We start from the raw sequence: 57,671 nt of genomic DNA, 5'->3' as shown, positions 1-57,671 counted from the left end.
AGCTGACTCAATACTCCATCTGGAATATCTGTTGGGTTTTGTGTTACAAAATAAATCCCAACTCCTTTAGAACGTATTAATTTTACAATACTCTCTATCTGGCTATGCAGTGCTTTTGAGGCTTCTTTAAAAATAAGATGCGCTTCGTCTATAAAAATTACAAGCTCTGGCTTACCGCTATCACCTTGCTCTGGAAAGGTAGAGTAAATCTCTGCTAGCAAGCTTAACATAAATGTAGAAAACAGTTTAGGTCTATCTTGAATATCGGTAAGACGAATCACGTTTATAACGCCACGTCCATCCTCTGTTTTTCTTGTAAGATCATCTGTGTCAAAAGACTTCTCCCCAAAAAAGATATCTGCTCCTTGTTGTTCTAGTTCCACTATTTTACGCAAGATAGATCCAGAAGAAGCTGGAGATATTCTTCCATAATTTTCTTCTATCTCTGCTTTTCCTTCTTTAGTTGCGTATTGTAAGATTTTCTTGAAATCTTTTAAATCTAGTAATGGCAATTTATTATCATCACTATATTTAAAAAGAATAGAGATGATACCAGATTGTGCCACCGTAGCATCAAGTATACGAGAGAACAGTACAGGTCCAAACTCACTTACCGTTGCTCTCAGGCGCACGCCATTTTGCTCAGATAGCGTGAGTAGTTCTACAGGAAAGTCTTTGGCCTCAAAGGGAACACCAATTTTAGCATGGCGCTCATCTATCTTTACGTGACCAGGACTTGCTTTTGCAATACCAGAGAGATCCCCTTTCATATCCATCAAAAGGACAGGGATACCTTTGTCAGATAAGTTTTCGGCTATTATTTGTAGTGTTTTCGTTTTACCAGTTCCGGTTGCTCCGGCTATAAGCCCGTGGCGGTTTAAAGTTTTGAGAGGCACTTTTACGTGCGCATTTGTAATAGTCTCGCCCTCTAGCATTGCAGCTCCCATAGTTATAAAGTCTCCCTTAAACGTGTTACCGGCATTTATAAATTCTAAAAATTCTTCTTTTTTATCCATATTGGTGGGTTGTTAGTGCGCTTTCGCGAAAGCGAACTACATCATGTACTCTAAAGCTTAAAAATACATAATCCTTAAAAAAGGTTCTCATCTATATGTACATTTATTGTCTAAAAACAATCTATATGAAAAGCCTTCTCTTAAGCGCCTTGAGTTTATTACTTCTAATATCTTGTCAAGAAAGACAATCTCTTATAAGACAAGTGCCAGAAACCAAAATTGAAATTAATGAAAAACCGGTCTTTCATAAATCTCATGAAATTACAAAGAAAGACGCACCTTTTTCTGACGTCGTACAAGTGGGCAGTATGTATTTTTTATCTGGTCAAATTGGTTTAAATCAAAAAAACCGAACATTAGTACCAGGAGGAATAACAGCCGAAACAACCCAAACTTTAGAGAACATAAAAGAGGTGTTAGCACAACACGATATGGATATGACTAATGTGGTTAAGGCACTCGTGATACTTGATAATATAGAAGATTTCAAAGCCTTTAATGAAGTATATACATCTTATTTTCCTCAAAAGCCTGCTAGAACAACCTTTGCTGCCGAAGCTCTTGCGCTAGGGGCAAAAATTGAAATAGAGGTGGTTGCTGTTAAAAAATAATAACTACCTTTTAGAAAAAAAATGAAGTTATTAGCCAGGTTCTCTTCCATACTCGTATGTCTCACATTCTTGAACTGTGATAATGACGATTCGTTTTCTTCAAATAATATAGATGAGCGAGTAATACTACCTGAGATTGCAATAATAGGGGATGACCTCACTACTGGAGGAAATTTTAACCTTGTAGAATGGACCGCATCTTATGAAGACATGACTACTAAAGATCTTCAAGAAACGATTGGGTTTGAGTTTGGCTTCTTGCAAAGTACCATGGGGACAGAATTTGCATTTGCACTAGATTTTCCATCAACATCCTATGTGTTTTATGATATTGTTACAGGTGGTATGAGAAGTGTGACAGATTTTTTTAACCCTGAGAATGCTACAAATAATTTTTATACTGTAAATACTGGTCAAAGTTTGCTTACCTATTATCTCGATGCTACGAGTAGTTGTTGTGACATTTATGTACACAACTTTAATCAAATATCTGGTGCAAGTTCTGAGTCTTATTTGGGTAATGCAGATGTTGCGCCTGTGCAGTTTAATGTTTTTGCTAGTGGTGATAAATCTTTTGCCATAGGAGTAGATACTTTTACGGGAGTGCGTAAATTATTTGTAACTAGTGCCATAGATGGAGAGCGCCTAGGTGTTATAGATGTGAGTGAGTATGGTGGATTTATGTATAATGATGTACGAGATGAGATGTACCTCTTTAGTTTTAACGAGGACGTGTTAACTCATGTTGTTCTTGACTTGAGCATCTTTATAACAAGTGAACTTTCTTCCTTTCCTTTAGGATTAAGTATAAGTGAAGGCTATAATGAAGCCCAGTTCTCTCAAAATGAAATGGTTTTTAAGGAGTTTGACGGGATTACGTCTAGCATTTACACTTATGACACCAATACCATAGAAACTTATGACAGTACGGATTTAATAAACAGAATTTTTGAAGAAACAGGTCGAGGGATCAATATTGTAAATACGTCAATAGATGTTAATACAAGCACCTACGTGGTGATGGGAACCTATACTGAGGACAATATTACACACGGGATGGTGGTATTGATGAGCTTAGATAAGGATGTGTTACTCACGTTAGATACAGGTAATGTGAGACCTCAACAAGTGATCTTCTTAAGAGATTAATAAAAAAAAACACCACTTCGAGTGAAGTGGTGTTTTTACTGTATAACTACTTTAGTAATTTATTAAATATCATCAAAGCTTACATCTGTAAACTTCTCAGGGCTCATGTGGCTAGGTTTCTCTGAAGAAACAGCTCCTGAGTCTACAACTTCTGTTGGCTCTGGGCGTGAGTAATCATTCTGGTGACGGTCTGATATTACTTCTTCTCCTTTTTCATCAAGAATGTATGAAGTCATATCATTTAAGTTTTCTGTAAAACCAGCAAAATCTTCTTTGTATAAGTAGATTTTATGCTTCTTAAAATGGAAAGAACCATCATCATTTGTAAACTTCTTGCTCTCTGTAATGGTAAGGTAATAATCTCCTGCCTTCGTAGATCTTACATCAAAAAAGTAAGTGCGTCTTCCAGCTCTTAAAACTTTTGAGAAAATCTCTTCATTGTCACGTCCTTCGTAATCACTCATAATATTCCTTATTGTTTGGATTGTGTTTATCTACTTCAAAAATGATAAAAAATTAGCCATTGCCCAATTATTTCTACATTTCTTTTTCGTCTAGTTGTTTTACGTAAAGTTCTTTATAGTAGCCTTCTCGCTCTATTAGTTGATTATGAGAACCTTGCTGTGTGATTTTCCCATCTTCTATGATAAGAATTTGATCGGCATTTTTTGCAGATGATATTCTGTGACTTACGATAATTGTAGTTGTATCGGTCGTTAGTTTCTCAAGATTATTAAGAATTTCTTCTTCAGTCTCTGTATCTACTGCGCTTAAACAGTCATCTAGAAGTAATATTTTTGGATTTCCTATAAGAGCTCTGGCAATGGATACACGCTGCTTTTGGCCTCCAGAAAGTGTGATTCCACGCTCTCCTAAAATAGTGTCATACCCATTTTTAAAATCAATGATGTTGTGATGTACAGATGCCGCTTTCGCGAAAGCGTAAACCTGTTCATCACTAGCGTCTGTATCGCCAAACTTGATATTCTCACCTATGGTATCAGAAAACAAGAACGCATCTTGAGGTACATATCCTATTTCTGAACGCAAATCATCAAGATTAACGTCTTTCATAGCATAGCCGTCTATTTGAATTACACCACTTGTGACGTCGTATAACCTCCCTATAAGTTCAAGAATAGTTGACTTTCCAGAGCCTGTAGGACCTATAATCGCTAGAGTTTTTCCAGGTTTTATTGAGAATGAAACATCTTTTAATGCTGTGATATTAGTGTCATCATAGGTGAATGTAACCTCTTTAAACTCGATAGCGCCAGTAATAGGTGTGTGGCTACTTACATTATTCTGAATTTCAGGTGCTATTTCTAAAAATTCATTAATACGTATTTGTGAAGCTTCGGCTGCTTTAATTATAGAGGTTACCCATCCTACGGTTGCTACAGGCCACGTAAGCATGTTTACGTACATGATAAATTCAACTAGCGTACCTAAATCTTTTATGGTACCGTCTATATATTGTTGTCCTCCCACAAAGATCACTATGAGATTACTAGCACCTATTAACCCTATCATAAGAGGGAAAAAGAAAGCTTGTACTTTTACGAGATCTAAGTTTTTCTCTTTGCTATCTTCACTAAGCTGTGCAAAATCTTTAAAAGTATTTGCCTCTAGCGTGTAAGCTTTAATCACAGAAATCCCGCTAAAGGATTCTTGAGTAAACGTTGTAAGTTTTGAGAGATACTCTTGAACGATAGTACTCCTTACGTGTATCGCGCGACTTAGTTTATATATAGCAATAGACAGTATAGGTAAAGGAATAAGAGTGTAAGCGGCTAGGGAAGGAGCCATTCTCACCATATAAGGTATTACAACTGCAAATAAAACGAGTGCTTGCAAGAGGTACATGATTGCAGGACCTACATACATACGTACTTTAGTCACATCTTCAGAGATGCGATTCATGAGGTCTCCGGTTCTGTTCTGCTTGTAAAAGCCTAGGCTTAATCTCTGGTATTGCTGGTATACATCATTTTTAAGGTCTGCTTCTATAAAACGAGAAACTACAATAATAAGCTGTCTCATTAAGAAGGTAAAAAAACCAGATAGCAGGGCTGCTCCTAATAATAGGCCCAATTTAAAGAGCATAGATTTTTTTAGACCAGCGAGATTGTCCCCTCCAGCATTGATGTAAGTCTCTACGTCGTTTACAATGTCACCTACGATATCCACATTAAAAACGGCAAAGACACGAGCCGCGATTACTATAAAGAAACCGGCTATAAGACGCCATTTATATCGTAAAAAATACTTGTTAAGAGATTTTAATGCACCCATCGCCGTACTGCAATTTTTTTGAAGCGCTAAGGTCGGTTTTTTTTAAGACCTATGCGAGCCAAATTTTACTACAACATAATCGATAAAACATGGAGATACTTTTAGAAATACTGTATTTTTGCACCGATTTTAAAAATGATCTTTTTTCATTTTATAACTATATTAAAAGTTCTTTGTCGCTATGTTAAACAGACGCCATATCCGTGTCAAAGTAATGCAAACCATCTACGCACTAAGTAGTAAGGAGCATTTTGATCTTCAACAAGAAGATAAATTTACAGTGGAGAGTATGAATCAGATGTACAATCTGTATCTCTTAATGCTAGATTTGATGGTGGAGGTTCACGCTTTCGCGAAAGCGGAACAAGAAAAATTCTCTAAAAAGATTCTAGCAACCGAAGAAGAAAAAAATCCCAACACAAAGTTTATCCAAAACCAAGTGCTTGTCAAACTATCTGACAATGCAGAGTTGCGCGATGAAATAAGTAAGCGCAAACTGAAAAACTGGAGAATAAACGATGAGTATGTAACACTTATTTATAACGAACTTATAAATAGTGAGTTATATGCCTCTTATATGGAACAAGAAGAGTCTGATTTCAAATTAGATAAAAAGTTCCTTGTTGCTGCCTACACAGAGATTATTGCTCCTAATGATAAACTATATGATTATATAGAGGATGCTCGTCTTACTTGGATAGATGATATACCTATGGTAAACATGGCTGTATTAAAGCGTATAGGGAAGATGAAACCTGCATCTCCAGAATCTATGTTGCTTCCAGTACTCTTTAAGAATGATGAGGATTTACTATTTGGAACTACCTTACTAGAGAAAACCGTTGCCAATGAGGAGTTTTTATCTTCCGAAATTTCTGCAAACACACCTAATTGGGATAAAGAACGTATCGCAGATGTAGATATGGTATTGATAAAAATGGCGCTTTGCGAATTTTTGAAATTCCCTACCATTCCTGTGAAAGTAACTATCAATGAGTACCTTGAGATTGCAAAGGAATACTCAACCCCTAAGAGTAGCATTTTTATAAACGGAATCCTTGACAAGCTCGTAAAACAGTATGAGTCAGAAAAAAGGTTAAAGAAAGAGGGTAGAGGTTTGAAATAACTAAATTTTCTTATTTTTACATATCATTATTTAATAAAAAACAACAATGAAAAAAGGTTTATTAGTATTAGGAGTACTTTCGGCTATGTTATTTACTTCATGTAAGGAAGATGCGGCTAGCAAAGTAAAAGAAGAAAATGTAGAAGTTGCTGCAGCAAGAGATGCACAAGCTACTGTTTATCCAGTTATAGCTTTTGATGAATCTGAATTTGATTTTGGAAACATTGAAAAAGGAACAACTGTTGAGCACAAATTTACATTTACAAACACTGGTAAAGCACCATTAGTAATTGTAGATGCAAAGAGCTCTTGTGGTTGTACTATACCAGAATATTCTAAAAATCCAGTAGCTCCAGGAGAAAAAGGAGAATTACTTGTAAAATATAACGGTAGTGGTGCAAACCAAGTAACTAAAACCGTTACAATCAAAGCAAACACTGAGAAAGGTACAGAGACTGTACTTATCAAAGCATTTGTAAACCCTGCTGCAGGAGCAGCTAAATAAGCAATATGGGCGAAGGAATGCAGGGCATACTAGGCCCACTTTTACTCTTTACGGTATTTATAGTATTTTTTATTGTATTGCCACAGCGTAAAAAAATTAAACAAGAAAAGAACTTTGATAAAGATCTTAAGAAAGGAGATCGCGTGATCACTAAAAGTGGTTTACATGGTAAAATTCTTGAGCTTAACGATAACGGTACTTGTGTATTAGAAACAATGTCAGGTAAGATGAAATTTGAGAGATCTGCACTATCTATTGAGATGAGTCAGGCCTTAAATAAACCTGCTGGAGAAGTTAAGAAGTAATCTTATCAAAAGAACTTATTATAAAAAAAGCCCTCGCATTTGCGAGGGCTTTTTTGTTTTTAGAGTCGCGTCCTTAAAAAAGTGAAAAGTTATCCTTAGAATAAGAACAACTTTTTGAAAATTAATATGTATTTGACTCACCTAAAAAGGCAATGTTCTGTACTTTGAGTTTATGAGGAAATGAGATAAGTCATATCATTAAAGTTCGTGCTTACTAAAATACAGTATGCATTGAGCAAATAGAGCTTAACTTTGGTTTTAAAACATGATGATATGTGATATTCTTAGATATGCCCTCGCAATTGCGCATAAAAAAGCCTCACCATGATGGTGAGGCTCTTAATATAACTTTGTGAGTGACCTTTCTTATTTAATAATTCCTCCACAAGAGATGCGCTTACCTGCTGCACCACTAGGTTGCGATGTAAAGTCATCTGTACCTTGGTGTACAATAATTGCTTTACCTACGATATCTTTTTTTGGATCTCCACAACCTATACACCACTGGTCTGAGCTCATTGTGATGGTTCCATTTCCGCTTTCATCAGCAGGGAAGTTTCCTATATCACCTTTGTGATATCCTTCTGCTGCGCCCCACTTACCGTGTTGCTCGTTTGTAGGATTCCAGTGTCCTCCTGTAGATTTTCCATCTTCGCTAGAGCAATCTGCACTCTCGTGTATGTGTATTGCGTGCATACCCTCGTCAAGACCACCTATAACGGCTGTAAAATTTACTTGGCCGTCTTCTTCTTTAAACACTACGCTACCTGTAGCTTTGCTGCCACTTTTAGGTTCAAGTTTCATTATAACCTTTTGAGCTACGGGTGCAGCAGTAGCTTCTACTTCGACAGCTACTTCTTCTACTTCTTCCACTTTCTTTGCATCTTTCTTACAACTTGCTAGGGTAGCAGTAGCTAGTATTGCTAGAGTAATATACTTCAATTTCATAATTTTAGATTTTGTGATTAGTATTTATAACCTCTAAGATACCAAGGCTAGCTTAGAAATACTAAACATTTATAAAACCTTTTAGATACTTATAGTACTCAGTGCTGGTGTATCGGTAATATTCTGAGGGTTTAATGCATATTGAAATACACCACTTTCACCTACTGCAATAAGCAAGTCACCTTGAATTATCACATCAAATGCCAGTTTATCAATACTATGCACTAGTATAGATTCTGCAGGGTTTGATACATCAAATATTTTAATTTCATCATCACATACGATAAGGTAGTCACCGTAAAGACCTAATCCTTTTGGGAATGTGAGCTGGCGAACGTTAATAAGCATAGGATTGAGCACATCAGATACATCATAAACCTCTAGCTGATTTACAAAACCATTGCAACCTAAGTCACTCCATAAGGTTACAAATGCATATTGATCATTTGCTACCACGGGATCACAAGAAGTGAAGTGCTGTACAGAAGATAATTGTTCTGGAAACTCTGGATTATTTACACTATAAATAAACATCCCATTACGAGATCCTATATAAAGATAATCCCTGTAGCTGAATAGTGTTTCAATATCAAAACCTATGCGTACCGTATTAACCAGTACTGGCTCTGTAGTATTTGTAATATTAAATACATTTAGATCTTCATTATCTACCGTATAGAGGTAGTTGTCTTTTATAACAAAGGTTGCAAGTGAGCCGCCTTGACCTACACTATCTGCTGTGCTCAAAGACTCACCACTGCTAGTTCCGTCAGAACTACATCCTAGTGCAACAATCACTAGGGCAATAATGTATATATACTTTTTCATCTTATTTAATCTTCAAGTTCGTAATCAATGATAATTTCTCCATTTGGGATGTCGTGTATAAATCCATCTGGAGATATTTTAGAAGGAAATACCTCTCTAATGCGCTTTGTTACTTGCAAGTTTGCTGTTTGTTTATCATAAGTAACCGCAATAAGGTCTACAGCTTGATTGATGTAATACACATTATTTTTAATTGCGAGATCTGTTGCTCCAGGTGCCTTTATATAGGCAAGAGCAATAGGTGAAGATGGATTTTCATTATCAAAAATGTGAAAACCCTTGTTCTTTTCGTTTACAAATAGTAAACCGTTTAGAACATAAATTTTACCTGAGTTTACAATGGTTCTAGCGTCTTCAAGGGTGACGCTTGCTTCAAACGTAGGGCGATCAAGTGTAATCGCGTCATAGTTTGTTAATAGGTCAATGGTATCTACATCATCACTATTTGTGTCTGTTACACAGCTCAGTAGTGAGAAAGATACGAGTAGTAGGATACATACGTGTTTCATATAATATAGTTTTGCATAAGATGCAGTAACTACCTATACGTTGCGTGTGCTAAGTAATAGTTTACAATTTAGTAACCTATGTGGTAAAAAAGTTCGAAATGAACTTGAGATTCTTTTCGAACTTTTGGCATAATTAATATTGATTTATGTGAATACGCTTTCGCGAAAGCGTAATTCTAACTAAGCGTTGTTATTACCTGTGTCTCGCTATGAAGGGTTTTGTGTACCGGGCATTTATCTGCAATTTGTAAAAGACGATTTAGTTGCTTCTCATCTAGATCTGACGTTATTTTAATCTCACGATGAAAGGTATCAATCTTAGCCGAAGGGTTGTCTTCACAAGCAACACAATCTTGAGCGTGCGTTTTACTATAACTGGTGTGCACCTCAACGTTTTCTACAAGCCACTTTTTGCGCTTTGCATACATCTGTATGGTCATTGCGGTACAGGCAGAAAGACTACCTGCGAGTAACTCATATGGAGTAGGGCCATAGTCGTTTCCGCCTACGCGTACCGGCTCATCTGCCTTCATATGGTGATTACCTAGTTTTAATAAGGTTGTAAAGCCCTCTTCGTCATCTAGGCTTGCCACCACTTGAAAGGTGGTTTTTATGGTCTCTTGAACAGGTTGTGGTATGTATCTCGCAGCCCATCCAGCGATAATTTTGCCTACGTAAGCTGCATTTTCTTTATCAATAAGTAAGTGCTCAGATCCATCTAGGGTTACAAAGCTCTTAGGGTGATGCGCGGCGTGGTATATTTCTTCGGCATTTTTTATAGAAACGGTATCGTCTTGAGGTGAGTGGAGTATGAGTAAGGCTTCGTGGAGGTTACGAGCAGCTTCTACACAAGAGTTTTCTTCTAGATTATCTATAAACTGCTTTTTAAAAGTAAAGTCACGCCCTGCGAGTTTCACATTAGCCTGACCTTTATCTTTTATTACTGAAAGCTGAGAGCCTAGTTGCTTTTGTACGTGTACTGGGTTGCTAGGAGCTCCTATAGTTGCGACAGCCTTTATCGTATCAATCTTACCACCTGCAAAAATTGCTGCAGCACCACCTAGCGAGTGTCCCACAAGTAAAGACGGCGCTTTGTATTCTTTGGCAAGAAAATCTGCAGCGCTTATAAGATCATCTACATTACTAGAGAAGTTTGTATCTGCAAAGTCACCATCACTGTCACCTAAACCCGTAAAATCAAAACGTAACACGCCAAAACCTTGAGAGGCAAGTGCTCTACTTACATTGCGCACTGCACTAAAATCTTTTGTACAGGTAAAGCAATGTGCAAAAATGGCAAAGTTATGTGGGTCTTGATTTGCAGGTAGATCTAATCTTCCAGCCAATACTTCTCCGTGTGCATTTGTAAAGTTTATTTTACTCGATCTCATAATACGTAATATGTTTAATGGTTGTAGCTCTTCTGTCGAAGGAAAAAGGGCAACCTATCTTTAAAGAATTTAATGTACGATTATTACGTGTAATTAATATACAATAAAGGTTATCCTTCTTGTTTTTTACACTTTTATCATATTTTTTCTATTCCGCTTTCGCGAAAGCGTAAAAAAGAAAACCCCAATCATAAGATTGAGGTTTTTTAATCATTATAGGTATGTTATCATCCTTTTTTATTTCGCCAGTCTGTTTTTATAAAAACAGCGAGTTGAAACCTGTCATAGGTGTCTACCGCAAAATCATTTTTGAGATATCCCATTTGTGCACTTAGGTTCTCACTAAAGTTGTAGCCTAAAGCACCGTAAAGTCTATTCTGCCCAAAAAAGTCATTCTGCAGATTTATAAAAATCTCATCATATGCGGTTAGAAACCATTTATCATTAAGAGGGTAGGTTACTCGTAAAAAGTAACGCGCTCTATGCTCTGTTGTGTTCTCACCAGCAGGTCTAGTTATAAAACGTTGCTCTAGTCGATATCTATGGCTAAAGTTAAACTTGCCAAGACTATTTTTAAGAACAAACTGCTCATACAGACGATTTTCATTTACATTCTCTTCACCTGCAAACTCAAGAAAGTTTGTGTCTGTGGTGATGTTACCATACCCAAAAGAAGCCATAGCCTTATCTGATATATGGTAGTTAAGAGCCGTACGCAGGAGTAGCTGATTAAAGTTACTCCCAAACTCATACGTTCTATATTGTGCCTCTGCGTGTATGCTTAGCTTTTCTGATATTCTATTATTTGTAAATATCATTGCCCACGCGCCTAGATCATCTTCGCCACGGTCTTGGGCTTGTAATGATACAAGAGATGAGAATAATAGTAATAAGGCTAAAAGCTTTTTCATACTTAGTCTAATTTAAACGTTTTTATCTCTTTAAAGCTACTTACATCCATAGCTTTTAGCGTAGTTTCAAATGGCGCCCACTCCGTGCTAAAGAATGTATTAGTCTTCTCTAGAGCGCTCTGTAGCTCATTACGTGCGTGTGACATAAGAGTAGTTTCTGTCGTAGTAAGTCCGTTAGGGCGACTACGTACATAACCACTGGCAGCACCTATACGATTCATCACTGTGATTTCTGGATTACGTGTGATACCTTGCCTTTTATCTACCTTACCTATGTATAATGCGATTACTTCATCTATGCGCTTATCCATATCTTTTATAGAGGCTAGCTCATCTTTATACGCCTTTTTATCATCAAGTTTGTTAATCATTTTCTTGTAATCATTTGCAAGGTTCTTGCTCTCTACAAGTTGTTTTACAGCATCTGCGGCTACTTGAGTCATCGCTTCAAGATCTTTGGCAGCATTGTAACTATCGTCTATTGCTTTTTGCGGCACATCATACCTTGGGTCGCTCTCTACTGTGATAGCGCTCTCGCTTGTTTGATCTCCATACTGCATTACAAGCTTGTAAGTTCCTGGTTTAACAGAAACTCCACTAGGTTCATTCTTACGTTTTCTTATGCGTCTAGATGGGCGATCACCACCAGACTCATTCATATACCAAGTAGTTTTATAAATACCTGTACTGTCTGGAGTTTTCCATTTAAGGTGACGTATCTGTCTAGCACCATCATATATTTTCAGGTGGATAGAATCCCAAGTTACTTTTGCCTCATTTGCTTCTTCGGCATCTTTATCGTCGCCTTTTTTCTTTTTATCTACTTTTTGCTTAGTAACATAGTAAGCGATTTGCGCACCGCTTTTTCTGTTCTCACCGTTATAAATGGCATCTGCTCCAAAACGACTTCCCGTAGGTTGCTGGTATGATGCGTCATATGCAGTAGGAGGGGTGAAGAGTTGTAGCTTTCGCGAAAGCGTACTTCTATCACTCGCTATCTTACGCAGTGGTCTTATATCATCAAGAACCCAGGCTGCACGCCCAAAGGTTCCAATCACAAGATCCTGCTCTCTAGGGTGAATTACTAAATCTTTTACCGAAGTAGTAGGGAATCCTTTTGTCCATTTCTGCCAGTTGTTACCTGCATCAATAGACACATAAAGACCGTCATCTGTACCTAAAAACAAAAGATTCTTTTCTTCTGGATCTTCTATAATTGATAATGCATAACTCTGCACATCATTCTCATCTACAATGCGCTTCCAGCTTTTACCATAATTTGTGGTTCTGTAGGCATAAGGAGTGTAGTTAAAGCGTCTATAGTCGTTTGCAACTAGAAGCGCTTCTCCTTTGTTCTTATCACTAGCTTTAATTTGTACAATCCAGCTTCCTTTTGGTAAACCTTTTAAGTTATTAGACACTTCTGTGTATGATGATCCGCCATTTGTAGTATAATGTACACGGCCATCGTCTGTACCTACCCAAAACATATCTTTTTCAAGCGGAGAAGGTTCTATAACAAGAATGGTTGTGTGATTTTCTGCACCCGTGGCATCCATAGTAAGACCGCCAGATTCAGATTGCTTTTGTTTCTCTGGGTCGTTTGTTGTAAGGTCTGGAGAGATTACTTCCCAAGTGAGTCCCTTATCTGTAGACTTATGTACAAACTGACTACCAAAGTATATGGTACTGTTATCAAAAGGATCAATATTAATAGCACTGTTCCAGTTAAAACGAAGTTTTACATCTGCATCTGGGTGCGTAGGCTTTACACCATAGTTATTTCCTGTTTTGTAATCATAACGGCTCACAAACCCCTGCTGACTCATAGACCACCCGTACTGGCTGTCATCGCGATCTGGCACTACGTCAAAACCATCTCCAAAAGAGATTTCTTGCCAGTAATCGTTACGTATACCTTGAGCTTTCCACACATAAGCAGGTCCTCTCCACGATCCATTATCTTGCATACCTCCATATACATTATAAGGAAACTCATTATCTACATTAATGTGATAAAACTGAGCTACAGGTAAGTTACCTATAAAACGCCACGTCTTACCACCGTCTTTTGTGATGTTAAGACCACCGTCATTACCGTCCATCATAAACTTCCCATTATTAGGGTGTATCCACCAGGCGTGGTGATCTGGGTGTACTCCATTATCTACTCCATAAGCGCCCATAAGTTGGTCAAAGTTCTTCCCACCATCTTCAGATACGTTTACATAAGTAAATACAGAAAACACACGATTTTCATTTTGAGGATCTACGTGTATATCACTGTAGTAAAATGGTCTGTTCCCTATATCACTCTTGTCATTAATCTTTTTCCAATTAAAGCCGCCATCATTAGAGCGGTACAATGCATTCTTCTTTGCTTCTACAAGCGCATAAACCACGTTAGGGCTTCCAGGCGCAATAGACAGACCTATACGGCCTAGTTCTCCTTTAGGAAGTCCATCTTGATCTGTAAGCTCTTTCCAAGTGTCACCACCATCGTGCGTCATATACATACCAGAACCTTCACCACCAGACTTAAAGAACCAAGGGTCACGTTTGTGCTCCCACATTGCTACAATAAGTTTATTAGGATTTGTAGGGTCCATAACCATATCTGCCACACCAGACTTGATGTTTGTAAATAAAACCTTGTTCCAAGTTTTACCACCATCTGTAGTTTTAAAAACGCCACGTTCTGGGTGTTCTCCCCAAGGAGAACCTATAGCGCCCACATAAACCACATCTGGATTAGTAGGGTCTATAATAACACGGTGTATGTGACGAGTTTTTTCTAATCCCATAGATTGCCACGTCTTACCGCCATCTAGTGATTTATAAACACCATAACCACCATTAAGGGAGTTACGTGGGTTTCCTTCACCTGTACCTACCCATATCACAGATGGGTTAGATTGCTGTATCGCTACCGCTCCTATAGATGCTGTGAGCTCGTTTTCAAAAACAGGATCCCATTTTATTCCGCCAGAAGTAGATTTCCATAAACCTCCAGAAGCTGTACCTACGTACATTACATCTGGATTATCTGTAACCACATCTATAGCAGTCACACGACCAGACATACCGCCTGGGCCTATGTTACGGGGTTGTACATCCTTGAGCAAGGACATATCAAGTTTTTGAGCAGATACTACTGTGCAGATGCATAGCAGTAGGAGTGAGAAGAGTTGTTTCATTATAAAATTTTGGTTGAATTATAATGACCTTTCGGTCAAGGGACTAAAGTTAATTAAAAGACAATCTTAATTTCTTAAATAGTTGTTAATGGATGCGCTATGTTTTAAAGGTTTTATTCACGCTTTCGCGAAAGCGTAATTGTATCCCGAATAAGGTCTTATGAAATAATTAACAAGACATTGGTATAACATTAGCTTTTTGTTTAAGAATATGAACATATCTTTGAACAAATAAAAAAACCAATTGTTATGAAAAAGATTTTATTAATGGCAGCAACAGCAGGATTATTATTTGCTTCTTGCGCCGAAGGAACTAAAGAAAAAGCAACAGAAACTAACGAAGAAGTTGCGCAAGCAGTAGTAGAGCTGGAAGAGCCTGTAGTAGAAGAGCCAGGTACCATAGTAGATATAGCTGTAGGTAATGAAAATTTTACAACACTAGTAACAGCTGTAAAAGCAGCAGGACTAGTAGAAACTTTAGCTAGTACAGGACCATTTACTGTATTTGCACCTACAAATGATGCTTTTGCAAAACTTCCTGAAGGAACTGTAGGTACTCTAGTAAAGCCAGAAAACAAAGCAATGTTAACAGATATCTTAACGTACCACGTAGTAGCTGGTGAGTATATGGCTGGAGACGTAGTTGCTGCTATTAAAAAGAACAATGGTTCTTTTAGTACAAATACTGTGATGGGAGAGCAAATTACTTTAATGATGGACGGAGAAAACGTCGTTATTAAGGATGCAAAAGGTGGGACATCTGTAATTATTATGACAGATGTAGATGCTTCAAACGGAGTGATACACGCTATAGACACGGTAATTATGCCTAAAGGGAAGTAATTACCACTCACTTTTAATAAAGAATTAAGAAGCGCCTCTGTCGAGGCGCTTTTTTATTGACCTATTAGGTAGTAATTTTATACAGCTATGAGAAAACAACAAAATAGGAGCGGTTTTGTATTCAAAACCTATGACGCTCCGCAAAAATCCCTTTTTGACCAGTTGCTTGATATATTTCAAGAGCTCATCACCCACACCTCTGGTGATTTTGACGAGGCGATGGACTGGCTTAAAGAGCTTGATAAAGAATATAAACTCACAAATGATGAATATACCTTAGACGACTTTGTACAGGAGCTTAAAGACAAAGGCTACATACGAGAAGAAATTAAGCCAGATGGTAACAACGGCACGGCTATCACAGAGAAGACAGAGCGCGCCATACGCAAGAGAGCCCTAGATCAAATTTTTGGGAAGCTTAAGAAGAGCTCTCAGGGTAACCATAGGTCAAAACTTAACGGTAGAGGAGATGAGCATACTGGTGATTATCGCGAGTATCGTTTTGGTGATGGGCTAGAGCGCATCTCTATGACAGAAAGTTTGCGTAATGCCCAAATTAATAATGGAGCAGAAGATTTCCGCTTACGCGAAAGCGACCTCGTGGTAGAAGAAACCCACTTTAAGGCACAGATGAGTACCGTACTTATGATAGATATATCGCACAGTATGATACTTTATGGAGAAGACCGTATTACTCCAGCCAAAAAGGTAGCGATGGCACTTGCACAGCTCATCACAACGAGGTATCCCAAAGACTCTTTAGATATCATCGTATATGGTAATGATGCCTGGCCTATTAAAATTAAGGATTTACCGTATTTGCAAGTGGGTCCTTATCACACTAACACAGTAGCAGGTCTTAATCTCGCTATGGATATCTTGAGACGTAAGCGTAACTCAAATAAACAGATCTTTAATATTACAGATGGTAAACCGTCTTGTATAAAGCTTAAAGATGGGCGCTACTATAAGAACCCAAATGGACTAGACGAGTATATTGTAAACAAGTGTTACAGTATGGCTAGACAAGCACGTAAACTTCATATACCTATCACCACTTTTATGATTGCAAATGATCCTTACCTGCAACAGTTTGTAGATAATTTTACTGAGGCAAACCAAGGAAAAGCGTTCTATACAGGATTGCAAGGTCTTGGGGAGATGATCTTTCAAGATTATGAAAGCAACAGAAAGAAAAGAATAAAATAATTGTAAAAAAAAAAGAATAGATACCTCATTGTGAGATGAGGTAAAACAAGAATAGCTATGAATCATACAGAAATAAAAACACTTGGAGCTCTTAAAAAAGCATCGTGGACATCTAGAAGTATAAAAGAAGAGTTGCGCGAGCACCTTATATCAAAATTACAAGCTGGTACACCTACATTTACAGGTATACACGGTTATGAGCATACGGTTATACCAGAACTAGAAAGGGCCATATTAAGTAAACATAATATCAATCTATTAGGGCTACGTGGTCAAGCAAAAACAAGACTTGCAAGACAGATGGTAAATCTGCTAGATGAGTGGATGCCTATAGTAGCAGGTTCAGAAATTAATGATGATCCGCTTAATCCTATCTCGAGGTATGCTACAGAGCTTATTAAGGAAAAAGGAGATGACACACCTATCGACTGGGTACATAGATCTGAGCGCTTTGCAGAGAAGCTTGCAACACCAGATGTAACTGTGGCAGATATAGTAGGTGACGTAGATCCAATAAAGGCAGCAAACCTTAAATTAAGCTATGCAGATGATCGTGTGATACACTACGGAATGATTCCTCGTGCAAACAGGTCAATTTTTGTAATCAACGAGTTGCCAGATTTACAAGCACGTATACAAGTGGCTTTGTTTAATATTCTACAAGAAGGTGATATTCAAATACGCGGCTTTAAATTGAGACTACCGCTTGATATGCAGTTTGTATTTACTGCAAATCCAGAAGATTATACAAATAGAGGTAGCATAGTTACGCCGCTTAAAGACCGTATAGGTTCTCAGATACTTACTCATTATCCAGAAACAGTGGCTATCGCGCGTACTATAACAGATCAAGAAGCAAATCTTGACGAGCGCCAGAAAACTAAAGTACACGTACCTAATCTAGTAAAAGATCTTATAGAAGAGATAGGTTTTGTGGCCAGAGAGAGCGAGTATATAGATGAAAAGAGTGGTATAAGTGCACGTATGAGTATAACGGCATTCGAAAACTTAATGAGTACAGCAGAGCGTCGTATGCTATTATCTGGAGATACAACTACCACAATACGATATTCTGATCTTATGGGTATAATTCCTGCGATTACCGGAAAGGTAGAATTAGTATATGAAGGAGAACAAGAGGGAGCAGATGAGGTTGCAAAAATTCTTATAGGTGATGCAACGCGTTCACTTTTTGATGATTATTTCCCAAAGATCGAAAAGCTTGTAAAGGATAATCAAGAAGATCCTTATGGTGATGTCTTGGCTTGGTTCTTTGAGCAAAGTGGTTTTGAACTTGAAGATAATTTAACTGACAAAGAATACAAATTAATGCTAGACAGCATTACACCTTTAGAAGAACTCGTAAATAAATATCAGCCCGAAACAGTAGAGGAGGATCGCTATTTCTTAAAAGAGTTTATCCTTTTTGGACTTGTAGAATATAAGAAACTGAGCAAATATAAACTCACCACAGGGATGCGTTTTAATGATCTTTATGGTAATTATATTTCAGGATTAGGATAATTTTAAAATGTAAATTATTAATTTATATAATCATTGTAAGTGTTTGATTTTAAATACTTAGTGTAAAATTTTTAGATTAGACTAAAATGCAAAAAGCTCCCGAATTGGGAGCTTTTTTTTATGATTGTAATTCAATGTTGTTATTGAATATTATCCTAGATTAGGAATCACAAGATTCTGATCTGGATGTATAACATCTGGGTTTTTGAGGATGTCTTTATTTGCTTCAAAAATCTCTTTGTACTTCATTGCATCTCCATAATAATGCTTTGCAATCTTGCCTAGTGTGTCTCCACTCGCAACTGTATGACGTGCATAAACAGATGTATCTGCGACCTTAATGTCTGCTACAATGTCACCTGGATTTTCTCCTCCAGCCGCTTTTATAGCATCCCAAAGTTGGTTTTTTTCATATTGATTTGTTGCAGTACCTGTTACGTGAAGTACTCCATTTTCTTCTTTTACATCTCCGTTCTGGATGTTAAGTTTTTCTCCTAGGTCAAGAACGTTTTGATATTTTGCTTTTACCATTATTTAAGTTTATTGTTATTACTGATTAAAAGATACAATGTTTTCTACAATTAAATACTTTTTAGTCTTCAAAGATAAGTTGTCCCGTAAATAGCACTTCTACCTCGACTAAAGGTGGCTCGTTTACAGCAATTACATCACCTGTGGCGTGTATGGTGCCTTTGAGACTGTTTATGGGGTTAAACACCATTGTTGCGGCGCTTGTGTGTCTAAACTGGATATCATCCACTAGAAAGTCTCTCCCATCAAACTGTGGAAACTCATCACTAAAGTTGATATTCATCTGATCTGCTCTACCAGATATTTTAAAGTTGCTAGAGCCATTTGCAGATATTGTTAATGACGGTACATCAAGATTCAGGTAGATATTCCCACTTTTATTAGGATCGTCTATATTGATACCGTTTGGGCTTGTATTACTCCATATCGTGAGAGATGGGTAGGTGAGAAGTCCTTCACTTTCTATGTCAAAGGAGGATGCTTGCCTTATAAAATTAATGTTAGGGGACGTTATTGTAACTAGAGTTCGTCCATACTCTCTTAAAATATTGCAACTATTATTATTTTGTAATACGAGTGTTTCTTCGGTCACTTCAAAATATAGGTCTGATACAAGATTTTCGCCTGTTTCAATAATTACTTGTTGTTCAGATCCTTGTTTTAGGATCACACGAATGTCATCTTCCATTTGGATTTTTGTGAACACAGGTAATTCAATTTCATAAGTGATGATATCACCATCCGTTTGTAAGCAATCATTTGCATTTTCTGTATCACAAGAGAATAGCAGTGTGATATGAAGGAGTAGGATGAGGTTACGCTTTCGCGAAAGCGTACTTAAAAAATGTACTATTTGTCTTTGTAAACTCATAATCTTATGCCTAATCCAAATTCTATTGCTTCTGCCTTTCCTCCATGGGTTTTTACAGACACGCTACCAAAGTATTTTTTGCCAAAGGTGCGTTTAAGTCCTACGCGTTGATAAAATCTTCCCTCAAAATCATATGGATAATAAAGGTAATATCCCGCATGTGTTATTAATGCTGTATTGTTGAGGTGTAGCTCATGACCAATAAAGACTCCTGCTCGTTTCCAGTCTTGGTCTCGGGTGACCCCACGGTTAGGAAAGGCCACAGATAAGAATTCAATTTCATTATCGAGAAACTTTGAAAAGAAAGCCTCTACACCAGCAAGAACAGTGCTTTTTTTGCTTAGTCTCTTATCTGCATACGCAGAGATTATTACAAATGGCTCTCTATCTAAGCCTATAAAATCACTTTCATTGACTCCAGCGCTTATGGCTAGATTATAGTGAATTGGCTCTCTGTATGATACTTTTTTTCCTTTAGGAATCAATTCTGGAACAGCTTGGTCTTTGTAAATAAATCCCGCATTAAAAGCGAGGGTATTTGTACTGGTGTTGGGTGCTCGTAAGTTTCCGTTAGAGCCGTGCAAGAAAGTAAGTCCCGTTTGAAAAGAAAGTGCAGGGGTGATGGCTTGTTTGTAATTAAGCATTACGAGTGTTGCGCTAAACAAACGAGAGCCATATGCGTTATTCTCTACATTAGTTTTTAAATCAAAAGGATTTGTAGTGTACCCAATTCCTTGGCCTATTCTAAACATGAGCTTGCGATTCAAGAAATAGAAATTGTAGTGAGCCAGAGCATTATAGGTATCTCCTAGACTTTCGTTTTTTAGGTCTTGATATGCAAATGTGAATCCCCAGTCTGGATAATTATACAGCCTTTCCCACTCTTTCAGTCCATAAGTCTTTCTATTATAGCTGAGAATGAGTCCTTCTGGATGCCCGGTGATAAGGGAGGAGACATCTTTATTATGTCTTAATATACTGCCGTAAAAATAGTTAGCTTCTAGTTCGTAAGGTTGTACATCCTGAGCCTTTACTTTTATTATGGTAAGTAAAGTGATGGTAGCGATAAGTAGTTTGTGCGTCATAGCGTGGCTGTGCGAAAATATCAATAAATTATTGAGATATCTTTTATTTTATAGACATCGCTTATGTCTCAGCGGGATTTAGTTTTTTTACGTTTACTTATCCATGAGCTTACATGTCTGCATCTTGCCTTGAAAGCTGCACTACCAGTGGCATACCCATCTTCCATGATGCGTTTTAAATCTCTGTGAACCCAGTCAATTTCTGTTCCTAAATGATATAATGTAGTCATAGAATACGCTTTAACAGCGACTTTCTGATCAGTTATTAACCAATCAAAAGCAGCGGTGACCATGCGCTCTCTTTGAATTCTGGCTAGGGAGGCTCTCGTTTGTGGGTTCTTCAATTTATAGTAGGAGATAGCGAGCTCCTCACAGATTTTACTCACAGGTCGCAGTGCAGCATCTTGATAAACAGTATGCATCTTAGTTGTAAATAACTCAAGATGTGGAAGAATGGTTGTGATGTCTTCTTTGGTTGCAAACTCCGCTATCCATCCTGCTTTGGGAGATCTAGTGTCATCTACCATAAATAGAATTTCTAGAACGAGCTCCATAAGACCAGGTTCATTTGTGATTAATTGTGCGTAATATGCACGTTTCTCTCGCGAGTGATTTACATACGCTAGTTCGTCATAAAGTTCAGATAAGGTCATTGGTTAAGTTAGATTCATTATTGTTTCAACAACCTTCTTTATTCCTGTTGAAGCTATTTCTGGTACTATTGTAAGGCGATCTCTTTGACTTATTGCGGGTTTGGGGTCTATGAAATAAATTTGAGCATTAGCTTTTGCAAAGTCTATGAGTCCAGCCGCAGGATATACTTGCATAGAAGTTCCTACAATGATTATATAGTCCGCTTTACTGACAACTTCTGCTGCTTTGTCTAGAAGTGGTACTTCTTCACCAAACCAAACAATATGGGGTCGCAACTGTGAGCCTTTTTCGCACAAATCTCCCTTTTGTAAGTCGGTTTTCCATGATTTTACATTGCTTTTATCCTTGGTGCTACGCACTTTGAGCAGCTCTCCGTGGAGGTGCATCACATTTGTGCTGCCTGCGCGTTCATGCAGGTCGTCTACATTCTGAGTGATAATTGTCACATTGTAATCTTTCTCTAGTAGTACAAGATCTTTATGCGCATCATTAGGTGTGACCTCAAGAAGCTGTCTTCTTCTATCGTTATAGAAGCGCAATACTAGTTCTTGATTATTGCGCCATCCTTCTGGGGTAGCGACCTCCATCACATCATGACCTTCCCAGAGGCCATCTGCATCTCTAAAGGTTTTGAGTCCGCTTTCGGCACTTATTCCTGCTCCAGAGAGTACAGCTATTTGTTGTTTAGACATGCTTGTTTGTTTTGCATTTTAAAAGTACAGTATCTTTGGCGTGTAAACAACAATCATGGATCAAGAGCTTCTAGCATATTTACAATCATTTCTTACAGAAAGACGTGTTCAATTATTTGATAAGGTGCTCAAAGAGCGCACAAATCATTTTACCGTTGCGGTAGAGGATGTGTATCAATTACATAATACTAGTGCTGTAATACGCAGCTGTGAGTCATTTGGGGTGCAAGAGTTGCATGTGATTGAGGAGGTTAATGTAAAGAGGATAGATCGTGAGATTGCAATGGGGGCTCAAAAGTGGGTAGATGTGCAACGTCACAGTAGTGCTAATCAATGTATACATAGCTTAAAAGAGCAAGGTTATAAAATTGTTGCTACATCACCTCATAAAGATGCTCACCGTCTAGAAGATTTTGATGTTACCCAGAAGTCGGCAATTTTCTTTGGTCGCGAGACAGAGGGACTTAGTGAGACTGTACTTGATATGGCAGACGACTTTATTTATATTCCCATGGTGGGATTTACAGAAAGTCTCAATATCTCTGTCTCTGCAGCAATAACCCTGCAGCATATTATGACAAAACTTAAGCAATCAAACATGGGCTGGCAGTTTACAGAACAAGAGCTCTTTGATAAAAAACTAGCGTGGACGCGCAAGATGATTAAGGATGTGGAGGGGATTGAGCAGCGATTTCTTGAAGAAAGAGGGGAGTGATACGCTTTCGCGAAAATTTGAATTACAAATACATTAGCTGTCAATAAGTGTAAAGTTGATCTATTTTTATAGACCAACAGAGAAATTTAAAACGTCATAGTATGAAACTTACTGAATCACTAAAAGAGCTAGCAGATAATAGCGTAAAACGTCACCCTGGCGCTGCTCAGGATATAATGAGAAAAGCCATTGAAGATCTCAAGGCTACAAATATGTTGGAGCATGCGGTAAAGACAGGAGATCAATTTCCAGACTTTGAGTTGCCAAATGCACAAGGTGAAACTGTTAGTCTTAGTGAGCAATTACAAAAAGGTAAGGTAGTGCTTACTTTTTATAGAGGTGGCTGGTGTCCTTACTGTAATTTAGAACTTAAAGCTTTTCAGGAAGTATTGCCGCAAATTAAAGAGAAAGGTGCAACGCTTATTGCAATAACACCAGAAACACCAGATAATTCTTTATCTACTAAGGAGAAAAATCAGCTGGATTTTGAAGTCCTAACTAGTGAAAACAACGAATTGGCAAGGTCACTCAATTTAGTTTTTAAACTTCCAGAGGCACTTGTAGATTTATATGGAAAATTTGGGATTGATCTTTTAGAAAATCAAGGTAATGATGCAAATGAGCTTCCTATAGCGGCAACATATATTATTGAGCAAAGCGGAAAGATTTCTTATCACTTTCTTGCAGAGGATTATAAGCTTAGAGCAGACCCAGAATTAGTGCTAGCTGCATTGTAGAGTCACGTTTTCGCGAAAGCGTAGTAAATACATATCGCAGTATAAAACAATTAAGCCCGCTATAGAGCGGGCTTAATTGTTTATTTGTATAAAATGATTGTTAATCTCTTTTCTGAAGCACTCTGTACTCCTCATAACATTCACTTATTGCATCGAGGATTTGAAGATCATTTGCGCTCATGATAAAATTATCTGAGTAGCTACAATTTTTAAGTATGGCGTCTATATCAACACGATCTATCTGTAAAAGAGCACTCAAGGTTTCTCGATCAAATTTACGTTCTAGTAAGTTGCGCACTTTGTCATCTTCCTTCATTTGCCTAAGCTTGCGAAGTTGACCTTTCTTTCTGCTAAAAATATTATAAAGAAAATCTGCGGGATTAAAAATAGAACTTAAGACTCGTGATATCGCGCCTGGCTGACTTTTACCTACCTCATAACCGGAGTTTAATCCAGATATACTGTATCGCTGATTGCTATAAATAGGGACTTTCTTTGCGTCAATTTCTAGATATCCAGTAAGTTCTAATTCTTGAACGACAACTTCTTCTAGTGCAATTCCTATTTCGGTCATTTGGATTTTCACATCCCCATACTTAATCCAGTCACCGCTTACGCGTACTTTGAGAGATTTGTATCCTAGGTAAGAGAAGTATAAAGTGTCATTAACTTCAGCTTTAATTTCGAACTTACCGTACTTATCTGTAGTTGCTCCTTTAAAATTAGAGAGGTTGAGGATATTTACGTTCTGTAAGGTAATATCTGTGCTACTGCTCAATACTTTTCCATCTATATACCCATCCTCTAGTTCTGTTGAAGCTTCGGGTGGGGTAGATGTGTTATCTATTTCTTGAGCATATCCTACTGCCACGGCAGCGAATAAAAGTAGGTTTAGTATGATCTTCTTCATATGGTAAGGCAATTTATACAATCCATAGGGAAAATCATACCAAATCTATTTTTTTACAATAATTCTAACATATAATAAGCGGTAGACTAGCTTCTACGGCGTCTTTTGCCAGAAAAAGGGCTTTTGTTTCCTTCAGACCTGTTGTCTGGAGTGCGAGTAGATGGTCTACGCTCTGATCTGTCTGATCTACTTCTAGAGCGACCTCCTTGATCATCTCCATAGCTAGATTTACGGTCATTGCGTTTTCTGTCTGAAGATCCTCCGCCACTACGACGACGATCACCACCACCGCTACGAGCACTAGATCTAAATCCATCATCACCGCCACGACGACGATCTCTACCACCGCTGCGACCTCGGCCACCGCCACCACTACGTCTTCTGTCTCCGCCACCGCTGCGGCCACCGCCACCTTGAGTTTCCTCAACGCTTACACGACGTCCGTCAAGCTCATAGTTTTCGAAGTGAGCTAGAATACGTGCTTTGTGCTCAGTATCTGTATTAAAAAATGAGAAGGCATCTTTACAGTCTACGCGGTAAACACCGTCTTGACCTAATCCTAATTCTTCCTTTAAGAAGTCTTTAAGCTTCATCCAGTCAAAATCATCTTTGCTACCTACGTTTATAAAGTAACGGGTAGAGTCTCCAGATTGCTCTCTAGCTGCTCCAATGGCATTTTGATTAAGATCTTTTGATTTTTTGTAGTAATTAAAGAAACGTGTAAACTCAACAGAAAATACTTTTTTGATAAGTTCTTCTTTTGTGTTGTCTTTTAATACTTCTTCTATTTCGGGAAGATAAGCATCAATCTCGTCGTTAATCTCTGTGGTGTTGATGCTATTTGCAAGGTGAAATAATTGTACTTGCGTGATTTCCTTTCCGTCTGGAATGGTTTTTTGTTCAAACTTCTTACCTAAGATTTTCTCAAGTTGTTTGATTTTACGCATTTCGCTTTTAGTTACAATAACTAGCGAAGTACCAGTTTTACCAGCACGACCAGTACGACCAGAACGGTGTGTGTATGTTTCTATTTCGTCAGGTAATTGGTAATTTACAACGTGTGTAATATCATCTACATCAATACCACGTGCTGCCACGTCTGTAGCTACTAGCATTTGTATCTGGCGATTTCTAAAACTCTTCATAACCAGATCACGCTGGTTCTGACTTAAATCTCCGTGTAATGCTCCAGCGTTATATCCATCTTCTATAAGCTGCTCGGCAACTTTTTGGGTATCACGTTTCGTACGACAAAAGATTACCGCAAAAATATCTGGGTTTGCGTCAGAAAGTCTTTTAAGTGCTTGATAACGATCTCTAGTGTGTACTACAAAGTATTCATGAGAAACATTTTTTGCACCTTCGTTTTTATGTCCTACCGTTATTTCTAACGGGTTTACCATAAATTCTTTAGCTATACGTGCGACTTCTCTAGGCATGGTTGCACTAAAGAGCCATGTAAGTTTATCTTCTGGTGTATCTGCAAGAATATTTGTAATATCTTCATAGAACCCCATGTTAAGCATCTCATCTGCTTCATCAAGTACACAATAGCTTAATTTTGTAATATCTACCATACGACGACGCATCATGTCTTGCATACGTCCAGGTGTAGCTACTACAATTTGTGCTCCGCGAGAAATCTCACGTGCTTGTTCTTGTATGTTTGCTCCTCCATAAACTGCAACAACGCGCACACCTTTCATGTGTTTTGCATACAGTTTCATCTCGTTTGTAATTTGTAAACAAAGTTCACGAGTAGGAGCTATAATAAGACCTTGTGTAGTCTTACTTGTAGCGTCAATGTTTTGTAATAGTGGAAAACCAAAAGCAGCTGTCTTTCCTGTTCCTGTTTGAGCAAGAGCAACCATATCGCGATCTTCGGCGAGTAGTTGTGGGATAGCTTCTTCTTGGATTTTTGATGGGGTTTCAAATCCCATATCGGCAATAGCCTGGAGTAAAGGCGCATTTAGGCCTAGTTCATCAAATGTCATATGACAATAGTATTTATAAGTGTTAGCGTGTATAGGAAGCGCAACGACTTATAAACCAATTGCTTCGATCAACACGTGCCAAAATTGTGGCAATACCTCACCCTGAGGTTTTACAAGCTGCAAAAGTACTATATAAATCTATATGATGATAGGTAATCAGTAAAAATGTTATTTCTGATTATGGAGAAATTCTAGAAACGCTGCAACAGCAAGGCCTCTGTGGCTTATTTTTCCTTTGAGAGATGGTGCCATTTGAGCAAATGTAGCGTCATAACCCTCAGGTTTGAAGATAGGGTCGTAGCCAAAACCTCCATCACCGTGACGTTCTTTAGTAATATGACCTCTGCATATTCCTGTAAAAGTTTCTGTTTTGTTTGCTTTCGCGAAAGCGATAACTGTTTTAAACTGTGCTCCACGTTCCTGCTTTGTAGCAAGATTGATCAAGAGCTTGTTCATGTTATCTGAGTCATTTTTTTGCTCACCAGCATATCTTGCCGAATAAACACCAGGCGCGCCCTCTAGTGCATCTACTTCAAGACCTGTGTCATCTGCAAAGCAATCATACCCATAATTTGAAAGGACATAATTTGCTTTAAGCAAGGCATTGCCTTCTATAGTATCAGCGTCCTCTATAATTTCTTCTGTACAACCTATGTCTGTTAAAGAGAGTAAGGTAATATGGTCGGGAACTAAAGCTTGAACTTCGCGAAGCTTATTACTGTTATGAGTGGCAAAAACAAGTTTCATTAGGATACAAGGCTAAAGATTGCTGCCCCATATATTGCATATCTTACAAAACGAGCAAGGCCAAACAAAGCCCAATATTTAAACTCAAAACGAATCATACCGGCAGCAAGACTGGCCACTGCAAAAGGAAGCGGGAGTAAAGCGCCTACGAGAATTAAAAATCCTCCCCATTTACGAGCGTTTTTTAAGTGCTTTTCCATTCTTACTTCAAGGTAGTTGTGAACAGATGGTATCTTTAAAGCAGCTCTTCCGGTAAAGTAGGATACTGCACCTCCGGCATATGATAATATTGCGATGAGACTTAAATATAGAATAGGGTTGCTAGTCTTATCACTCCAGGCAATAAATAATTCTGGTGGAATGATACCGAGTATCGATTCTGAAACAAAGAATAAGGTAAGCACGAGCACATTAGAGTAATTGTCTATTACATATTGTAGTGCCGTATTAAGGTCGATTACAAAGTAGTGTATAATTATGATAGCGGCTACTACAAATAGAATAGGCGGGAGCGCTTTTTTAAGAGCATCTTTTAAAAAAGTGTAAAAACCAGTGTACACATAGTACTGGTGCAGTAATTGCAGCCTGTTTTTCTTTTTTGTACCTGATTGTGATCCCATTAAACTGTATTCGTATTTTAACTGCAAAAATAACATCTAGCAGCAATAATATTGCTACATATGCTCATAAATATAGGTTAAACCCGTTTTATAATTAACGTTATTAACTCAGGCTAATTGTGGGGGTTCATTCTAATTCTATAGATTGTTCTTATTGATGATGATAGGGCTCTCCTTTTAAAATAGTAAAACCTCTATAGATTTGCTCAGTAATAAATAGTCGTACCATCTGGTGAGAAAAAGTCATAGATGACAGCGATACTTTACCTTGAGCTTTTGTATACACCTCTTGAGAAAATCCATAAGGCCCACCTATGACAAAGACGAGTGTCTTGATACCGCTATTCATTTTCTTTTGTAAAAATTTTGAAAAGCCAACGCTTGAAAAGGTCTTGCCATTTTCATCAAAGAGTATTAGGTGGTCATAAGGTCCTATTTTAGATAAAATAAGGTCGCCCTCCTTGTTTTTTTGTTCTTGCTCACTAAGATTCTTGACATTTTTAATATCTGGGAGAATTTCGATAGTGTATTTTACATAAAAATTGAGACGCTTAGTATAGGTGTCTATCAGTGCTTGCAACTGTTTATTATCGGTCTTGCCTACGCAGAGAAGTTTAATATTCATGTGGTAAAAATACAAAACTAGCTTACAGAACTAAGAAGCTTTACCTTTTGCTTATTTTTACATAAAAGGAATAAAAGATTTATGATTTCAGAAGCACAATTTCAGATTGAGATAGAGGGTATAATTGCAAATGCTATACGAGAGGATGTAGGCGATGGGGACCATAGTTCGCTAGCATGTATACCAGCCAGCGCCACTGGAAAAGCAAAACTACTTGTAAAGGATGAAGGTATTCTTGCTGGTTGCGCTTTCGCGAAAGCGGTATTTGCCTACGTAGACCCATCATTACAAGTTGAGGATATCTTAACAGATGGAGACGCTGTAAAATATGGAGATATAGCATTTTATGTCACTGGATCAAGCCAAAGCATTCTAAAAGCTGAACGATTAGTACTGAATGCTATGCAGCGTATGAGTGCTATAGCAACAAAGACCAAGTTTTTTGTAAACCTCTTGGAAGGAACAGACACTAAAATTCTAGATACAAGGAAAACTACACCAGGAATAAGAGCACTAGAGAAGTGGGCTGTAAAAATAGGTGGTGGTGAGAATCATCGTTTTGCGTTGTATGATATGATTATGCTTAAAGATAATCACATCGATTTTGCAGGTGGGGTAACAAAAGCTATTCTTAAAACAGTTGATTATCTAAAGGAAGAGCAACGAGATCTCAAGATTATAGTAGAAGCTAGAAGTCTAGAAGAGATTAAAGAAATACTTGAAAATCATGAGCATGTATATCGTATTCTAATAGATAACTTTAATTATGAAAACACTCGTACTGCAGTTGCATTGATAGGTGATAAATGTCTTACAGAATCCTCTGGTGGTATTAATGAGGAGACGATACGTGATTACGCTCTTTGCGGTGTAGATTATATTTCTAGTGGAGCGCTCACGCACTCTGTTTACAACTTAGATCTTAGTCTGAAAGCAGTTTAATGGCATCAGATAAGACAATAGAACAACGTTTAATGAGGTTCAAGCCTTTCTGCTGGCTTGTAAGTATGCTGGATAGTGTTGTAATTCCTGGTTTTGAAGGGATGACGCTGCTATACTTGCTACGTGCTTATTTTAACGGGATTATTAAGGGGGCTCTAGGGTCTCGTGCAAGTTCTATTGCTTATAGTTTTTTTATGGCCATTTTCCCGGCATTACTATTTTTACTCAATTTAGTGCCGTACGTACCCATAGAAAATTTTGATATAAAGTTCATGGCTTTTATCTACGAGCTTATCCCCGCACAATCATTAGATTTCTTTAAGCCTATAATTATAGATATCTCTCAAAATGAGAGGGCGGGTCTTGCTTCCTTTGCTGGTTTACTTGCTTTGTTCTTAACTGCAAATGGTGTTAATGCTATTTTTAGCGGTTTTGAGGGTTCTCATTACAATGAGATTAGCCGCAATTTCTTTAGGCAGTATGCGGTGGCTTTAGGTACTTCAATTATTTTGGCATTGTTGTTGGTTACTACTATATCAGTAGTGATATATTTTGAATTATTACTTAACTCCTTGAAAGAGCGGGATTTTATGAGTAATGATATGGATATCGCACTTTTACGAATAGGTAAGAACCTGTTTTTAATCATAATGATCTATTCGGTGATTGCTACGCTCTATTATTTTGGAACTAAAGAAGGCCGTAAAAGCCGTTTTTTTTCACCTGGAGCATTGATGACAACAATATTATTTATGATAACTACTTATTTATTTGGTATTTATATTGATAATTTTGGCACATATAATGAGTTGTACGGCTCTATTGGTGCATTATTAATAATGATGCTTTATATTTGGTTAAATTCAAATTTAATTTTATTGGGCTATGAGCTTAACGCTACCCTTCAAAAATTAAGAATTTTACATAAAAACCCTAATTCAAATTAAGTAACACACACACACACAAATTATGAAAAAGTATTTATTAGCTTTAGTAGCAGTATGTAGTCTTACGGTTAGTCAGGCACAAACAGTAGTAGGAGATGCAACCTTACCTAACTCTGTAACCATGGGCGGTACAGAACTTGCACTTAATGGTGCTGGCATGAGGGAGAAAGTCGTATTTGATCTTTATGCTGGTGGACTGTACTTAGCGTCAAAAAATAGTGATGCTGCAGCAATTATTAATGCAGATGAGACTATGGCCCTTAAATTACACATCGTTTCTGGGATGGTTTCTAGTAAGAAAATGATAGGAGCTGTAGATGACGGCTTTGACGCTTCAATGGACGGAAATACTAGTTCGCTAGATGCAAAAATCGAGCAGTTCAAAGGATTTTTTAGTGATAAGATTGTAAAAACAAACGTTTTTGATATCGCTTATATCAAAGGAAAAGGAACTGTAGTTTACAAAAACGGAAAAGAAGTAGGATCTATTGCAGGTCTTGATTTTAAAAAAGCTCTTTTCGGGATCTGGTTAGGTAACGACCCAGCAGATGATGATCTTAAAGAGGCGATGTTAGGTAAAAACTAATTATCACAATCATATTAAAAATGGCGATCACTTGTGATTCGCCATTTTTTATGCATTATAATCTCTCTATAAGTCACATTAATTTTAGAACCTTAAAACTTGAATTATGAAAAAACACATAACCCTACTTATCCTGCTGTTTTTCGCGGTGAGCACACAAGCGCAACAGGGAACTATCTTTGGACAATGGAAAACTATAGATGATGAGACCGGTGAGGCGATGTCTATTATAGAAATCTATAAAAAGGATGGAAAAGTGTTTGGTAAGATTATAGACATATTAAATCCTGCAGACCGCGATAAGACCTGTATTTACTGTAAAGGTGAGGACTACAACAAGCCGCTCATAGGTCTCGATATCATTAAGAATCTAGAAAAAAATGATGATGAATATGAGGGAGGAACTATCTTTGATCCAGAAAAAGGAAAAGAATACAAGGCCAAACTGTGGATTGACGAGGATGATAAGAATATCTTAAACGTAAGAGGCTACATAGCTTTTTTGTTTAGAACACAACAATGGATAAGAAGCTAGAGACTGTAGCTATTTATAATTGCAAGCCGCTTCTTTGAGAAGCGGTTTTTTTATGCTTTCGCGAAAGCGTATATCCAAACATACTAGTCTTTTTATCTACGATTAGCTCCTACGTTTGATCTGCTTCTGTAACTTTGTATATTCATACTTTCTTATCACAATTTGTTATGCCTTATTTTATTGATGTTATACTTCCTATACCTGTAGAGAATACGTTTACGTACCTCGTCTCTGAGGCAGAGTATAACTATATTCAAAAAGGGATGCGGGTTGCTGTGCCATTTGGTAAAAAGAAAGTGTATGCCTCTATTGTAAAAAATAAGCATCAGGTGGCTCCTACAATTTATGAAGCCAAGGAAATCCAGCAAATTCTAGATGAGGACCCAATAGTCACTGAGGAACAGCTCAAATTCTGGAGTTGGATTGCAGATTACTATATGTGTACCGAAGGAGAGGTGATGCGTGCGGCACTCCCTAAGGCTTTTTTGTTAGAAAGTGAGACGGTGATAAGGCTTAAGGAAGATGGACTTGTTATTGATGAGGCAGCGCTTAAGGATGATGAATTTCTTATATATGAAGCATTGCAGCATCGTTCAGAATTAAAGGTTCATGAGGTGATGGATATTCTAGATAAGAAAAAGATCCTTCCTTCTATACAGCGTTTAATTGATCAAGGGGTGATTGAGATGCAAGAAGAGATTTATGAGCAATACGTACCTAAGCTTGTAAAATTTATCACTATTGCGCCAGCATATGAAGGCGAGCAGGGGCTTACTACCGTGCTAGAAGAATTATCCCGAGCTCCAAAACAAAGAGAGATGGTGCTCACATTTTTTTCGCTTAAAGCGAAAACAAACAAACCTATCTCATCTCAGGATTTACAAAAAGCATCTGGCGCTACTGCTAGTCAGCTCAAGGCGCTTGTAGATAAAGGAATTTTTCAAACCTATCAGAAGCGTCAAGACCGTATAGGATTTGATGGTGAAGTTTTTGAAACCAAAATTCTTAATCAGTATCAGCAGGCGGCTTATGAGGAGATAAAAAGTCATTTTGAAGATAAAGATGTAACATTATTACATGGCGTTACTGCTTCTGGGAAGACAGAAATCTATGTACAGCTTATTGAGGAGATGCTAGAGTCTGGTGATCAAATACTTTATCTACTCCCGGAGATAGCATTAACCACGCAGTTGATTGCCAGGTTACAAACATATTTTGGTGAGCGTGTAGCTATTTTTCACTCCAAGTACTCCGTAAACGAGCGAGTAGAGGTGTGGAATAATGTATTAAAAAAGCTTGATAAAGCTCAAATTATTATAGGAGCTCGTAGTGCACTTTTATTACCCTTTAGGGATTTGAAATTTATCGTAGTAGATGAGGAGCATGAGAGTAGTTTTAAGCAATACGACCCTGCGCCAAGATATCACGCTCGTGATGCTGCAATTGTGCTAGGCGCAATGTTTAAAGCAAAAGTATTGCTAGGATCTGCAACACCATCTATAGAAACAGTATATAACGCACAGCAGGGAAAGTATGGTTACGTGTCTTTAAAACAAAGACATGGAGGTATTTTAATGCCTGAGATTAATCTTGTAGACATTAAGGAGAAAAGCAAGAAGCGTGAGATGACGGGTCACTTTTCTGATACGTTAATACGTGCAATTACAGATGCGCTAGCACTTGGAGAGCAGGTAATTCTCTTTCAAAACCGTAGAGGGTTTTCACCTATACTAGAATGTACCACATGTGGTCATGCGCCACAATGTCCTAATTGTGATGTAAGTCTTACCTATCATAAATACAGGTCACAGTTGCGTTGCCATTACTGCGGTTACAATATTGCCTTACAGCAAAAATGTATGGCTTGTGGTAGCGCAGAGCTTACCACCAAGGGGTTTGGGACAGAGCAGATAGAACTAGAACTTAAAGAGTTGTATCCAGATAGATCTATTGCAAGAATGGATTCTGACACTACTAGGGGGAAGTATGGATTTGAGAAACTTATCACAGCTTTCGAGCAAGAGCAAATTGATATTCTCGTGGGTACACAAATGCTTACTAAAGGCCTTGATTTTAGAAATGTCACTCTTGTGGGGATTATGAATGCAGATAGCATGCTCAATTTTCCTGATTTTAGAGCGCATGAACGCAGCTATCAACTTATAGCGCAAGTGTCGGGTAGGGCAGGGAGAACAGAAAAGCAAGGGAAGGTGCTTGTGCAGACGTATAATCCTTACCATCAAATCTTACAGCAGGTTTCGGCAAATAAATTTGAGGAGATGTACAAAGAGCAATTAGAAGAGCGTCGTAACTTTAAGTATCCACCTTTTCATAGGTTGATACGTATAACTTTAAAGCACAGGGATTATCAAAAAATAGAAGAGGCTAGTATCTGGCTCGCAAAAGCACTAAGGCAAACGCTAGGCTCAGATGCTGTCCTAGGGCCTGAGACCCCTTCTGTAGCGCGAATACGTAATCAGTATAGACGTAATGTGCTAATAAAAATAAGTCGTAGGCAGAAACTTTTAGAGACTAAGAAAGCTATAAGACGCGTGGTTACCAGCTTTAATGCGATAGGGCCTTACAGAAGCGTCCGACTTGTAATTGATGTAGATTGTTATTAACGGCTTGACTATTTTATTTGAATATGATTATGGTCATCATGCCTAACAGCGCCACAGCCGTGAAATCTTATTTTGTTATTAGAGAGGTTTAATCGGCTTTTGAGGTGAGGCTCAATAAATACTTTGCTCAGGTTTTTGTTTTTTAAGAATTCAACAACTAGATTTCTGGTGCCATTATTTGAGAATGTAAGGTCTTTATTTATAGTTCCCAAGGTTAGGTATTTAGGGAAATCATATTGCCAATATCCACGTTGTTGGCAGGTTAAAGTTTGATTGTGCTCTTTTATTGAGGGGTTTTCAAATACACCATATCCACTTATTGACGGTTTTTTATTGGTGAGCTCTCCCTTAGCGTCTAGGTAAACGAGAGAGATATCTATCTTTTTTCCATCGTTATGACTTAAATGAGGTAGTAATGGAAATTTATTAAAAAATGGAAAGCTGGCGTCTAGATGAATGAGCTTCATATTTTTATTGTGCTTAGAATAGTTCTTTGAGGTTTTATCAAGTAACTCTTGCAGCTCTGGCTTGACGTAGTTTCTATTAGCAAATTTATAGAAGAAGGAATGTGCTTCTAGAACAGCTGTTTCTTTAATCTTTTCTCGGCCAAAAATCGGCGCAAGAGTAGGTGTAACAATGAAGGTGGCAATGGAATACAGGGAAATAAATAGAGTAAATCCTTTTAAAAAAGTTTTGTTCTTTATTTTTTGAAATACCAATAGCGTGAGTATATAAACTATACCGCCTATTTGGGTAATAATTGTAAGACCTATTATCAATAATAAATGGAAGAGAATTTTCAAAAAATAAGATGTGTTTTTTGGAGAACGCTATAAACACTTGATAATTATCATAGATCACAAAAAAACCCACTCTTGGAGCGGGATTCTTAATTTCAAATATAAATTTCGTTTACCATCCGCTTACGCCGAAAGTGCATCTATAAGGTCAGATTTTTTATGCCTTGATAGAGGGATTTTTTCTCCATCTATCTCAATATTTCTACTGTTATATTTATCTACCTTGTCTATATTAATAATATAGGATTTATGGATACGCATAAAGCGTTCTGGCGGTAATTGTGCTACAAATGATTTCATCGTTGCAAGTACAACAATAGGGTCGTGCACTGTAACCAGCTTTACATAATCTCCAAGAGCCGTGATATACTTAAGCTCATTGAGCATTACTTTCTTTTTCTTAAGGTTACTCTTTACAAAGATGTAGTCATCATCTTCTACAGCGCCTTCAGTTTTAAGTTTGTGTAAGCTTATGGCTTTATAAACCGCATTTGTAAAACGATCCTTAGTAAGGGGCTTACGTAAGTAATCGATTGCGTTATAGTTAAAAGCCTTGTAAGCGTATTTTGTTTTTCCTGTCACAAATATAATTTGTGGCTTATGTATAAGATCATCCAGTAAGTCAAATCCAGATAGAATAGGCATCTCTATATCAAGAAAAAGTAAATCTACTTTAGTCTCTATGAGTCCATTTTTCGTTTCTATGGCATTGTTATATTCGGCAACTAAGCGTAAGTTGGGATGATCATTGATCATCTTTACGATAGCTAGACGTTGTAAACTTGAATCGTCTACAACTGCGCAGTCTAATAGTACTCCTTCCACAGCAATTAGTATTTAGTTAAGGTTAAGATTATCAATATTAGGCAAAAATAACCTATTTACCAACAAAAACATGACTTTCATCGGTTATTTGTGCGATTGGTCGAATGATTTTTCCTTTATTCTCATAAGAAGAAGTGATTTTAACTATTTAAACGGTAAAAATTTAACTATTGACGATTAGTTAGGTGGTAAAGAAGATGAAATCCGATGTAAGTATTTGATTATTAGACTACAAAGTTAAATTTTTTAAGATATGTTTTGTAGCTGAGAACTATTATAATTGTCCTTATTATGTGCTAGTTGCCAAACATTTGTAATTACAACGATAATATTCAACATTTCTACTTCAAATCAAAATCTTCATGAACTAAGTAATTTGAAAGCATTTTCTATTTTGTTTTACTAAATGTAAAGTTTTATATACTTTTATATAAAAATAATAGAATATGAAAACACAAATATTACCCAACTGGTGTAAGAAACTTGGGTTAATCCTCTTTATTATTGCCTCTTTACTAAATGGCAGTTTAAACTTTATTAATAATTCCATTAATAAGTATGGGGTATCAGGAATCAATTCTTCCGAATTAGGCAAACAATCGAATAATGAAATATTAGGACTTCTGAATGCTTTTACCGGTGGAGCTATAAGCTATGGAATTGACTTTTTTGCAATAGTCTCAATACTTATTTATATGATTTCAAAAGAAAAAGTAGAAGATGACTATATTAATAAATTACGTCTAGAATCTTTTCAACTTACGCTTATAATTGGATTACTAACCACCATTGTCGTATATATCTTAGATAAGAACTTAAAACTGACTCTAGATTATTTTATATTTCCCTTACTATGGTCTTACATAATAATATTTTTTATTAAAAAAAGAATGTACTTATGAAAAATCTCGTGAAAGTAGAAAGGGCTAGACACAATTTAACACAAGCAGGTTTGGCAAAAGAACTAAATGTTTCTCGTCAAACTATTCACGCTATAGAAAAAAATAAGTTCAACCCTTCTGTTACATTAGCAATAAAAATGTCTCGATTTTTTAAAGTCACAGTTGAATATTTATTTGATATTGACGATTAAATTCAAATTGATTTTGAATAAAAAACTTTGAGCAAAATCTGTTCGATAAAAATAGCTCAAATGGACTTTACTCAAACGTAATCGTTGCGCATATGGACTTGCTATTATTTCGAAAAAACCCGCAGAACATAATGTTTACCCAATGAAAACGTGCCAACAGAACGCAGAAAAACGTTTGGCAATAATGCCTGTAATTAATGCGGGGTTTGGGTTTTACGCCAAGGTCTGTGTATATTTATGAGGTAGCAAAATCTTTGGGATTTTGCTTTGAATAAAAAAAACAAAACAAAAAGATTTGGCTAAGAGTTGTGGCGCAATAGGAATTGTAAATCATCGCCCCACACTCATCATAGCCTAGCCGTTTTAAGTTCAAATTTTAGCGAAAGCTATATCTAGAAATTAATTGCTTTATGTAATGTCATTTTTTTTACAATTTATAAACAATATGCTGTTTGAATATTAAAAGTAAATCATTACTTTTGCACTCATTTTTAATTTAACTCATATTATATGAACCATTACGAAACTGTTTTCATCTTGAATCCCGTTTTATCTGATGATCAGATAAAGGAAACAGTAAAGAAGTACGAAGGACTTCTTAAAGAAAAGGGTGCTAAGATGATTAGTAAAGAGGATTGGGGCTTAAAAAAGCTTGCATATCCTATCCAAAACAAGAAAAGCGGTTTTTACCACTTACTTGAATTTACTGTTGATGGACAAGCTATCAATGATTACGAACTAGCTTTTCGCCGTGACGAACGTGTGATGCGTTACTTAACGGTAGCACTTGATAAGCACGCGATCTCGTGGGCTGAAAGAAGACGTGAAAAACTAAAAAAGCAAAAAGCGTAAGTTATGGCATCTTTACAACAACAAGCAAAAGGAAAGAAGGACGGAGATATCAGATATCTTACGCCTCTTAACATTGAAACTAACAAAGCAAAGAAGTACTGTCGCTTTAAGAAGTCTGGTATCAAGTATGTAGATTACAAAGATGCAGACTGGCTAGCAGGTTTTGTAAACGAGCAAGGTAAATTGTTACCACGTCGTCTTACAGGAACTTCTTTAAAGTACCAACGTAAAGTGTCTGTAGCTGTAAAAAGAGCTCGTCACCTTGCATTGATGCCTTATGTAACTGATTTATACAAATAGAAACTAGATAACAGATGGAACTTATATTAAAGAAGGACGTTGAGAATCTAGGATTTGCAGACGATCTAGTAGAAGTAAAAAACGGATACGGTAGAAACTACCTAATCCCTAACGGTCATGCTGTACTTGCTACGCCTAGCGCAAAGAAAGTACTTGCAGAAAACCTTAAGCAACGCGCTCACAAAGAACAAAAATTTGTGGACGATGCACAGAAGCAAGCAGATAAACTTAACGGACTTGAAGTTAAGATTAGTGCAAAAACTGGTGATGGAGACAAACTTTTTGGATCTATTAACAACGCAGACGTTGCAGAATACCTAGCAAAAGAAGGTGTCTCTATCGATAAGAAATTTATTTCTATCGCTGGAAATACTGTAAAGCGCTTAGGTAACTATGAAGCAAAAGTACGTTTCCACAAGAATGTGGTAGCTACACTTCCTTTTGACGTAGTAGCAGAGGCTAACTAAGTCATTAGATAGTATATGAAGAGCCGTTCTTACAACCGTAAGGACGGCTTTTTTATGAAATACAATTTTTAATACGCTTACGCGAAAAAGTGATTAACAATGAAATACGCTCGCCTTACAAAAGAACAACTAGAAGAACTAAAGCCAGAGTTTATAAACTTTCTAGCCACGCAATCTATAACTGGAGAAGAATGGGCAACAATTAAAGAAAAGCAACCAAAAGTAGCCGAAGAGGAAATTGATGTTTTTTCAGATCTCGTTTGGGAAGGTGTGCTTACTAAAGCACAATACCTAGAGCACATATCTCCTAACCAGATGCATTTATTTTTACTAGGAGAGAATAATATGTCACTTATTGCTGTAAAAATCAATAAGGAAGATATAGACATCACAACTGCTGAGGGCTATGCGTGGCTCAAAGAAAACTTAGGAGATGATGATGTTGTCTTTATGAGTGCAAGCAAAGATTACAGTGCAGATCGTAATGCAGATAAGTTTAAACTTATAAGCGAGGGTGCTGTGATCACTAGAGGTGATCTTTATAAATGGTTTGCTCGCTTTGTAGAAGTGAAGTAATTCTCATAACCTAAGGGTTACAAATAACAATGGATTGTAAAGACTAGTTATTAAACGTAGTTTTTACAATCCTTTTCTGTTTTAAAAATGTTTCTCTAGGCGTGTTGTATTCTTAGTTTTGCCTTTTTTAGTCGCTTGTTATCAAGTTTTCTTATCATTTCTTCTGCGATATTTTTATGTACAGCTACAAAGGATTGCAAATTTTTAACCTCTATAGTTCCTAGGTGTGCTCTATCTATATTTCCTTCTTTAAAAAAGAAACCAGCAATATCACCTTTAGAAATCTTATCCTTTCGTCCTCCAGAAAGTTCTAAAGTTCGCCACTGTGATCCATCAGGAATTCCTTTATCGTGTATGAACTCTTCATCCATTTGCGGCATAAAGTCTGGAAGTTTCTCATCTTTCCAGTGCAGCACGTATGCAGTACCTTCAGATTGCATACGAGCCGTACGACCGTTACGGTGCGTAAACTCTTCTGCATGTATAGGTAAGTGGTAATGTAGTATAAATTTTATTTCGGGCACATCAATACCACGGGCTGCAAGATCTGTAGCAAGTAGTAATTGGTGTGTACCATTACGAAATTTAAGTAACGACAGCTCGCGCTCTCGTTGCTCCATGCCACCATAGAATGTCCCATGAGCAATACCGCGATCACTAAGGTATTCACTTATACGCGCGATGGTTCCTTTAAAATTGCAAAATATAATCCCTGGCTGATCGCCTAGGTGACACAAGACCTTTACAAGCATATCAAGCTTATCCTTTTCTGGCGATACAATAGCTTTTAATTCAAGTTTAGATCCACCCTGATGCAGGTAATCCACTTCTACAGGAGAAGTAAGACCTACAAACTTAGGGATGTTTATTCCTTGCGTAGCAGAGGTAAGTACTTTCTTTTCTAAAGCGGGGAGAAAACTAAGTATTTCTGTCATTTCTCCTTCAAAGCCTACTTCTAGTGATTTGTCAAATTCATCTAGAACTAGCGTTTTAATATGATTTGTGGGAAATGTTTCTCTTCTTAAATGGTCTGCGAGTCTTCCTGGGGTGCCTATTAAAATGGCTGGGCGATGTTTTATGGCTTGTCTATCTGTATTAAAGCTTTGCCCACCATAAGCTGCATGAATTTTATAGCCAGTTCCCATATTGCGAGCTACATTTTCTATCTGGATAGCAAGTTCTCGAGAAGGTACTACTATAAGTAATTGCACTTCTTCACAATTAGGATCAAGAGCCTCTATCACCGGTAATAAAAAAGCAAGTGTCTTACCGGTACCCGTAGGAGAGAGTAATATGACCTCGTTTGCAGATTGTATTGCGAGTTGAGCTGCTTCTTGCATCTCATTGAGCGTCTTAATCCCTAGCTTGGCAAGGATTTGTTTTTGCGTTTTTTGGTTACTTGTCATAGACTGCAAAGGTAAATATTCATAGTTGAGATATCATCTATTAAGTAATACAACTGTAATTACTTTTTTTAGTAAAACAACTATTCTTGATTTATATCTGTAATGGTTTGATTATGTGGTGTTCATACGTAGTAGCTTTTATTTTTTACGCTTTCGCGAAAGCGCACCTAAAAAGTATTTAACAATTGTTAAGAAAATGCTAAAGAAATGTTACTAAAATGAGCGTCTACCTTGATTTACTCTAGTATTTTTACGGGAAACAAATTCAAACTTTATGTTCAAAAATTTTTTCTTTTTAATCGTAGTACTTGGCGCTTTTAGTTTGCAGGCACAAGTAACTACTTCCTCTATTTCGGGAGTAGTAAATGGAGGTAGCGAGACTTTGCCGGGAGCAAACGTACTTGCAGTACACACTCCTACAGGTACAAGGTATGGTGCTATTACAGACTTCGACGGTCGTTTTAGTCTATTAAACTTACGTGTGGGTGGACCATACACAATCACCATGAGTTATGTAGGTTTCCAAAGTCAAGAGTTTACAGGTGTAAATCTTAACTTAGGTGAAACGTACAACGTTGAAGTAACTCTTAATGAAGATAGCAATGCGCTAGAAGAAGTAGTAATTACAGGTTCTCGTAATAACACATTTAGTGATGGCCGTACCGGTGCAGCGACTAATGTAGGTGAGAGACAATTAAAGTCACTTCCTACAATATCGAGATCTGCAGCAGATTTTTACCGTCTAGAGCCTAGTGCTTCTAGTAACGGATCTTTTGGAGGTCGTAATGATCAGTATAATAACTTTAGTCTTGATGGAGCGGTTTTTAACAACCCATTTGGACTTGATGCAGCAACGCCAGGAGGGCAAACAGGTTCTCAACCTATATCTCTTGATGCTATTGAGCAAATTCAAGTAAGTACTGCTCCTTATGATGTAACATTATCTGGATTTACAGGAGCTTCTGTAAATGCTGTTACAAAAAGTGGTACTAATGAAGTAAAAGGAACTGTTTACGGTTTTTACAGAAATGAAGATCTTACAGGGGGTAAGGTTGCTGGAGATGATGTTTTTGTTGCAGACCAGAGTCAGAATACTTACGGTATCTCTATAGGAGGACCAATCATCAAAAACAAATTATTTTTCTTTGCAAACTTTGAAAAGGAATCTAGATCAGATCTTGGAGCTCCATGGGCACCTAACAGAAATACAGGGGCTATTAATGAGTCACGTGTATTACCAGCAGATCTTGATGCTGTTTCTGCTGCACTAGGAAGTATCCAGTATGCAGACGGTTCTTTTTATGAGCCAGGAAGATATGAAGGTTTTAACTTTGATGCAGGTTCTACAAAAGCACTTTTTAAATTAGATTGGAACGTGAATGACAAGAACCGTGTGGCACTTGTTTACAATTTACTACGTTCTTCTAAGGAAAATCCAGCAAACCCAAATGCTATCGCATTACGTGGGCCAAGTCAGTCTACATTGCAATTTGAAAATGCAGGATATGAAATTAATAACAACATAGATTCTTTCCAGTTTGAGTGGAACAGCGATATTGCTAGTAACATCTCAAATAAATTACAAGTAGGTTACACGTTCTTTGATGATTTTAGAAAGCCTTTTTCTACACCGGGTCCATCTATAAACATTACAAAAGGAGGTCAAAACTATATCATAGCTGGTCATGAGCCATTCTCAATTTCAAATGTACTTGAGCAACAAGTTTTCCAAATCACAAACAACTTGAATATTGTTTCTGGAAGTCACACATTTACTTTAGGAACGTCATTTGAGAAGTTTAGCTTTTACAACTCATTTAACTTAACTGGATACGGTTTTGATTTATTTGGAAGTGTATCAATTGATGAAGATATGGATTTAGATGGTGATGGAGTACTAGATACAGATTATGTAAATGATACAACTGGAGAAACTGACCTTGTGGCTTTTCAAGATTTCTTAGTAAACCAATATCAAGGAACTTTCTTATCTGCAGAGGCAGAGTTTAACGAGAATAATGGTCTTCCTATTGGTGATCCAGCAGGATGGGCACTTGCCGAGACTAACGTAGGGCAATTCTCTCTATATGGACAAGATCAATGGAAAGCAACAGAAGATTTAACGCTTACATTAGGACTACGTGTTGATAAACCATTATATTTTGATACAGAAGATAAAATTCAAGAAAACATAGACCGCAAAGGAACTTACCAACCAGAAAACGTTTATGTAGATCCATCAACTGGAGAAGATGTTCTTCTAGATAGTACAGTACTTCCAGACAATGGATTCTTATTCTCACCTAGATTAGGTTTTAACTGGGATGTAGAAGGAGATAAGACTTTCCAACTACGTGGAGGAACAGGAATATTTACAGGTCGTTTTCCTTTTGTATGGTTAGGTAACCAAGTACAAGGAGTTGACTTTTTCTTTTACCAGACGGTAGATCAAGATTTCAAATGGCCACAAGTATGGAGATCTAACATAGGTGTAGATTACCGCCTAGAGAATGGTGTGGTACTTACAGGAGACTTCTCTTACACAAAAGATCTTAACGCTGCACACGTTCAAAACTGGGCACTTGATAATCCATCTGCGACATTACAAGGTGTAGATAACAGACCTATCTATCAAGCTTCAGATTTTTCTACTAATGCTTTTGGAGGACCTACAAATGCGTATGTATTTACAAACTCTGATAATGGTCGTACGATTAATGCTACGTTAAAAGCAGAAAAATCATTTGGTAACGGACTTTATGCAAGTCTTGCTTACAACTACCTAGATTCTAAAAATGTAAACTCTATTGATGCAGAGATTACAGGTGATGCGTTTAATGCAAATGCTATACGTGGTAATGCAAATGACGCAGTGTTATCAAACTCACGTTATGGAGATCAGCACAGAGTGATTGCTGTAGCTTCAAAGAAGTTTGAGTATGGCGAGGGCAAGTTTGCTACTACCATTTCTACATTTGCAGAGTGGGCTAGAGGAGGACGTTTTAACTATACATATGCTGGTGATATCAACGGTGACGGAAGTAACTTTAACGACCTTATTTACATCCCAACTGCTGGAGAAGTATCACAGCAAAATTTTGCTACACCAGAACAAGCAGCAGCATTTAACCAGTACATCGAGCAAGATGATTACCTGAGCGAAAACAGAGGTGGATATGCAGAGCGTTATGGAGCACTAGCACCATGGAGAAGCCGTGTTGACTTCCGTTTATTACAAGATTTTAATTTTGATGTAAAAGGAAAGAAAAACACAATCCAGTTTAGTGTAGACGTTCTTAACTTAGGAAACTTCATCAATTCTGATTGGGGACTTGTTGAGCAACCTAACAGCGTACAGCCAGTAAGTGTAAGTGTTGCAGACGGTGTACCAACATACACGTTCAACGAAGAGCTTACACAAACATTTGGAACAGATGCAAGTCTTTTAAATAGATGGCAAGCACAACTAGGACTACGTTATATCTTTAACTAGACTATTGTAGCTCATTACTGTTAACAATAAAAATGCCCCTCATTGAGGGGCATTTTTTATTATATGATTTTGAAAGGTTTAAACTCCTACGTAATTGTAAACTGCAATAAAGTGAGAGGCTGTACCTCCCAAGACAAATACATGAAAAATAGCATGATTATAAGGAATACGAGATATACTGTAAAGTACAGCACCTATAGTATATAAAATACCTCCTGTAAATAACCATTGTACACCTGCTGGATCAAGGTTTGCAAGTAATGGTTTGTATGCAAAAACAATAAGCCAACCCATCGCTACATAAAGGATTGTAGAAAGGATATCAAATCGACCTGTAAAGAAGAGTTTTAATATTATTCCGAATAAAGCTATAGACCATGCAATCCCAAAAATCCACCATCCAGTACTTCCTTCTAGAGTTACAAGTGTAAATGGTGTATATGTCCCTGCTATGAGTACGTAGATAGCCGCATGATCAAAAATCTTTAATCTAGCTCTACGTATAGGTTTTACGGCGCTGTGGTAAGCTGTAGAGGCAAAATATAACACAGACATACTAACTCCAAAAATGATAAGACTAACGATTGCTGTGGTTGAGACGCTTTCGCGAAAGCATAAAAAACCCAAACCAATAATACTTGCTAAAAAACCAAAACCATGCGTCCAAATGTTGAGTTTTTCTTCAAGTGGAGAGTAATCTGGAGTTGGTTGTACAGTGTTTTCCATTAGTTATCTGCGAGTAAGTAATCTAGGTGTTCCTTAAGGATTTCTGTAACCTCTGCTGCTGGACCTCTTCCTTGAGCCATCACAGCATTTTCTACAAAGCGCACAGTACCATTGCGATCCATAAATACAAGCTTAGGATAGGTATTAGTTTTTAAATCCTGTTTTAAATAGCTGGCACCATCTACTAGGTGTTCAAAATCAAAAGGTTTCTTGGTTAAAAAAGCGTCGATTTTGCTTCTTGGCTCAAAAGTGATGGCTACAAAATTTACGCGACCCTCATATTGCTTTTTAAGATCATTGAGATATGGAATCTCTGCGATACAAGGAGGGCAGCTTGTAAACCATAAGTTGATGAGTGTAATTTTATCATTATAACTCTCCTTAGACTTAAGCCCATTTGCAAGATCTTGCAACTGAAAGTCGGGTAGGGGTTTATTGATTAAACCATTTACTCCTACATTAATATCTAGAGGAGCGCTATTAGATTGCGATAGCATTACCTCGACCTCTTGTATAATTGAGTCTTGTCGCACACGAGAATGGCGAACTTTAAAGTTGGCTTTAGTGTATTTCCAGCTTCCTTGCGCACCGTAAACCTCTTCTATAGATCTTAGTTTAGCTTGAAAAGCTTCCTCATTATAGGTGTCGCCTTGAAAAATGTAGTAGTTATCTTGGGCGTTAAGCGCAAGCGCAAAGAATAATATAAATAGGCATTGTATTTTTTTCATCATCATAGGTATGTGTTACAAAGATAGCTATTGCTATCAAACACGCACCTATATACATTTATCGTGCCTTAGTGGGGGTTAGGGGTGATTTTAGGTTTTATACTAATAATGAAGTTAAATACTTCCATATTAGACTACCAATCTCTAGTTGCAATTAACTCTTCAATATCAGCTTCAAAACCGTATGATCTAGAGATGAACTGAAAATCTATAGCGATACATTCTCTTGCAGCAGTTTCTATTTCACTATCATTTTCGTAAAACTCTTCTTGTAAGTCGTTAAATCTATCCGTTGCTTTATGAGTCAACGCATATAGTTCTTCAAATGTTTGTGGTTTTTTAATTTCAATCTCATTACATAAATCAATCAGAATATCTTTTCCTTTATCAACAAGGTAATTTGGAAAATATTCATCCTCATACATTTCTTTCAAAAATGAATATTCAACCATTTGTTTATTCACTAATTCCATTTGTTTAATGTTTTTAGAATGACAAGAAAGCAGAGTTAGAATAAAAATTAATTGATATTTTATTATTTTCTTCATATTACTTACAATAGACCACTATATAAAGCAAATGTAACTACAGTAACTATCGGAACTGCTAATGACCCTATTTTGCTATTTTTCAATTGATTCTTTAAATATACGAGTATTTAAGAAAGAATATAGGCTTTCCCTTTTTGGGGAAAGCCTATAATGTGTCACCTAATAATTTAAAACTCTTATGTCAATAGGTTATTGATTTACTACATTTTTTTTTAAGTGCAGCGAGCCATTTTAGGTTTAGAGATTTGTAAATATCAACTATGCAGTAAACCTTTACATTTAAAAGCAGGAATTCGCGCTTCTTAAAACAATCAGAAAACTACTTATCTTCTAAAATGTCACGTATTATTTTAAGGTGATGTTCTGTATGAATTGCGAGAAACTTAATGGTCTTGTCTCTGTTTAGAGTACCGAGTACAGGGTGATTAAAATGTTTCTTTTCTGGGAGATTAGATAGTTTATCAACGGTGGCAAGCGCTTGTTCATAATGCATTTGTATTGTATTGAGATCTATATTATCCTTTGGCCTTGCTGCCTCTGGCGCAGTGGCTTTTCCTCTAGGCATTCTATTAAAAGTAAATACATAGGCACGTTTCATATTAAATTTAGTTTTATAATCACTTTCATTAGATTGCTCTAGTGCTTTATATAATTGATTGACCATTAAATAAATATGATCCATATGCCACGCAACAGCAGCTTCTGAAACTTCAAGGTTTTTTGTTTCTCTCATAGGGTTATAAGTTGCCACCTCATTAAGTTGTATTTTAAGATCAGAATTTCCTTTGTTTAATTCCATAGGTGCAGCGCTACTTAGTAATAAGATTCCTGCCATTGAGAATAAGATAATGTGAATACGATTTTTCATAAGTCCATTTTTAAAATTGTTTAGCCCAAAAATACTCTGTAAATCAATATATTACATTAAAATGGGGCGTATGTGCCACTTTTGGGATGAACGGGAAGGCTAGTAAAAGTCGGCTTTTGAAAAAGATCTAGAGACGGGAATACTCGTAGGTACTTTATCTAGTTGTATACTGAGTGATCTTGCATTACCTTCAATAATTATTATATGTTCCGTATTAATAAGGTAGGAGCGATGACAACGTTTTACTTGAGAGTGATTTTCAAATTGTAGTTCAAGCTGTTTTAAAGAAAGCCTAATTAGCTTTCGCGAAAGCGTACTATCATCTAGATAAAATATCGTCACATAATTCCCATCTGATTGTGCATAAATAAACTGCGATAATTGCATTGCAATAGGCGTCGCTTTTACGCTCTCTTCTTGTATTTGTATTGTAACGGTTTCTTCAACAACTGGGCGCTGTAGCTTGGTAGAAAGTAATTGTGCTTTATTGAGGTTTTGTTTTGAAAGTGTACGTTCTGTAAAAAAGATTAAACCTACAATAGGAAAAATCCCTATCGAAGTAGTGATTTTAAGGAAACTAAAGAAGGTTTTATAAAAGACGCCATCACCCCGCCAATTGTAATAATGCAAAGAATTAAAAGTACTTATTATCAAGATGCAGGTTGATAGTAATATAATTTCCTTAGCTATGGTCCATTTTTCTGGACGAAAAAATATGGGAAATAATTTAGGTAGAACAAAGTAGGTTACACAAACACCCAGAAAAACCGAAACTCCAAAACCCGCTAAGAATACATATTTGTAATTTATAGACTGTCCCGCACCAAAGGGTTCAAAAACAATTAAAAACAGGTAAACAAAAACGCCTGACAATAATGCAAATAACCACTTGTATCTAGTGTTTTGTAACAAAGGATATGGTGATTTGAGCCACTGCATTAGAAACCGTTTATTTTAGTCTGATTTGAAGCTGCATTCTATTTGTGCTTGTTTTCTTTTATTTATTCAGAAATAGACATAGGTAAGGTAAATCTAAAATCACTTCCTTTTTCGACTTTACTTTCAACCCAAAATTTCCCACCAAGCCTTTCAACTAATTCTTTGCAAAGTACAAGACCTAATCCAGAGCCTTGTTCATTATTAGTGCCTGGCAATGGAGTATTATTAGATAAGTCAAAGATTTTACTACTTGTTTCTTCGCTCATCCCAACTCCGTTATCAGAAACTGAAATTTCAATGAGTTCTTTATTTGTGGTGACAGAAATATTGACGTTGCCACCTACGTGAGTAAATTTTATTGCATTTGAAATTAGATTTCTTAAGATAGTTTGTAAGATATTTTTATCAGTATATAGTTCAATTTTATCTTTTGGACTGTAGCTCAAAGAGATATTCTTGGCTTTTGATATTGATTTTTTCAGAGTTATTACTTCAACTATTTCTTCTGATAATGTGATTTTTTCTGGATTAAAATGAAGTTCTTTAGTTTGTGATTTTGCCCAGGTTAATAAGTTGTCAAGTAATATTAATGTATTCTTGGTTAAAGAATTTATTAGAAAAATATATTCTTTAGCTTCTTCATTCTCCGTATTGGTTAAATTCTCAATAAGTAGTTCCGAAAGGCCATTTATACCATAAAAAGGGCTTCTTAAATCGTGGGCAATGATTGAAAACAATTTATCCTTAGTTTTATTAAGCAGTTTTAATTGTAAATGGTTCTCTTTGATTGCGTCTTCTTGTTTTTTACGCTCGGTAATGTCTGTAGAAATTCCGCACAGTCCTACTATCTTGTTTTTATCATTTTTATCAAATAGGGGAGATTTAATTTCTAAAAATACTAATCTATTTCCGTCGTTATCTTTTGATTCTACTTCAAAATTTGTGTTCTCCCCAAGCTTTATTATGCTATCGTCAATTTTGGATATTACCTTAACGGTTTCTTTGGGAAAATAGCTTGAGTCATCATTCCCTTTTAATTCGTTATCTGTACACTCAAAGAATTTGAGTGTTTTCTTATTAGCATATACATACTTTTTTTGATTGTCTTTTATGTAGATGTACGTGTCTAATTCATCTAAAGTAGATTCTAAATAGTGGATTCTACTATTTGCTTTCTCGTTGATACGTTGGGCTTGTTTAATTTGGTCTGTTGCTCGATCAAGCTGTAATTGCAAAAAATCATTTTGCTTCTTTAATTCCTTATAAGTAAGTTCTCTATTCATTAGTAAATACTAGTTTTTAATGCATTCTTAAAAGAACAAAATCATTAAAATAATGGGTGAAATCTAGAGGTAAATTTCAAATTGTTTAAAATAGGACTTCACATAAAGCGAGTACAAGTCCGACAACTATTGGAATAGCAGATGAGCCTATTTGATTGTTTTTTAATTGATTGTCTAAATATACAAGTATTTGAGAAAGATGACGCTTTCGCGAAAGGGTAATTTAAGGAAGGCTCTGAGGTGTGAATTATTGATTGAAATTAGCTTAATGGCTTGTGCTGGGTGCAGCTGAATTAGGCTTGTTTTTACTCAGTTCTTAGGCAGGTGCAGTTTTTTATTTGTTTATATACTTCGTGAATATGTTTTTCAGAAATAAATTGTTTTGGATTCTCATTCATTTCTTTAATTGACAAATCCAAGAATTCGTCAAAGCTGTCAGCTAAAACAATCATTTTTTCCTCATCACGTCCGAAAATAATGATTTGACCTTTTACTCCATTTATGTCAGGGTCGAGATCAATTCCAATAAAATTCCCTCCAAAATCGTGAAAAATAGGTAACCACTTATAATGGAAATATTTCTTTTTGATTTTATCTTTTGGATAAGAAGAAAAATCAATTTCATCTTCCCAAACATAATCTTTCCTTTCTACTGTAAATTTACCATCTGGTGTCATATCAAATTCTAAGCTATCCCAATTGTAGTTTTTCTGTTCCAATTGATGAAGTTCTCTTCCAAGAGCAAAAATTTTGTCTGAATACTTTTCTTTCACCTTAAAGTTTTCGGTTTGCCCATTTTCATACTTGACTATAACTCCACTATATGATTCGTGTGAACAATTAAATGATGCTTTCTCCCATTTTTTAGAGAAAAGCCCAAACTTTTTTTTATTTGGAATAGATTTTAAAAACAATTCCGAAATTCCATTGAGTATTTCTTCTGCCTTTTTTTGGTTAATTATTTTTCGTTCAGTTGGTTTAACAAGACTTAATGCAAAATCAAGATTTGATATTACTTTTTTAGTTGATATGAATTCAAGTCCGAATAAAATTCCATATTGATTTCCTCCTTCACCATTGAATTTAGAATAAACCTCAACAAATTCTTTTGGTAGTTTTTCAGATACCATTTTTTCTATCTGAGCAAAATCATTCTCACCACTTCCTATATTAATTTCATTGACTCCTTTTTCAAAATTTTCTGCAGTCCACTTGGAAATATGTTCAATTTTTTCAGTTATGGTCATAGTTTAGTCAAATTGTAGTCAATAGCCACCACACAAAGCGAGTGCTCTATTTTATGATGTGCCTATTTGATTGTTTTTTAATTGATTGCCTAAATATACACTTATTAGTGTATTTGTCACCGCACAAAGAATCTGAAAAACTCACCATTTAGCCACAAAAAAAAGTGGATACCTATTACTAGATATCCACTTTATATAATCATCAATCAATCTTTATTCTTCTTCTCCTGTGCGTTCTCCTTCGTTTCTAAAAACGAGTTTGTCGTCAAAGGAATCTACGAGTATTACACTGTCTGATGCTACTTTACCGCTCAAAATTTCTTTTGATAACTGGTTAAGCACCTCGCGCTGCATTGCTCGCTTTACGGGTCTTGCACCATATTCTGGCTGGAAACCTGCTTCGGCAAGGAAGTCTATGGCTTGCTTTGTTGCGTCTAGCGTGATATTCTGCTGTGAGAGCATTTTTCTAATGCCCTTGAACTGCAGTTTTACAATATCACGTATATCTTTTCGCGTAAGCGGACTAAACATTACAATGTCATCTATTCTATTTAAGAACTCTGGACGTATGTTTTGTTTTAATAATCCTAGCACATCTACCTTTGCAGACTCCATTGCAGCATCTACATCTGGAATAGCCTCAAAACGCTCTTTTATGATATGACTACCCATATTTGAAGTCATAATGATAATGGCATTTCTAAAGTCGGCAGTGCGGCCTTTGTTATCTGTGAGTCTACCTTCATCAAGCACCTGTAATAACACGTTAAACGTATCTGGGTGCGCCTTCTCAATCTCATCGAGCAACACCACAGAGTAGGGGCGACGTCGCACGGCCTCCGTAAGCTGGCCACCTTCATCATATCCTACATATCCTGGAGGCGCTCCCACCAGACGGCTCACACTGTGACGCTCTTGATACTCACTCATATCTATGCGCGTCATCGCATTCTCATCATCAAAGAGATACTCTGCCAGTGCCTTTGCAAGTTCTGTTTTCCCTACACCGGTTGTTCCTAAAAATAAGAAGGAACCAATAGGCTTTTTCTGATCTTGTAAACCTGCACGGCTGCGTCGTACGGCATCACTTACGGCAACAATAGCCTCACGTTGTCCTACCACACGTTTGTGCAACTCGTCTTCTAGCTTGAGTAGTTTCTCACGTTCACCCTGTAGCATTTTTTGTACTGGGATTCCCGTCCATTTTGCAACTACCTCTGCAATGTCTTCGCTGGTTACTTCTTCCTTAATAAGCGAAGTATCTGCTTGACTTGCAAGATCCTTTTGTAGCTCCTCAAGATGCTCTTGAGCTTCTTTTATTTTACCATAGCGTAGCTCTGCTACCAAGCCATAGTTTCCTTCTCGCTCTGCTTTTTCGGCTTCTAGCTTGTAGTTTTCTATGTCTTGTTTTGCATTTTGTACACTCTCTACAATATCTTTTTCAGATTGCCACTGTGCGTTAAGATCGTTGCGCTCCTCCTTAAGGTTTGCTAGATCTGCACGTAGGCTTTTGAGCTTATCTTCATCTTTCTCACGCTTTATCGCCTCAATCTCAATCTCTAGTTGCATCACACGACGGTCTAACACATCGAGTTCTTCTGGCTTAGAGTTGATTTCCATTCTCATTTTTGCGGCAGCTTCATCCATTAAGTCAATCGCCTTGTCTGGTAAAAATCTACTCGTGATATAGCGCTGTGATAACTTTACAGCAGCAATGATAGCATCATCCTTAATACGCACCTTGTGGTGTGTCTCATACTTGTCTTTGATACCACGTAAGATAGAAATCGCACTCTCTGTATCTGGCTCATCTACGGTTACCTTTTGGAATCTACGCTCGAGGGCCTTATCTGCTTCAAAGTATTTTTGATACTCATCAAGCGTGGTAGCACCTATGGCGCGCAGCTCCCCACGAGCAAGGGCAGGTTTTAAGATGTTTGCCGCATCCATCGCTCCTTGTCCGCCACCAGCACCTACCAGTGTGTGTATCTCATCTATAAAGAGTACGATATCGCCATCACTTTCTGTTACTTCTTTAATAACCGCTTTAAGACGTTCTTCAAATTCTCCTTTAAATTTTGCTCCAGCAATAAGAGCTCCCATATCCAGGGCAAATATTTGCTTGTTCTGTAAGTTTTCTGGGATATCACCATCTACAATTCTATGCGCAAGACCTTCGGCAATGGCGGTTTTACCAGTACCTGGCTCTCCTACAAGTATAGGATTGTTCTTCGTACGACGCGTTAAGATTTGTAATATGCGACGTATCTCTTCATCTCTACCTATTACTGGATCTAGCTTGCCTGTGCGTGCTAGTTCGTTAAGGTTTTTTGCATACTTGCTTAGTGAGTTATACGTCTCTTCTGCACTTTGTGAGGTCACACGGTTACCTTTGCGCACTTCTGTAATAGCAGCTTGTAGATGCTTCTCAGTCACTCCTTGATCCTTTAAGATCTGGGCTACTTTACTTTTTGTTCCGAAAATAGCGAGTATAAGATGCTCGATAGAGACATACTCATCATTCATATTTTTGGCGATAATATTAGCCTGAGTGATTGCTTTATTTGCTTCTCTCCCTAGCATTATATCACCACCAGACACCTTAGGATAACTCTCAAGGGTGCTGTCTAAAATTTGCTGTAATAAAGGCACATTTACATCAAGTTTTTGAAGCAAGAAAGGCGTTACGTGCTCATCTACTTCAAAAATTGCTTTAAAAATATGCTCATTTTCTATTTGCTGGTGGCCTAGCTCTTGCGCAATTTGCTGTGCTCGCTGTATGGCCTCCTGCGATTTTATTGTAAAATTGTTAATATTCATTTCATATGTTTTAAGAGACCATTACTTGCTGTAAAGTGCTTGCTAATGATTTCTGGTTGTACTTTTTTTGAGAGGTAATAGTCAAGTATTGTTCCAAGACGGTATTGCGACATAATGTCTTGTGAAGGCTTGAATTAACTGACTTTATGACTTATTTAAGAACTATTTTACGCTTTCGCGAAAGCGTAACACAGACACAACGACTACCTTTGTATAAAAGCATATTGAAGAATGGGAATATTTAATTCGATTTTTGGAGGAGATAAAGAACCTCAAGAGGAAAAAACACCAATGCCGTGGAAGCAACTTACCACACTCGAGCAACTGGATCAAATTGCAAAAGATTCTGAAACGAAGCCACAGGCGATATTTAAGCACTCTACAACTTGCGGTATAAGCCGTATGGCAATACGCCAGCTAGAGGCACAATATGATATAGACCCAAACCAGCTGGATATTTATTACTTAGACCTCAAGGCTTACAGAGAAGTGTCTAATGAGGTGGGATATAAATTTCAGGTAATGCACCAGAGCCCGCAGATAATATTGATTAAGAATGGAACCGCTGTGTATTCAGACAGCCATGGAGCGATAAGCGCACAAGCACTTGCCGAAAAGATTTAACCTAACGCTCTCTTTGTAACCCAGATTCTATACCCGATAATCGCAAGCTGAAACTTTGTAGCTTGTGTAAGGTCAAGACCACGTTTTGAATAGGAGGGAAGTACTGCCTTATTAACTTTGGCAAGAAATTTATAGAGTGTTTGCATACCGTCAAAAGTAGCTAAAAAACAAAGCCGTAACGCAATGCGTTACGGCTTTTATCTGTTTATAAAGACTAGTTATTATTTCTTAAAATAATATCTTTTATACGATTTTTAATGTCTTCACCAGCGTCGTACACCATTTGCTCATTAGTAGGGAACGGGACTGCTCTATTGCGAGTACGATCATAAAGCTCATCTTCTAGTGCTCTTCTATCGCCTCTATAGGTAGCATATCTGTGGTCAAAAATAAACTCAGATGCTAGCGGAAGCGATTGTAGAACCTGATTTGTATTACTATCAGAGTAGCGCACGCGGCCTACTACATTTACAGCTTTGTTCTGGATAAACTCAAAGTACGTGCAACGTACCGTAATCATATTATCTATCAGTACTTTCTCTCCATCCTCATCATAAACCACATTACCATCTTCATCCTTTAGAACGATGGTACCGTCTTTAATGAGTTTTTCTTGTTGCACCTCTCTTTCTTTGATGCGCTCTGGAGAAATATTAATCTCTGTAAAAGCAACTTCCATATTGTAGTCGTAGGATACCTCACTAAGCGGATTGCTATGATACACGGTCCAGAAATCGTTAAGGCCGTAGGTAGAGAAGTCTAACAGCTCGTTTTCTAATCGCACTGGTAACGCTATGTTACTATCATTAAATAAAGTAACAGCAACATAGTCTGTCCCTTTAAGATGTACAGATTCCATCATATTTTTGATGTCCTTATAACCTGGCTTAAGTGTATTTAAGTAGGCTAGATCATCATAGATAGTACGATAATCCTCTTTTGAAGATGCTGTATTGATAGCGTCAAGGCTACTTTTATATAAGGAAGCAGCTAGCTTTTCCTTAGAAGATATGAGTTTATCTGTATAGTTTACAAAGTCAAAACGAGCAGTTCTATTCTCGTCAATTACTTGCAAAGGTAAGATAGGTCTTATGCGATCTTGACGTCTTTGTAACGACACATAGGTCTCATAAATTTCTTCAAGATTTGTTTCCTGATTTTCTTTTACGAGAAATAAAATACGATCTGCATCGCGCGCAGATGCTTTTGCAAACGCATCTTCAAGAAGCAGCACAAAGTCTTGCTTATTTTTTTTATCTGGATTGCGTTGCAACTTTTTAAGAGTAATCGCGATGGCATCATCATAATTACCGCTGTTAAGCGTTGCAGTAGTCTTTTTTACCGAATTGCAGCTTACTACAAATACGGTAGTAAGGATTGCGAGAAATAAATTTTTCATCGTACAATGGGTATTGATTGGTGATGACAACTCCAACGAGCGTGCCAAAATTATAAAAGCCCAAATGTAGCTGAAAATATACTATTGAAATGAATGGGAGGGATGTGATTAATACGCTTTCGCGAAAACGTGCTATATCTAAAGTAAGTTTTTTAAAAAACACACACAGAGCAGGCCTTAACTCGGCGGTGTGAAGAGGTCAATTATTTATCCGAAGATAAGTTCTAATGCAGTGATGATAATTTGGATCATTTTTGATTGTTTTTAATTGATTGATGAATGTTGATTGATGAATGTTGATTGATGAATGTTGATTGATGAATGTTGATTGATGAATGTCGGAGTGATTAATTCCCTAATTGTAAAAAGGTAGTAACTATATAAGAGATGCTAAGGCTTACCATAAATACGGTATAGATTCCTAATACTTTGTTTGTTTTTACTTGTGGCTTGTTGTTTACTTGCGTTTTCATAATGGATGGTTTTTGATGGATTAGTAATGATTGATGATTGATAAATGATGATTGATGAATGTCGGAGTGATTAATTCCCTAATTGTAAAAAGGTAGTAACTATATAAGAGATGCTAAGGCTTACCATAAATACGGTATAGATTCCTAATACTTTGTTTGTTTTTACTTGCGGTTTGTTGTTTGCTTGCGTTTTCATAATAGCTGTTTTTGATTGTTACTAGATACGTTGTTTGTTATTGATGAAGCAAAGAAGTCATCTTGAACGCAGTAAAACAAATTGAAAAGAAGTTTTTAATGAAATTAACGAGAATGTTACAACTAAATTAATGACATAGGTTAAAATATGTAATCTTCATCCCTTCAAGATGGTTAATATATGTTAGTCTATATACTATTAACCATTCATTGTGTTAGTTTTGTAGAGACATTTTGAGCTATTTAGAATTTTTGTAGGCGAATTATGGCTCATTTTAACCATATTAATCCGATTTCATCATTTTGTAGCGAATTATCACAAGTGGAAGTTGAAAAAAACAGCGCATAAAAAAAGTCCGCTTTCTGATTGAAAGCGGACTTTTACTCAAGATTAATTACCCTTTACTCTTTTGTTTCTATTACGACAACACCATTAACAGCCTCTTTACCGTAGAGTTCAATTGCTTTTTCCCCTTTATAGACTGTTAGAGTCAAAATATTATTAGGAGCCACATCCATTTCTTTTAGTTGGCTCACTGACATCTTTTTATCGTTAACATAATAGATAGGTTTATCGGAGGAGTCAGATTTCAAAATATCTTCTTCAGATAATTGTTCCATTAACTTATCCTGTGATAAACTAGATACAGTCGAGGAAGCTTCATCCAATAGCTTTTGATAAAGAGGAGTATCTTCTTTTATTTGTTTTCCCCATCTATTATAGAAACTCTTAGACCCTTCAGGGCTAACAACAGAGTAGTAAGTTTCTTCATCGAGTGTTACGTAGCGCATGTCTCTTTGTTGCCTGCTATTTTTATAGTTTTCTCTATCGCTTTTTAAATTCTCACGTCGCTCCTTCATTTGCATTTTCATGCTGTCACGGCGTGATAGCATATCTTGTCTCATAGAGTCTACCTGAGCTCTTCCTTGTAGGCTTCTGCGTTCTTCCATACGAGCTCGCATATCCTGCTTGCGAGCTTCCATGTTTGTACGCATACTGTCTCTGCTATTTATCATTGATTTGCGACGTTTTTCCAAGCTGGCTCTCCTGTTGTCATAAGCTTTTCTCTGATCATTCTCCATATTAACATTCCCCATGCCTGTACTGCCGTCAGCATTGCGATATATGTAAATGTCGTTGATAGGATTAGAGCTCTTTAAGGTGTAATTCTTGTTATTCCCATTATCATCTTTAAGATTGACTGAAATTTTTTCTATTTCTAGATTTCTATTTCTCTTAATGCCACTTACCTTCAGAGTAGCGTTGTGCTTATCCTTCATTACTTTAATAAGTGCATCAATCTCGTTATCCGTTGTGTTTTTGGTAATTATATAACTATAAGTTTCTTGAGAATTTAAAACCTTAGGCGCTCTTAGAGTATCTTTTATCTGGATTTTAGGACTTTGGCTTAAAAGTGTTGTGTCTTTAACCACAACGGGTGGGTTATATGATGCTCTTGGATAATTTCCTTTATTTTCTTCCTCATAGCTCTCCCCATTTTTAATAAGTGCTCTGTCATATACGGTGCCAAGCAAGTTTAAGAACTCAAGTTTATTTACATCAATGCGAAATGAAGTTCCTTTTTCTCCATTTTCTACAACATTAATATTTCCTTTATTAAAACTAATTTGATACCCTTCCCAGGTTTTAGAGATATCTTTGGCGCGTTTGAAACGTGTATTGAAAACACGGTCTCCAGCAAACTTAGTTTGAAAGTCAAAACGTTTTATAATTCCATTTTCGGCTATTCTTCGATTTGAAAAGCGTATTAAGCTCTGCGGAAATCTTTCGGCAACTTCTTTTTCAATATTATCTAAATCTCG

General features: G+C 36.9%; 58 protein-coding genes (2 of these 58 only partly in view). 23 read left to right on the top strand and 35 right to left on the bottom strand.

Annotated elements, in window-relative coordinates:
- A protein-coding gene (locus tag SJY23_RS13055) for a helicase HerA-like domain-containing protein (protein WP_396596680.1) crosses the window boundary here: on the bottom strand, positions 1-1,016 show its 5' portion. It extends 520 nt beyond the left edge of the window; only the first 1,016 of its 1,536 coding nucleotides appear in the window; the start codon lies at positions 1,014-1,016; its stop codon lies off the left edge, out of view.
- Positions 1,017-1,141: 125 nt separating this feature from the next.
- Here SJY23_RS13055 and SJY23_RS13050 point away from each other — a divergent pair, with 125 nt between their 5' ends.
- The gene (locus SJY23_RS13050; RefSeq protein ID WP_035336790.1) at positions 1,142-1,627 is read left to right on the top strand and encodes a RidA family protein; all 486 of its coding nucleotides are present in this window, start codon (positions 1,142-1,144) and stop codon (positions 1,625-1,627) included.
- A gap of 21 nt (positions 1,628-1,648) precedes the next feature.
- Positions 1,649-2,776, top strand: coding sequence for a hypothetical protein (locus SJY23_RS13045; protein ID WP_396596679.1), 1,128 nt, complete (start codon positions 1,649-1,651; stop codon positions 2,774-2,776).
- Between the two features lie 62 nt (positions 2,777-2,838).
- Here the strand turns inward: SJY23_RS13045 and SJY23_RS13040 are convergent, their stop codons facing one another.
- Positions 2,839-3,240 (bottom strand): PUR family DNA/RNA-binding protein, encoded by a 402-nt coding sequence (locus SJY23_RS13040; protein WP_035336792.1) that lies wholly within the window; start codon positions 3,238-3,240, stop codon positions 2,839-2,841.
- A 73-nt stretch (positions 3,241-3,313) separates the two neighbouring features.
- Positions 3,314-5,071, bottom strand: coding sequence for an ABC transporter ATP-binding protein (locus SJY23_RS13035; RefSeq protein ID WP_396596678.1), 1,758 nt, complete (start codon positions 5,069-5,071; stop codon positions 3,314-3,316).
- 214 nt (positions 5,072-5,285) lie between these two features.
- Between SJY23_RS13035 and SJY23_RS13030 the strand changes: the two genes are divergently transcribed.
- From SJY23_RS13030 to yajC, 3 genes are read left to right on the top strand one after another with little or no spacing between them, the layout of a single operon-like run.
- On the top strand, positions 5,286-6,197 hold the full coding sequence (locus SJY23_RS13030) for a transcription antitermination protein NusB (protein ID WP_035336795.1): 912 nt from the start codon (positions 5,286-5,288) through the stop codon (positions 6,195-6,197).
- Between the two features lie 46 nt (positions 6,198-6,243).
- A complete protein-coding gene (locus SJY23_RS13025; protein ID WP_035336796.1) occupies positions 6,244-6,702 on the top strand; it encodes a DUF1573 domain-containing protein in 459 nt (152 codons plus the stop codon).
- A gap of 5 nt (positions 6,703-6,707) precedes the next feature.
- Positions 6,708-7,007, top strand: a complete 300-nt coding sequence (gene yajC / locus SJY23_RS13020; RefSeq protein WP_035336797.1) for a preprotein translocase subunit YajC — start codon at positions 6,708-6,710, stop codon at positions 7,005-7,007.
- A 366-nt stretch (positions 7,008-7,373) separates the two neighbouring features.
- Here yajC and SJY23_RS13015 read toward each other — a convergent pair whose 3' ends face one another.
- The 6 genes from SJY23_RS13015 to SJY23_RS12990 form a co-directional block, all read right to left on the bottom strand.
- Positions 7,374-7,955 carry a superoxide dismutase family protein gene (locus SJY23_RS13015; protein ID WP_396596677.1) on the bottom strand — a complete coding sequence of 194 codons (582 nt, stop codon included), beginning with the start codon at positions 7,953-7,955 and terminating at the stop codon, positions 7,374-7,376.
- Positions 7,956-8,036: 81 nt separating this feature from the next.
- A complete protein-coding gene (locus tag SJY23_RS13010; RefSeq protein WP_396596676.1) occupies positions 8,037-8,783 on the bottom strand; it encodes an LVIVD repeat-containing protein in 747 nt (248 codons plus the stop codon).
- 5 nt (positions 8,784-8,788) lie between these two features.
- Positions 8,789-9,292 carry a hypothetical protein gene (locus SJY23_RS13005; protein ID WP_396596675.1) on the bottom strand — a complete coding sequence of 168 codons (504 nt, stop codon included), beginning with the start codon at positions 9,290-9,292 and terminating at the stop codon, positions 8,789-8,791.
- 176 nt (positions 9,293-9,468) lie between these two features.
- Positions 9,469-10,683 carry a bifunctional alpha/beta hydrolase/OsmC family protein gene (locus SJY23_RS13000; protein ID WP_035336803.1) on the bottom strand — a complete coding sequence of 405 codons (1,215 nt, stop codon included), beginning with the start codon at positions 10,681-10,683 and terminating at the stop codon, positions 9,469-9,471.
- Between the two features lie 227 nt (positions 10,684-10,910).
- On the bottom strand, positions 10,911-11,594 hold the full coding sequence (locus SJY23_RS12995) for a DUF2490 domain-containing protein (protein WP_396596674.1): 684 nt from the start codon (positions 11,592-11,594) through the stop codon (positions 10,911-10,913).
- 2 nt (positions 11,595-11,596) lie between these two features.
- Complete coding sequence (locus tag SJY23_RS12990; RefSeq protein ID WP_396596673.1) at positions 11,597-14,791, bottom strand: WD40/YVTN/BNR-like repeat-containing protein; 3,195 nt, start codon at positions 14,789-14,791, stop codon at positions 11,597-11,599.
- A gap of 249 nt (positions 14,792-15,040) precedes the next feature.
- Here SJY23_RS12990 and SJY23_RS12985 point away from each other — a divergent pair, with 249 nt between their 5' ends.
- The 3 genes from SJY23_RS12985 (at position 15,041) to SJY23_RS12975 (ending at position 18,367) form a co-directional block, all read left to right on the top strand.
- Positions 15,041-15,634, top strand: coding sequence for a fasciclin domain-containing protein (locus tag SJY23_RS12985; protein ID WP_038596903.1), 594 nt, complete (start codon positions 15,041-15,043; stop codon positions 15,632-15,634).
- An 87-nt stretch (positions 15,635-15,721) separates the two neighbouring features.
- Positions 15,722-16,843, top strand: a complete 1,122-nt coding sequence (locus SJY23_RS12980) for a VWA domain-containing protein (RefSeq protein ID WP_298350324.1) — start codon at positions 15,722-15,724, stop codon at positions 16,841-16,843.
- Positions 16,844-16,900: 57 nt separating this feature from the next.
- A complete protein-coding gene (locus SJY23_RS12975) occupies positions 16,901-18,367 on the top strand; it encodes a sigma 54-interacting transcriptional regulator (protein ID WP_021778980.1) in 1,467 nt (488 codons plus the stop codon).
- Positions 18,368-18,517: 150 nt separating this feature from the next.
- On the opposite strand, the gene SJY23_RS12970 is transcribed toward SJY23_RS12975, so the two are convergent.
- The 5 genes from SJY23_RS12970 to SJY23_RS12950 form a co-directional block, all read right to left on the bottom strand.
- Positions 18,518-18,898 (bottom strand): LysM peptidoglycan-binding domain-containing protein, encoded by a 381-nt coding sequence (locus tag SJY23_RS12970; protein WP_021778981.1) that lies wholly within the window; start codon positions 18,896-18,898, stop codon positions 18,518-18,520.
- 61 nt (positions 18,899-18,959) lie between these two features.
- Entirely contained in the window at positions 18,960-19,769 is an 810-nt protein-coding gene (locus tag SJY23_RS12965; RefSeq protein WP_396596672.1) for a head GIN domain-containing protein, read from the bottom strand.
- Positions 19,766-20,854 carry an acyloxyacyl hydrolase gene (locus SJY23_RS12960; RefSeq protein ID WP_035336812.1) on the bottom strand — a complete coding sequence of 363 codons (1,089 nt, stop codon included), beginning with the start codon at positions 20,852-20,854 and terminating at the stop codon, positions 19,766-19,768. Before SJY23_RS12960 ends, SJY23_RS12965 begins: the two co-directional genes overlap by 4 nt.
- 68 nt (positions 20,855-20,922) lie before the next feature.
- Positions 20,923-21,507: an adenylosuccinate lyase gene (locus tag SJY23_RS12955; RefSeq protein ID WP_396596671.1), complete on the bottom strand. Its 585-nt coding sequence runs from the start codon at positions 21,505-21,507 to the stop codon at positions 20,923-20,925.
- Positions 21,508-21,510: 3 nt separating this feature from the next.
- Positions 21,511-22,200 carry an SIR2 family NAD-dependent protein deacylase gene (locus SJY23_RS12950; RefSeq protein ID WP_396596670.1) on the bottom strand — a complete coding sequence of 230 codons (690 nt, stop codon included), beginning with the start codon at positions 22,198-22,200 and terminating at the stop codon, positions 21,511-21,513.
- 55 nt (positions 22,201-22,255) lie between these two features.
- On the opposite strand from SJY23_RS12950, the gene SJY23_RS12945 reads away from it, so the two are divergent.
- A complete protein-coding gene (locus tag SJY23_RS12945; RefSeq protein WP_396596669.1) occupies positions 22,256-22,915 on the top strand; it encodes a TrmH family RNA methyltransferase in 660 nt (219 codons plus the stop codon).
- A 101-nt stretch (positions 22,916-23,016) separates the two neighbouring features.
- Positions 23,017-23,652 carry a peroxiredoxin-like family protein gene (locus tag SJY23_RS12940; RefSeq protein ID WP_396596668.1) on the top strand — a complete coding sequence of 212 codons (636 nt, stop codon included), beginning with the start codon at positions 23,017-23,019 and terminating at the stop codon, positions 23,650-23,652.
- 100 nt (positions 23,653-23,752) lie between these two features.
- On the opposite strand, the gene SJY23_RS12935 is transcribed toward SJY23_RS12940, so the two are convergent.
- The 5 genes from SJY23_RS12935 to rlmH form a co-directional block, all read right to left on the bottom strand.
- A complete protein-coding gene (locus tag SJY23_RS12935) occupies positions 23,753-24,562 on the bottom strand; it encodes a carboxypeptidase-like regulatory domain-containing protein (protein ID WP_035336818.1) in 810 nt (269 codons plus the stop codon).
- A gap of 86 nt (positions 24,563-24,648) precedes the next feature.
- Positions 24,649-26,556, bottom strand: coding sequence for a DEAD/DEAH box helicase (locus tag SJY23_RS12930; protein WP_396596667.1), 1,908 nt, complete (start codon positions 26,554-26,556; stop codon positions 24,649-24,651).
- Between the two features lie 168 nt (positions 26,557-26,724).
- Positions 26,725-27,303: a non-canonical purine NTP diphosphatase gene (locus SJY23_RS12925; protein ID WP_396596666.1), complete on the bottom strand. Its 579-nt coding sequence runs from the start codon at positions 27,301-27,303 to the stop codon at positions 26,725-26,727.
- A complete protein-coding gene (locus tag SJY23_RS12920; protein ID WP_035336823.1) occupies positions 27,303-27,923 on the bottom strand; it encodes a YqaA family protein in 621 nt (206 codons plus the stop codon). The genes SJY23_RS12925 and SJY23_RS12920 overlap by 1 nt, the downstream gene beginning before the upstream one ends.
- Positions 27,924-28,074: 151 nt before the next feature.
- Positions 28,075-28,548, bottom strand: a complete 474-nt coding sequence (gene rlmH / locus SJY23_RS12915; RefSeq protein WP_035336824.1) for a 23S rRNA (pseudouridine(1915)-N(3))-methyltransferase RlmH — start codon at positions 28,546-28,548, stop codon at positions 28,075-28,077.
- An 81-nt stretch (positions 28,549-28,629) separates the two neighbouring features.
- Here rlmH and nadC point away from each other — a divergent pair, with 81 nt between their 5' ends.
- From nadC to priA, 5 genes are all read left to right on the top strand, one after another.
- The gene (gene nadC / locus SJY23_RS12910; protein ID WP_396596665.1) at positions 28,630-29,490 is read left to right on the top strand and encodes a carboxylating nicotinate-nucleotide diphosphorylase; all 861 of its coding nucleotides are present in this window, start codon (positions 28,630-28,632) and stop codon (positions 29,488-29,490) included.
- Positions 29,490-30,437, top strand: coding sequence for a YihY/virulence factor BrkB family protein (locus SJY23_RS12905; protein ID WP_396596664.1), 948 nt, complete (start codon positions 29,490-29,492; stop codon positions 30,435-30,437). Before nadC ends, SJY23_RS12905 begins: the two co-directional genes overlap by 1 nt.
- A gap of 22 nt (positions 30,438-30,459) precedes the next feature.
- Positions 30,460-31,023, top strand: coding sequence for a chalcone isomerase family protein (locus SJY23_RS12900; protein WP_396596663.1), 564 nt, complete (start codon positions 30,460-30,462; stop codon positions 31,021-31,023).
- A 106-nt stretch (positions 31,024-31,129) separates the two neighbouring features.
- The gene (locus SJY23_RS12895; protein ID WP_396596662.1) at positions 31,130-31,558 is read left to right on the top strand and encodes a DUF2147 domain-containing protein; all 429 of its coding nucleotides are present in this window, start codon (positions 31,130-31,132) and stop codon (positions 31,556-31,558) included.
- A gap of 167 nt (positions 31,559-31,725) precedes the next feature.
- Positions 31,726-34,182, top strand: a complete 2,457-nt coding sequence (gene priA / locus SJY23_RS12890; protein ID WP_396596661.1) for a primosomal protein N' — start codon at positions 31,726-31,728, stop codon at positions 34,180-34,182.
- 8 nt (positions 34,183-34,190) lie between these two features.
- Here the strand turns inward: priA and SJY23_RS12885 are convergent, their stop codons facing one another.
- Together SJY23_RS12885 and SJY23_RS12880 are read right to left on the bottom strand one after the other, a co-directional pair.
- Positions 34,191-34,985 carry a hypothetical protein gene (locus tag SJY23_RS12885; protein WP_396596660.1) on the bottom strand — a complete coding sequence of 265 codons (795 nt, stop codon included), beginning with the start codon at positions 34,983-34,985 and terminating at the stop codon, positions 34,191-34,193.
- 120 nt (positions 34,986-35,105) lie between these two features.
- Complete coding sequence (locus SJY23_RS12880) at positions 35,106-35,807, bottom strand: LytTR family DNA-binding domain-containing protein (protein ID WP_035336832.1); 702 nt, start codon at positions 35,805-35,807, stop codon at positions 35,106-35,108.
- A 446-nt stretch (positions 35,808-36,253) separates the two neighbouring features.
- Between SJY23_RS12880 and SJY23_RS12875 the strand changes: the two genes are divergently transcribed.
- The 6 genes from SJY23_RS12875 (at position 36,254) to SJY23_RS12850 (ending at position 39,095) form a co-directional block, all read left to right on the top strand.
- On the top strand, positions 36,254-36,709 hold the full coding sequence (locus SJY23_RS12875) for a hypothetical protein (RefSeq protein ID WP_396596659.1): 456 nt from the start codon (positions 36,254-36,256) through the stop codon (positions 36,707-36,709).
- The gene (locus tag SJY23_RS12870) at positions 36,706-36,900 is read left to right on the top strand and encodes a helix-turn-helix transcriptional regulator (RefSeq protein ID WP_396596658.1); all 195 of its coding nucleotides are present in this window, start codon (positions 36,706-36,708) and stop codon (positions 36,898-36,900) included. Before SJY23_RS12875 ends, SJY23_RS12870 begins: the two co-directional genes overlap by 4 nt.
- A 510-nt stretch (positions 36,901-37,410) precedes the next feature.
- Entirely contained in the window at positions 37,411-37,752 is a 342-nt protein-coding gene (gene rpsF / locus SJY23_RS12865) for a 30S ribosomal protein S6 (RefSeq protein WP_035336833.1), read from the top strand.
- A gap of 3 nt (positions 37,753-37,755) precedes the next feature.
- The gene (gene rpsR, locus SJY23_RS12860) at positions 37,756-38,052 is read left to right on the top strand and encodes a 30S ribosomal protein S18 (RefSeq protein ID WP_013752085.1); all 297 of its coding nucleotides are present in this window, start codon (positions 37,756-37,758) and stop codon (positions 38,050-38,052) included.
- Positions 38,053-38,066: 14 nt separating this feature from the next.
- Entirely contained in the window at positions 38,067-38,519 is a 453-nt protein-coding gene (gene rplI / locus SJY23_RS12855) for a 50S ribosomal protein L9 (protein WP_396596657.1), read from the top strand.
- A 99-nt stretch (positions 38,520-38,618) separates the two neighbouring features.
- A complete protein-coding gene (locus tag SJY23_RS12850; RefSeq protein WP_035336835.1) occupies positions 38,619-39,095 on the top strand; it encodes a DUF6495 family protein in 477 nt (158 codons plus the stop codon).
- Positions 39,096-39,190: 95 nt separating this feature from the next.
- Here the strand turns inward: SJY23_RS12850 and SJY23_RS12845 are convergent, their stop codons facing one another.
- A complete protein-coding gene (locus tag SJY23_RS12845; protein WP_396596656.1) occupies positions 39,191-40,501 on the bottom strand; it encodes a DEAD/DEAH box helicase in 1,311 nt (436 codons plus the stop codon).
- A gap of 274 nt (positions 40,502-40,775) precedes the next feature.
- Between SJY23_RS12845 and SJY23_RS12840 the strand changes: the two genes are divergently transcribed.
- Complete coding sequence (locus SJY23_RS12840) at positions 40,776-43,994, top strand: TonB-dependent receptor domain-containing protein (protein ID WP_396596655.1); 3,219 nt, start codon at positions 40,776-40,778, stop codon at positions 43,992-43,994.
- A 78-nt stretch (positions 43,995-44,072) separates the two neighbouring features.
- On the opposite strand, the gene SJY23_RS12835 is transcribed toward SJY23_RS12840, so the two are convergent.
- The 8 genes from SJY23_RS12835 to clpB all read right to left on the bottom strand — a co-directional run bounded on the left by SJY23_RS12835 (position 44,073) and on the right by clpB (position 53,156).
- The gene (locus tag SJY23_RS12835) at positions 44,073-44,720 is read right to left on the bottom strand and encodes a hemolysin III family protein (RefSeq protein ID WP_396596654.1); all 648 of its coding nucleotides are present in this window, start codon (positions 44,718-44,720) and stop codon (positions 44,073-44,075) included.
- Positions 44,720-45,448, bottom strand: a complete 729-nt coding sequence (locus SJY23_RS12830; RefSeq protein WP_396596653.1) for a TlpA family protein disulfide reductase — start codon at positions 45,446-45,448, stop codon at positions 44,720-44,722. The genes SJY23_RS12835 and SJY23_RS12830 overlap by 1 nt, the downstream gene beginning before the upstream one ends.
- A 134-nt stretch (positions 45,449-45,582) precedes the next feature.
- Complete coding sequence (locus SJY23_RS12825; RefSeq protein WP_396596652.1) at positions 45,583-45,996, bottom strand: DUF5713 family protein; 414 nt, start codon at positions 45,994-45,996, stop codon at positions 45,583-45,585.
- A gap of 322 nt (positions 45,997-46,318) precedes the next feature.
- Positions 46,319-46,867 (bottom strand): hypothetical protein, encoded by a 549-nt coding sequence (locus tag SJY23_RS12820; protein WP_396596651.1) that lies wholly within the window; start codon positions 46,865-46,867, stop codon positions 46,319-46,321.
- A gap of 99 nt (positions 46,868-46,966) precedes the next feature.
- Positions 46,967-47,806 carry a LytTR family DNA-binding domain-containing protein gene (locus SJY23_RS12815; RefSeq protein WP_396596650.1) on the bottom strand — a complete coding sequence of 280 codons (840 nt, stop codon included), beginning with the start codon at positions 47,804-47,806 and terminating at the stop codon, positions 46,967-46,969.
- A gap of 62 nt (positions 47,807-47,868) precedes the next feature.
- Positions 47,869-49,089, bottom strand: a complete 1,221-nt coding sequence (locus SJY23_RS12810) for an ATP-binding protein (RefSeq protein WP_396596649.1) — start codon at positions 49,087-49,089, stop codon at positions 47,869-47,871.
- 305 nt (positions 49,090-49,394) lie between these two features.
- On the bottom strand, positions 49,395-50,336 hold the full coding sequence (locus SJY23_RS12805; protein ID WP_396596648.1) for an SMI1/KNR4 family protein: 942 nt from the start codon (positions 50,334-50,336) through the stop codon (positions 49,395-49,397).
- A gap of 213 nt (positions 50,337-50,549) precedes the next feature.
- Positions 50,550-53,156 carry an ATP-dependent chaperone ClpB gene (clpB, locus tag SJY23_RS12800; RefSeq protein ID WP_396596647.1) on the bottom strand — a complete coding sequence of 869 codons (2,607 nt, stop codon included), beginning with the start codon at positions 53,154-53,156 and terminating at the stop codon, positions 50,550-50,552.
- Between the two features lie 231 nt (positions 53,157-53,387).
- On the opposite strand from clpB, the gene ytxJ reads away from it, so the two are divergent.
- Positions 53,388-53,780, top strand: coding sequence for a bacillithiol system redox-active protein YtxJ (gene ytxJ / locus SJY23_RS12795; RefSeq protein WP_021779014.1), 393 nt, complete (start codon positions 53,388-53,390; stop codon positions 53,778-53,780).
- Here ytxJ and SJY23_RS12790 read toward each other — a convergent pair.
- The 5 genes from SJY23_RS12790 to SJY23_RS12770 form a co-directional block, all read right to left on the bottom strand.
- Positions 53,777-53,926 carry an SsrA-binding protein gene (locus SJY23_RS12790; RefSeq protein WP_396596646.1) on the bottom strand — a complete coding sequence of 50 codons (150 nt, stop codon included), beginning with the start codon at positions 53,924-53,926 and terminating at the stop codon, positions 53,777-53,779. The two genes, ytxJ and SJY23_RS12790, sit on opposite strands and share 4 nt — an antisense overlap.
- Before the next feature lie 68 nt (positions 53,927-53,994).
- Complete coding sequence (locus tag SJY23_RS12785) at positions 53,995-55,179, bottom strand: hypothetical protein (protein ID WP_396596645.1); 1,185 nt, start codon at positions 55,177-55,179, stop codon at positions 53,995-53,997.
- Positions 55,180-55,526: 347 nt separating this feature from the next.
- Entirely contained in the window at positions 55,527-55,652 is a 126-nt protein-coding gene (locus tag SJY23_RS12780) for a hypothetical protein (protein WP_396596644.1), read from the bottom strand.
- Between the two features lie 70 nt (positions 55,653-55,722).
- A complete protein-coding gene (locus tag SJY23_RS12775; RefSeq protein ID WP_013752102.1) occupies positions 55,723-55,848 on the bottom strand; it encodes a hypothetical protein in 126 nt (41 codons plus the stop codon).
- A gap of 401 nt (positions 55,849-56,249) precedes the next feature.
- Positions 56,250-57,671: the 3' portion of a M56 family metallopeptidase gene (locus SJY23_RS12770; RefSeq protein WP_396596643.1), read on the bottom strand. Its footprint extends 984 nt past the window's final position; only the last 1,422 of its 2,406 coding nucleotides appear in the window; its start codon lies beyond the right edge, outside the window; the stop codon is at positions 56,250-56,252.

It is taken from the genome of Dokdonia sp. R86516 (assembly GCF_044596715.1).
Classification (GTDB): Bacteria; Bacteroidota; Bacteroidia; order Flavobacteriales; family Flavobacteriaceae; genus Dokdonia.
Note: the sequence above shows the minus strand (reverse complement) of the source record. Positions and strands in the feature narration are given on the sequence as shown.

Excerpts from the sequence above, each read along its gene's own strand:
- SJY23_RS13050 (WP_035336790.1), top strand. The coding sequence starts at position 1,142 with ATGAAAAGCCTTCTCTTAAGCGCCTTGAGTTTATTACTTCTAATATCT.
- SJY23_RS13045 (WP_396596679.1), top strand. The coding sequence starts at position 1,649 with ATGAAGTTATTAGCCAGGTTCTCTTCCATACTCGTATGTCTCACATTC.
- SJY23_RS13040 (WP_035336792.1), bottom strand. The coding sequence starts at position 3,240 with ATGAGTGATTACGAAGGACGTGACAATGAAGAGATTTTCTCAAAAGTT.
- SJY23_RS13035 (WP_396596678.1), bottom strand. The coding sequence starts at position 5,071 with ATGGGTGCATTAAAATCTCTTAACAAGTATTTTTTACGATATAAATGG.
- SJY23_RS13030 (WP_035336795.1), top strand. The coding sequence starts at position 5,286 with ATGCAAACCATCTACGCACTAAGTAGTAAGGAGCATTTTGATCTTCAA.
- SJY23_RS13025 (WP_035336796.1), top strand. The coding sequence starts at position 6,244 with ATGAAAAAAGGTTTATTAGTATTAGGAGTACTTTCGGCTATGTTATTT.
- yajC (WP_035336797.1), top strand. The coding sequence starts at position 6,708 with ATGGGCGAAGGAATGCAGGGCATACTAGGCCCACTTTTACTCTTTACG.
- SJY23_RS13015 (WP_396596677.1), bottom strand. The coding sequence starts at position 7,955 with ATGAAATTGAAGTATATTACTCTAGCAATACTAGCTACTGCTACCCTA.
- SJY23_RS13010 (WP_396596676.1), bottom strand. The coding sequence starts at position 8,783 with ATGAAAAAGTATATATACATTATTGCCCTAGTGATTGTTGCACTAGGA.
- SJY23_RS13005 (WP_396596675.1), bottom strand. The coding sequence starts at position 9,292 with ATGAAACACGTATGTATCCTACTACTCGTATCTTTCTCACTACTGAGC.
- SJY23_RS13000 (WP_035336803.1), bottom strand. The coding sequence starts at position 10,683 with ATGAGATCGAGTAAAATAAACTTTACAAATGCACACGGAGAAGTATTG.
- SJY23_RS12995 (WP_396596674.1), bottom strand. The coding sequence starts at position 11,594 with ATGAAAAAGCTTTTAGCCTTATTACTATTATTCTCATCTCTTGTATCA.
- SJY23_RS12990 (WP_396596673.1), bottom strand. The coding sequence starts at position 14,791 with ATGAAACAACTCTTCTCACTCCTACTGCTATGCATCTGCACAGTAGTA.
- SJY23_RS12985 (WP_038596903.1), top strand. The coding sequence starts at position 15,041 with ATGAAAAAGATTTTATTAATGGCAGCAACAGCAGGATTATTATTTGCT.
- SJY23_RS12980 (WP_298350324.1), top strand. The coding sequence starts at position 15,722 with ATGAGAAAACAACAAAATAGGAGCGGTTTTGTATTCAAAACCTATGAC.
- SJY23_RS12975 (WP_021778980.1), top strand. The coding sequence starts at position 16,901 with ATGAATCATACAGAAATAAAAACACTTGGAGCTCTTAAAAAAGCATCG.
- SJY23_RS12970 (WP_021778981.1), bottom strand. The coding sequence starts at position 18,898 with ATGGTAAAAGCAAAATATCAAAACGTTCTTGACCTAGGAGAAAAACTT.
- SJY23_RS12965 (WP_396596672.1), bottom strand. The coding sequence starts at position 19,769 with ATGAGTTTACAAAGACAAATAGTACATTTTTTAAGTACGCTTTCGCGA.
- SJY23_RS12960 (WP_035336812.1), bottom strand. The coding sequence starts at position 20,854 with ATGACGCACAAACTACTTATCGCTACCATCACTTTACTTACCATAATA.
- SJY23_RS12955 (WP_396596671.1), bottom strand. The coding sequence starts at position 21,507 with ATGACCTTATCTGAACTTTATGACGAACTAGCGTATGTAAATCACTCG.
- SJY23_RS12950 (WP_396596670.1), bottom strand. The coding sequence starts at position 22,200 with ATGTCTAAACAACAAATAGCTGTACTCTCTGGAGCAGGAATAAGTGCC.
- SJY23_RS12945 (WP_396596669.1), top strand. The coding sequence starts at position 22,256 with ATGGATCAAGAGCTTCTAGCATATTTACAATCATTTCTTACAGAAAGA.
- SJY23_RS12940 (WP_396596668.1), top strand. The coding sequence starts at position 23,017 with ATGAAACTTACTGAATCACTAAAAGAGCTAGCAGATAATAGCGTAAAA.
- SJY23_RS12935 (WP_035336818.1), bottom strand. The coding sequence starts at position 24,562 with ATGAAGAAGATCATACTAAACCTACTTTTATTCGCTGCCGTGGCAGTA.
- SJY23_RS12930 (WP_396596667.1), bottom strand. The coding sequence starts at position 26,556 with ATGACATTTGATGAACTAGGCCTAAATGCGCCTTTACTCCAGGCTATT.
- SJY23_RS12925 (WP_396596666.1), bottom strand. The coding sequence starts at position 27,303 with ATGAAACTTGTTTTTGCCACTCATAACAGTAATAAGCTTCGCGAAGTT.
- SJY23_RS12920 (WP_035336823.1), bottom strand. The coding sequence starts at position 27,923 with ATGGGATCACAATCAGGTACAAAAAAGAAAAACAGGCTGCAATTACTG.
- rlmH (WP_035336824.1), bottom strand. The coding sequence starts at position 28,548 with ATGAATATTAAACTTCTCTGCGTAGGCAAGACCGATAATAAACAGTTG.
- nadC (WP_396596665.1), top strand. The coding sequence starts at position 28,630 with ATGATTTCAGAAGCACAATTTCAGATTGAGATAGAGGGTATAATTGCA.
- SJY23_RS12905 (WP_396596664.1), top strand. The coding sequence starts at position 29,490 with ATGGCATCAGATAAGACAATAGAACAACGTTTAATGAGGTTCAAGCCT.
- SJY23_RS12900 (WP_396596663.1), top strand. The coding sequence starts at position 30,460 with ATGAAAAAGTATTTATTAGCTTTAGTAGCAGTATGTAGTCTTACGGTT.
- SJY23_RS12895 (WP_396596662.1), top strand. The coding sequence starts at position 31,130 with ATGAAAAAACACATAACCCTACTTATCCTGCTGTTTTTCGCGGTGAGC.
- priA (WP_396596661.1), top strand. The coding sequence starts at position 31,726 with ATGCCTTATTTTATTGATGTTATACTTCCTATACCTGTAGAGAATACG.
- SJY23_RS12875 (WP_396596659.1), top strand. The coding sequence starts at position 36,254 with ATGAAAACACAAATATTACCCAACTGGTGTAAGAAACTTGGGTTAATC.
- SJY23_RS12870 (WP_396596658.1), top strand. The coding sequence starts at position 36,706 with ATGAAAAATCTCGTGAAAGTAGAAAGGGCTAGACACAATTTAACACAA.
- rpsF (WP_035336833.1), top strand. The coding sequence starts at position 37,411 with ATGAACCATTACGAAACTGTTTTCATCTTGAATCCCGTTTTATCTGAT.
- rpsR (WP_013752085.1), top strand. The coding sequence starts at position 37,756 with ATGGCATCTTTACAACAACAAGCAAAAGGAAAGAAGGACGGAGATATC.
- rplI (WP_396596657.1), top strand. The coding sequence starts at position 38,067 with ATGGAACTTATATTAAAGAAGGACGTTGAGAATCTAGGATTTGCAGAC.
- SJY23_RS12850 (WP_035336835.1), top strand. The coding sequence starts at position 38,619 with ATGAAATACGCTCGCCTTACAAAAGAACAACTAGAAGAACTAAAGCCA.
- SJY23_RS12845 (WP_396596656.1), bottom strand. The coding sequence starts at position 40,501 with ATGACAAGTAACCAAAAAACGCAAAAACAAATCCTTGCCAAGCTAGGG.
- SJY23_RS12840 (WP_396596655.1), top strand. The coding sequence starts at position 40,776 with ATGTTCAAAAATTTTTTCTTTTTAATCGTAGTACTTGGCGCTTTTAGT.
- SJY23_RS12835 (WP_396596654.1), bottom strand. The coding sequence starts at position 44,720 with ATGGAAAACACTGTACAACCAACTCCAGATTACTCTCCACTTGAAGAA.
- SJY23_RS12830 (WP_396596653.1), bottom strand. The coding sequence starts at position 45,448 with ATGAAAAAAATACAATGCCTATTTATATTATTCTTTGCGCTTGCGCTT.
- SJY23_RS12825 (WP_396596652.1), bottom strand. The coding sequence starts at position 45,996 with ATGAAGAAAATAATAAAATATCAATTAATTTTTATTCTAACTCTGCTT.
- SJY23_RS12820 (WP_396596651.1), bottom strand. The coding sequence starts at position 46,867 with ATGAAAAATCGTATTCACATTATCTTATTCTCAATGGCAGGAATCTTA.
- SJY23_RS12815 (WP_396596650.1), bottom strand. The coding sequence starts at position 47,806 with ATGCAGTGGCTCAAATCACCATATCCTTTGTTACAAAACACTAGATAC.
- SJY23_RS12810 (WP_396596649.1), bottom strand. The coding sequence starts at position 49,089 with ATGAATAGAGAACTTACTTATAAGGAATTAAAGAAGCAAAATGATTTT.
- SJY23_RS12805 (WP_396596648.1), bottom strand. The coding sequence starts at position 50,336 with ATGACCATAACTGAAAAAATTGAACATATTTCCAAGTGGACTGCAGAA.
- clpB (WP_396596647.1), bottom strand. The coding sequence starts at position 53,156 with ATGAATATTAACAATTTTACAATAAAATCGCAGGAGGCCATACAGCGA.
- ytxJ (WP_021779014.1), top strand. The coding sequence starts at position 53,388 with ATGGGAATATTTAATTCGATTTTTGGAGGAGATAAAGAACCTCAAGAG.
- SJY23_RS12790 (WP_396596646.1), bottom strand. The coding sequence starts at position 53,926 with ATGCAAACACTCTATAAATTTCTTGCCAAAGTTAATAAGGCAGTACTT.
- SJY23_RS12785 (WP_396596645.1), bottom strand. The coding sequence starts at position 55,179 with ATGAAAAATTTATTTCTCGCAATCCTTACTACCGTATTTGTAGTAAGC.
- SJY23_RS12780 (WP_396596644.1), bottom strand. The coding sequence starts at position 55,652 with ATGAAAACGCAAGTAAACAACAAGCCACAAGTAAAAACAAACAAAGTA.
- SJY23_RS12775 (WP_013752102.1), bottom strand. The coding sequence starts at position 55,848 with ATGAAAACGCAAGCAAACAACAAACCGCAAGTAAAAACAAACAAAGTA.